The sequence below is a fragment of the Synechococcus sp. L2F genome, assembly GCF_024345695.1.
In the GTDB taxonomy this organism is placed as follows: domain Bacteria; phylum Cyanobacteriota; class Cyanobacteriia; order PCC-6307; family Cyanobiaceae; genus MW101C3.
In genome coordinates this window covers 501033-557155 of record NZ_JAGQBP010000001.1, presented here as the reverse complement: position 1 = coordinate 557155, position 56123 = coordinate 501033, and the positions used below count along the sequence as shown (strand labels likewise).

Genomic DNA, 56123 nt, shown 5'->3' with positions numbered 1-56123 from the left:
TCCAGCTCCGCTCACCCGCTGGCTCGGTTGATGCCGTAGGGGCCTGGCGTTCAAGTCCGAGCTGCTTGTGCCCATGGGCCCCTCCCTATGCAGTGATCCCATGAGGAGCGAGAGCGAGCACACCTCCACGGGTATCCCCTGGTCGTTGAGGGCCCATGCTGCCATCCTTGCTGCTTTTTCCATTGAGGACCCATCCACCACAAATGAAGTGGTTGACCAGCTGGCGCTGGCGCTCAAAGCCGATGTAGCGGCCCTAATCACCAACCAATCCTTCCGTTGCTCGGTGGGTCTGAGCGCGGAAGATCAGGCCCTGCTGTTGCGGGTTGCGGCGGACCGTCCCACGGAAGTGCGCTTGGCTACGGGGCTGCGGCAGGTTCACTGGTGCCTGCTTTCAGGCCTGGATGTGTTGCTGATTGCTCGCTATCAGACTCCCTTCGACCTTCAGGAGCGCTGGCTGCTCGAGGCCATGGCCCAGAGCCTGCAGTTGTGTGCACAGGTCAGCAAGTCGATGCTGGCGGAGCGATCCGCCACCCGTGCAGCCATGGATCAATCGAGCTACGACCTGCTGACGGGGCTCCCGAACCGCAGCCGCGTGCTCAGCCAGCTGGCGCTCAGCCTGGAATCGAACCTGCGCAGCGGTGGCAGTAAGGGATCATTGGCGGTTCTTTTTATCGACATTGACCGATTTAAGTTGATCAACGATGCCCATGGCCACACCACTGGAGATCGTTTTCTGATCACGGTGGCCAAGTGCCTGCGGCAATGTGTGCGTTCCGGTGATCTTGTGGGGCGTCTTTCCGGCGATGAGTTCATCATCGTCAGCTCAAGTTCTTCTCAAGAATCGGTTCAGGCTCTTGGGGCACGTATCATCGATCTGATTGGCCGGCCGATGACGATCGGCAGCAAGTTGCTCAGTCATTCGGCCTCGATTGGTGTGGCGATCGCCAATGGCAGGGACACCGCTGAAGTGCTGATTGAAAATGCCGATATGGCAATGTACAAAGCGAAGGCCAGCGGGCGGGGCTGCCTGGCTTACTTCGATCAGCAGATGAGAAACACCGCCCTCAAGGCAGCCACTTTGGAACAGGATCTCCGAAGAGCGCTTGCAGCTGGCGAAATCACCTCCTATTACCAGCCGATCTTTGATGTTCACGACCATCGGATTCTCGGCTTCGAATCCTTGGCCCGTTGGCAGCACCCGATGCACGGCCTGATCTCTCCCAGCGAATTCATTCCAGTGGCCGAAGAAAGTGGGCTGATCGTGCAGATCGATTCAATCGTGCTTCAGCAGGCCTGCAAGCATATGGCTCGTTGGCATGCGGTCTGTCCAGATCAGAAATTAGGCCTTTCGGTGAATCTGTCTGTCCGCAGTCTGCTGGATCCAGGCACGCCAAAGCAGATCGCCATGGCGCTGTTCGAATCGAACTTTCCAGCGGACCGCCTCTACATCGAAATCACCGAAACGATGCTGATCGAAGATGTTGATGCAACCCTTCGAGCCTTCCGGCAGATCAAGGCCTTAGGGGCCAACCTGGCCATCGACGACTTTGGCTCAGGATACACCTCCATGCGATATCTCAAGCGTCTGCCGGTTGAGGTTCTGAAGATTGATAAATCCTTCATCGAAGGATTGGGCAGCAACCAAGAGGACGAAGTAATCGTTAAAGCGGTGATCAGCATGGCCAAGGCGCTGGGCCTTCATGCGATCGCGGAGGGGGTGGAGCGGCAGGAGCAGTTGGACGTGCTCCGGAAACTTGGCTGTGATTATATTCAGGGATATCTAGTCGGACGCCCTCTGAATGCTCCCAACACCCTTGCGCTGATTCAGTCGCGCTCTGAAATGCTTGCCGACTGCATCTGATGTTTGAACCCTTCCCCCTGTTCGATGATCACCAAGAGTTGTCGGCCGTTCCCATGATTGGCTCCGGCTCCTCAAGGCGCCATCAGCTGCAGCTCAAGGCCATCCGTGCGTTGAAGGCCATCTGGGTGGAGGCCGATCAAACCTTTCCACCTCCTTATCGCAATCCAGCTGATCTTCTCCAGCACGGCGTCAGGCATCTGGTGGCCGCCGGCTTCCCGCTGCACCGCATTGCTCTGGCGCTGGTTCCGATCGAAACCGGCCAGGGTGGCATTCAGTATTGGTGGGATGTGGAGAACCCGGAGGTGGTGCGTTCCTTCTTCCGGGGCAGTGAGTTCTTTGCCGGCATGGATCACCGCACCAGCGTGCTGCATGCGGTGTGTGAGAAGAAAGCCCCCGAACGTCTGCTGCTGGAAAACCTCAAGCCCGATGATATCCCCTATGCACTGGCCAGAGATATGCGCCGTGAGCGTTACACCGACTACATCGCCGTGCCCCTTGGCAGTGATGGCAGCCATGAGCTGATTCTCACGATGGCCACCCAGCGGCCCGGCGGGTTTCTGTTGTGGGAGCTGGCGGCGCTCAAACGCCTGGTGGGCACCATGGTTCCCACCGTCCTGGCCTGCGTGGGCCATGAAGGCCGCCAGTGGGGATGGCGGGATCCGCTCACGGCACTCTCCAACCGTGGCAGCTTCGAGCAGCAGCTGAGTCAACAGATTGCCTTGTCGCGCGTTACCGGTGATCCGTTCTCCCTGGTGATCCTGGATCTCGATGATTTCGGCGCCTACAACGACACCTTCGGCCATTTCTGTGCCGACGACAGCCTGCAGGCGATCGCCAGGCTGCTCACCCGGCGACTGGGCGCCGACAACCCCTTGCTGGCACGAGTCGGTGCGGATGCCTTTGCCATCCTCTTGCCTTCGGTCACCGGTGCGGAAACCGAGCGCCTTGCCGCTGAGTTGGTGGTGGAGATCCAGGGCCTGAGGATCGCCCATCCCCCCGCTCTCGATCCGTTCATGAGCGCCAGCGTTGGAATCGAAACCCATTGGCCGCTGCTCGAACCAGAAGATGCCCAGGCCAGCGAACTGCTTGCCCGTGCTGAGATCGCCCTCAACCGCGCCCGTCAGACCAAACGCTCCTGCCAGCTGATGCCGCAATGACCCGCCGGCTCAGCCGGCAGCGTGGTAGCTGCTGCGCACCAGCGGCCCGCTGCGCACCTGAGCGAAGCCCAGGGTGGTGGCGATCGCCCCCAGCTGCTCGAATTCCGCCGGAGTCCAGTAGCGCGCCACCGGCAGGTGGGCCAGGGAAGGGCGCAGGTACTGCCCCAGCGTCAGGCGTTGGCAGCCCACGGCCCTGAGGTCGCGCAGGGTGGCCACCACCTCCTCACTGGATTCGCCCAGCCCCAGCATCAACCCTGATTTGGTTGGGATCTGTGGCGCCAGCTCCCGCGCCGCCGCCAGCAGGTTCAAGGAGCGGGCATAGGTGGCGCCCCGCCGCACTTCCCCCTGCAGCCGCTCCACCGTCTCGAGGTTGTGGTTGAAGCACACGGGCCCGGCGGCCAGCACCTGCTGCAGGCGGTGCCGCTGGGCGGCCCGGCCGTTGGCCTCCTGCCGGTGCCCACCCCAGAAATCGGGCGTGAGCACTTCGATCGCGATCAGTGGGTTGTGCCGCCGGATCGCGGCCATGGTGGCGGTGAACAGGGAAGCGCCGTGATCGGCCTGATCGTCGCGGGCCACGGCGGTGAGCACCACGTAGCGCAGGCCCATGCGCTCCACCGCCTGCGCCACCCGCTCGGCCTCGGCCGGATCGATCGGCAGAGGGGCCTGGCCTTTCTCCACCTGGCAGAAGGCGCAGGAGCGGGTGCAGATCGGGCCCCCCAGCAGAAAGGTGGCTGTTCCTGCCGCATAACACTCGCCCCGGTTGGGGCAGCGCCCCTCTTCGCAGATCGTGTGCAGCCGCTCCTGCTTCACCACCGCCTGCACCCGCTCCAGCTCGGAGGCGTTGCCCAGCGGGCGCCGCAGCCAGGGTGGCAGCCGCTCGGCCGGAGGGATGACGCTGTAACGGCTGCGGGAACCCATGACCGTCAGGCTATCGAGCGCGTTGCGCCCATCCGCCGCCTGCCGTTCATCCGTCCATCCGCCGCCGGCCTTCCATCGCCCGGGCCAGGGTCACTTCATCGGCGTATTCCAGTTCGCTGCCCACCGGCAGGCCGTAGGCGATCCGGCTCACGCTGGTGAACGGACGCAGCAGGCGGGCCAGATAGAGGCTTGTGGTGTCCCCCTCCACACTCGGTGTGAGCGCCAGGATCACTTCGCTGATGCCTTCCTGATCCACCCGGTTCACCAGCGGTTGCACGTGCAGCAGCTCCGGTCCGATGCCATCCATCGGCGAGATCAGGCCACCGAGCACGTGGTAGCTGCCTTTGTATTCGCGGGTGCGCTCGATTGCCAGCAGATCACGGGAATCGGCCACCACGCACAGCAGCCCGGTCTGGCGCTCCGGCTGGAGGCAGATCTCACAGAGGGCTTCGGCGGAGAGGTGGAAGCAGCGCTGGCACTGGCCCACCTGGCTGCGGGCGGCGAGCAGGGCATCGGCGAAGGCGCGGATCTGTTCTTCCGGCTGGCGCAGCAGATGCAGGGCTAAGCGCTGGGCGGTGCGGGGGCCGATGCCCGGCAGGCGCTCGAACTGGTCGATCAGCCGGGCCAGGGGACGGGTGAAGCCGCTCAGAGAACTGACGCGAAGACCCCGAATCTAAAGACGCTGCCAAGAGCTCCCGGCCTGCCGGCCGACAGAATGGCGCCGGTGCTCCCCCATCCCGCCGCCCTTGCCGCCATGCCTCTCCGCTTTCTTCAGCCGGATCTCCGGCCCTGGTTCAGCCGCCTGCTGGCCGTGCTGCTCGGGGCCTTGATCGCTGGTGGTGGGCTGGCGGGCTGCAGCGCCGCGGCCGCCGGGCTGAACGCCTTCCAGAGCCCCGATGGCCGTTATGCCTTCCTCTATCCCACAGGCTGGACGCGCGTGGTGGTGAGCGATGGCCCCCAGGTGGTGTTCCACGACCTGATCAACAGCGATGAAACACTCAGCCTGGTGATCTCCGATGTGAATCCCACCAACGACCTGAGTGATCTCGGCAGCGCCGTGGCGGTGGGTGAAAAGCTGCGGCGCGTGGTGATCGCGCCGGCCGGCAGCGGCCGTGAGGCGGAACTGGTGGAGGCGGTGGAGCGCCAGGACGGTGGCCATACGTTTTACGACCTGGAGTACGCGGTGCACCTGGCGGATCGCGACCGCCACGAACTGGCCACGGTGGTGGCTGACCGGGGTCGGCTCTACACCCTGGCGGTGAGCACCAACGAGGCCCGCTGGGGCAAGGTCAAGGAGCTCTTCCATAACGTGATCACCTCCTTCACCCTGCAGATCTGAGGCGGCCCGGCGGCAGCAGGGTGGAAGCGGAGCTCATGCGGGGGGCTGGACCCATCGACGATGCTGCGGTCCTGGACGATGCTGCGGCCCTGCCAGGTTCCGCAGCCGGCGGCCCGGTGGTGGTCATCGGTGCGGGGCTGGCCGGTGGCCTCCTTGCCCTCGAACTCGCGGGCCTGGGTCTGCCGGTGACGGTGGTGGACGGGGCGGGGCCTGCCGCCACACCGCTCAGCTACGGCGGCATCCCCTGGTGGGCCGGGCCTCCGGGCCCGCTCGACAGCTGGATGGCCGCCGCTCCGTCCCACTGGCGCCGCTTGGAGGCGCGCCATGGCCCCCTGGGCCTGAGCCCCTGCGATCTGGTGCTGCATTGGCCCGCCGCCGCTGACGCCGCTGCGCGGCAGCGGCAGGAGGGGGTGCTCCAGCAGGTGGAGGGTCTGGCCCGCCGTCACCTCGGAGCCGATCAGCTGCAGCACGGCCCACCGCTGACGGGCGCAGCCGGCGCGGCGTCTCCAGTGGCTGCGGCGGCCAGCGGCGCTGGAGGCACCCTGCGGCTCGGCTACGCCAGGGTCGATGTGGGGGTGCTTGCGGTTGCCCTGCCCGTGGCGTTGCGCGCGGCCGGGGTGCGGCGGCTCATCCAGCGGGTGTCGGCCATCGAGCCCACGCGCTCTGGCTGGCGCCTGCGCTTGGAAGCGGCCAGCGGTGGTGTGGGCGACACCTTGTGGGCCCGTCAGGTGGTTCTGGCTGCCGGAGCCGGTTGCCGCTCGCTTTGGCCGTCGTTGCCGCAGCGTCTGCGGTTCAGCTGGGCCGGCGCACTGCTGGTGGACCGCCTGCCGCTGGCGCTGCCCTCCGGTGATGCCATCGTGATGCCGTTGCTGGGCCAGCGGCAGGGCCTGGAAGACCGCTCCGCCCAGCTGCAGGCGCCTGAGCTGATCGTGGATGTGGGCTGGGCGCCGAGCGGTACGGGCTGGCTGCTGGGCCAGAGCTCCCTGGTGGGCCCAGGCACGGACCTGGGCCCACCCCCCGACCCCCGCCACACCGAGCTGTGCCTGCGCCAGGCGTTTGCGGGGCTGCTGCCGGCACTGGCGGAGCTGCCGGGTCGCTTTGTTCAGGTGCCGGTGAGCTTCACGAATCCGGGCCTGCCCCTGGTGGGAGCGGTGGCGGGTGACCCTGGCCTGTGGGTGTTCGCCGGTTTCGGTGGGCCCTTTGCGTTGGTGCCGGCCCTGGCGCCGCTGCTGGCGGCCGCCATCGCCGGTGATCCGGCTGCCCTGGCCACGTTGCCCGGCGCCGCCCCCGTGGCGGGCGGGGGCTGACAGGAACCCCGTGACCCACCAAGCTGGCGGCCATGCACCTGCTGCGGCCTGACCATTGGAAGGGGATGCCTCCGCGGCGGAAGGTGGCGTGGTGTCTGGGCGGCGTCGTCGGTGCGGTGGTGCTCTGGGCCTGCTTCTGGCGTGTGCCCACCGAGGTGATGGGCAAGGGGGTGCTGCTGCTGCCCGGCAGTGCCGGCCTGATCGACGCCCGCGCCGGCGGCCAGGTGCGGCGCCTGCTTGTGGCCGTGGGCGATCGGGTGCGACGCGGCCAAGTGCTGGTGGAGCTCTATCTGCCGGTGCTGGAGCGGGAGATCGAACAGCAGCGAGCCAACCTGCGGGAGCTCGAACGTCAGAACGAACAGCTCACCGCCCGCGACGACCAACGCCTCGCCACCGAACGGCAGGCGCTTGCCACCGCCCTCGCCAAGCTGGGCGCTGACCGCAGCCGCTTCGGCGCCCTCAAGAACACCTACGCCGCCAAGCTCAACCAGCTGGAGTGGCTGAGCCGGCGGGAGGTGGTGGCCCCGCTCTCCTCCGAAGTGGTGACGGTGGAGCAGGGCCTCACCGCCACGGCCGTGAACCTCGATCAGGTGGCGATCGAAGAGCGGAACCTGCTCACCGCCTTTCAGCAGGTGAAGCTCGAGCTGGAGACCGTGGCGCTGCAGCGGCGTTTTCGCATCGATGATCTGCGCCGTCAGCTTCGCGTCAGCGAGGCGCAGCTGGCCTTCAACGGCCGCCTGCACGCCGATCGCGATGGGGAGGTGCTGGATCTGCAGGTGATCCCCGGGCAGACCGTGGCCGTGGGCCAGCGGCTGGGCACGATCGGGCGTGGGAGCGGCTCCCAGCCACTGATCGCTGTGGCCTACTTCCCTCCCGCCGATGCCCGTCGCCTGCGCCCTGATCTGCCGGTGGAGGTCGTGCCCGACTGGGACCAGCGCAGCCGCTTCGGTGGCATCGTGGGCCGGGTCCGGCAGGTCAATGTGCTGCCCGCCACCGAGGAGGACATCTCCACCACGATCGGCAACCCCCAGCTGGCCCGCTCCCTCGTGGAAGGCGGGCCGGTGATGCGCGCCGAGATCAGCCTGGAGCGTGACCCCGCCAGCCTCGATGGCTTCCGCTGGACCCTCTCGCGGGGCAGCAGTGTGTTCCCGGTGCGGGAAGGTCTCACCGTCACGGGCCATGCCTACGTGGAATGGCGCACCCCGATCTCCTATCTGCTGCCCGGCCTGCGCTCGCTCACCGGCGGCTTCCGCACGTTCGGCTTCGATCGCCGCTGGGATGACGGAGACCTCCGCCAGAGCGACAAACCGCTTCAGAAGACGCCGACGGCCGCTCCGGCCAGCATCACCAGCTCCTCAGACCGCCCCAGCCCTGCGGCCAGCCCCACCGCGGGGGCGTTGCCATGACTTCGAATCCGCCCCCGCCGACCGGCGAATCCAGCCCGCTGCGGCGGGAGCTGCCCTGGCTGGTGGCCGAAGTGGTGCTGCTGGTGGTGCTGCTCAACGCCAATGCGCCGGAGCTCTGGTTCTGGTTGGTGGTGCTGCTGGTGGTGCTGGCGTACCGCATCGAGCGCTTCGTCTCCAGCGGCGAGCGTTGAGCGGCGCAGCCGCAGGCTGCTGATCCGGAGCTTCGCGTTGCCCGGGCTCGTCACGGCCCCAGTTGCCGACGGCCGGCCTCTGGAACCTTGAGCTGCACCGGCACGACGGCCTCGGGGTCGGTGGGCATCGGCAGCAGTTCCCGCAGCAGTCGGGCGTAGGTGATGTTCACGGCCACCGTGGCCTCCAGTCGCTGCACCAGGCTGGTGATCAGCCGGTCCTGGGTGAGCGACAGGGTGACTTCGTTGGCCAGACCGCTCTGATAGCGGAGCCGGGCATCCCGAAAGGCCTCCAGGCTGGCGCGCACCCCCCGCTGGCTGGAGGCCAGTTTTCCCAGGCTGGCCCCATGTTCGAAGAAGGCCTGCTCCAGTCGCAGGCGGATGTCGTTGCGTGAGGCGGCATAGCGCTGCGCCTCGGCCTGCTCCTGCTGCGTCAGGCTGCGCAGCGCCGCGGCCGTGCTGCCGCCGTCGAACAGCAGCCAGCGGAAGGCCAGCCCCACCGACCAGTCCGTGCCTGCGCTGTTCTGGGTGGGAATCACCGTCGTGCCACAGCAGTCGCCGCTGATGTTCCACTGCTGGGTCTGGCTGCTGCCGGCGGCCGCGGCGGCGAACAGGCTCAGGCGGGGCAGCAGCTGGGCGGCCAGGGCCTGCCGGTCCTTGGCCAGGGCGTCGCGGCTGGCCAGCACCAGCGCCAGCTCGGGGTTGTCGCGATAGGCGGCCAGCAGGCTCTCCTCCAGCCCGAACGGCCAGCGGGACTGGATCCGGATCGGGTCCGCCGCGCGTGGGGTGAGGTTGGCCGGCAGATTGAGCAGCACGGCCAGCCGACGCCGAGCCACCGCCTGGTCGGCGCGGGCCTGGATCAGCTGTTCCTCGCTTTCGGCTTCGAAGGCCTGGCGGCGCAGCAGGTCGAGCCGGGGCACGAGCCCGGCCTGCTTGAGCGCCAGCACCTCTTGCAGGATCACGCCATCGTTGCGCAGGTCGGCTTCGCGGATGCGCACCAGCTGGTCGGCCCGCTGCAGGCCGTAATAGGCCTCACTCACCTCCAGCTGCCGGTGCCGCAGGCTGTTGGCGTAGGTGGCCCGCGCCTGCCGCAGCCGCGCCCGGGCCGCCTGGATCAAGGGGCTGCGGGCGAAATCCAACACGGCCAGATCCAGCTCCAGGCCACCGCTCAGCTGGCGCACCCCCTGGTTCAAGGTGGCGGTGGCACCGCTGGGCACGAAGAAGGGGCCATTGGTGGTCGAGCCATCGGCGGCCTGCAGCCCGGATGCGGCGAAGTTGGGCCCGAGGGCAAGGCTGCCGTTGCCGGCGGGCACCCCGAACCGCGTCGCCGTCTGGTCGTAGGCCAGCCCGCCCACGGCGGCGATGCGGGGCCAGTAGGTGCCCAGGCGGCTTTGCAGCTGGGCCAGGGCTGCGGCCACCTCCAGGCGCCGGGCCTGAACCTGCGGACTTTCGGCCAGCGCGATCACCACCGCCTGCTCCAGGCTGAGCGCCTGCACCTGCTGATCGCTGAGCTGCGCCGCCATCGGCAGGGCTAGCGGGGGTGGGGCCGGTGGCGTCTCACCGGGGGTGGCGCCGCCGGCTCCCCCGCCCTCCGGCCCGGGCAACAGCTGGTCCAGCAGGCGCAATTCGGCGTCCAGGCGGCTCCAGGCGCGCTCCAGCGCAGCGGCGTGGTGATGAGGGTCGGCCCCGGCTGCCAGTGCCACACCGCGGCCCTGCTCCAGCGCGATCCCCAGCAACGTCACGCTCAGGGCGAGCCTGGTGGCGATCGCAGGCCTGGAAGGGAGTCTGGTCATGCCTGCAGCGCCTGCCAGCGCCGGTCCATCGTTTCGAGGCCCTCGGCTGCCTGCTCCAGCAGCATCAGGCGCCGGGCCACCTGGCGCTGGCGCACGTTCGGCACCTGCTCGAAGGCGGGGCTGTGCAGCAGCTCGCGGCAGGTGCGCAGGGCCGCCAGGGCCAGTGCCTGGCTCTGCAAGCCTGCCTGCCTGCCGCTGGCCGTCAGCGACGGCAGCGGTTCGTCCTGCGCGAAGCGGCAGGTCTGCCATCCCTCCAGCCGCTGGGCCATGGCCTCCAGCAGCCTCACTTCCGCCATTCTCAGCTCCACCAGCGCCGACGGTGACAACAGTGGAGGCGGCAGGCTGCGCAGCCCGTCGAGGGTTCCAAGCAACAGCGAAAAGGTGGCATCGCACAGTTGCCACAGGTGATGCAGCGGCTGCCGGGCCGGGTTGAGCCCCAGCTCCGTGATCGCCGCCGGCCGCCCCTGCCGCAGGGCCACCAGCTGGGTCAGGTCCTGCCGGTGGCGCCGGCGCCGCTCGCCGGGGGAAGCGGCGGGGGCCAGCGGGCTGCCGAGTCGCTGGCCTTCCTCGCGCAAGGCGGCTGCGATCGTGCCCATCAGGCGCCGGCAGCCGTCGTTCTGCTGCTGGATCGCCCGGCTGGGCCAGATCCAGCGCACGGCCAGCAACCCCACCACGATTCCCAGGCAGGTCCAGCCCAGGCGCAGCGGAATCCAGCTGGAGAGGTTGGAACTGTGCACCAGCCAGCCCATCACCACGATGAAGCCAGCCACCTTGTAGCCGCTCTGCAGACCCAGCGCACCGCCCAGCAGGCGGGTGAGCGTCAGGGCGATGCCGAGGGCCAGGGGCAAGGGCAGGCGCAGGCCGCTCTGGCACACCAACAGGATGGCCACCCCCATCAGGCTGCCCAGCAGCCGCTGGCGACCCAGTGCATAGGAGCCGCCGTAGCTGCCGGCCATCACGGCGGTGATCGCCATCGGCATGTAGTAGCCATCCGGCAACGGACTCAGCACCGCAAAGCCCGTACTCAGCCCGGTCACCAGGGCCAGGCGCCATTCCTGCCGTGGCGGAAGCTTCATCGCGCCGGCTCCAGGCGGGAGCTGGCGGTGCGGGGCAGGGTGCTCCGCTCGCAGAACTGCAGCGACAGCAGCGCCCGCCGCAGCCGGTTGTGTTCCTCCTCCAGCGAGAGCAGCAGCAGCGAGGGCAGGGTCTGCTCCCTGGAGGCCGGCTGCAGCTGCAGCGGCCCGTCGCCTGACGCCGGCGCCTGCAGCTGCTGAAGCGCCCGTTGCAGCTGCGATGCCAACGCGGCGACAGCTGGCTCGCCGGCCAGGTCGGCGGGGAGCTGGCCGAGCAGCCGTTCGAACTGCACCCAGTGGTGGTGGATCGTCTGCCAGATCAGCAGCCGCTGGCGCCAGCGTGCCTGCCGCAGCAGGTGCCGTGCATGGCCCGCCTGCTCCTGCTGCACCAGCTGTTCGAGAGCGAGCAGGCGGGCGGTGAACTCGGCACGGGACAGCGGTGCAGGGCGTGCCTGCCTGCCCAGAGCCCACGCCGTGAGGGCAGCGAGCTGCGTCTGCAGGCTGGTGTGGATCTGCCGCTCGAGGGCCCCGATGCGCTGCAGCCTGTTCTTCGGCCAGAACAGCAGGGCCGTCAGCAGCGCCACCACGATTCCCACGGACGTGTCCACCGTGCGGTTGAACACGTAGTCCCAGTTGAGCGCGGTGTAGTGGGGGATCAGCAGGAACATCAGGCTGATCGTCACGGCGGTGGACAGCCCTCCTTGCCAGCCCAGCAGCCGCAGCAGGGGCACGGTCAGCAGCAGGGACACCAGCACCGCGGGCCAGCCGCCCATGATCGTGTGCACGAGAAAGGCCACCAGACCGCCGCTGGCGGTGCCGAGCACCCGGGCGAGGGCCGCTTTGACGGTCAGCTCGTCGTTGTCATCGATGACGAAGATCACGGCCAGCAGCGGGTACCACACGAACGCGATCCGATCGCTCCAGAGCGCGATCGCGGCGGTGATCAGGCTGGCGAGGCCAAGGCGCAGGCTCTGCTGAAGCAGGGGGGAGAGTGGAGCCATCGCAGCGCTGCGGCGCATTGCCGGCACGGTACCGGCTCCGTCCATGGCGGCTGAGGGCTGATGGCAGGAGGCTGAGGATCAGTAGCTGGAAGGTGGCGGCGACCCTGGCGCCGTGGCTCAGAACAGGAAGCGGTAGCGGCCGTTGTCCGACGACTCCTTGGAGGAGCTGGCGGTGCCGGCGGTGCTGGGCCAGTCGGCTTCCCAGTAGCTGATGCCGTTGCGGTCGAACGGGCGGCCGCCGAGCCGCTCGGTGCTGAGCTGGGTGGAGGCCATGGCGGTGATCAGGCCGCCGATCTGCATCGGCCCGAGATCGGTCTTGACATCCTCCCCGGCGGCGGAGAGCAGGGTGGGCAGACGCATCAGGTTGTCCGGCCGGATCAGCTTGCGAAACACCGCGGCCAGCACCAGCTGCTGCCGCTCGATGCGGCCGATGTCACCGTTCTCGTCGTGGCGCCAGCGCAGGAAGCCTTCCAGGTCGCGGCCCTTGAGCGTCTGCATGCCCGGCTGCAGGTCGATGTAGAGGCCCTGGCTGTTGTCGACGTAGTACATGCGCTTGGGCACATCCACCTCGACGCCACCGAGCACATCGCCCATGCGGCGGATCGCGCTCAGATTCACCTTGATGTAGTGGCCGATGGGTCGACCGAGGCGCTCAGAAAGCTCCTCCTTCGCGGCTTCGATGCCGCCGTAGGCGTAGAGAGCGTTGGCCTTGACCGGGCCGAAGCGGGCGGAATCGATGTAGGTGTCTCGCGGCACCTGGGTGATCTGGGTTTTGCCGTTCTCCACCCGCAGCGTGAAGATCACATCGGTGTTGCCACCACCCACGTCGGAGCCGAGCACGAGCAGGTCGCGATCGGTGTCAACCCAGCTGCCGAAGGGATTGCGGAAGCCTTCCAGCTTCACAGTGGTGTTGCCCTTGATCAGATCGGCCAAGGGCACCGCCAGGGCGAGGCCGCCGCCGAGCCCGAACATCACGGCGAGCAGGATCGGCCCCAATCCGCTGGACCGGCGCTTGGGGGGCGGAGCGCTCGGGTATCCGGCTGAAGGCGCCGAAGGAACCGCTGTGGATCTCTGGCGCTTCGCTGCCGATGTCTTCATATTGAAACCTTATTTCATCCTGGCGGTGGATTTCCCTCCCAGGCCCGCCGGTATCAGTCAGTTTCTGAGCTGGTGACCTCAGCTCCCAGGATCGCGGCGTTGGCGCACCAGTTCCCGCGCCGCCGGCAGAGCCGGATCCAGCTCGATCGAACTGAACGGCGGCAGCGCCTGCTGACGCAGCCAGGCGCCCCAGCGAAACTCGTGGAAGGGCAGGGTCGGTTGGGCGCGGATCAGCCCCTCCTGCTTCAGCTTCCAGACGAGGCTGCGATAGGGGTCGTCGTCGAGTGCCTCCAGCCGCCTCGGCAGGCGCTCCGCCGGGTGGGGACCGCGCCCCTCGCCATCGTGCAGATAGAGCCAGCCGCGGCGATTGAGCTCCTCGAGGCAGTGGGCCCGGCTGGCGCCCTCCAGCCGCAGCACCACCGCACAGAACACGCTCACGTCCGGGTCGACGTCGAGCAGGGCCCGCAGCCGGTGATGGCGATCGATCATCCAGTGCTCACCGGCGCTGCTGACGGCGACCGGCACCGGGCGGCTGCGCAGGTAACGGCGGCGGCTGGCAGCGGATTCGAGGCGGAAATCACAGGCCCGGGCCCGCACCTCCGCCAGACCGAGGCAGAGCTGGGTGGGCTGGAGGCGCTCGACGGGCAACTCCAGCAACTCCGTCTGGGACGTCGGCGGCAGTTCGTGGGGACCGGAGCTCGGCGCCATCGTCAGGGGGCAGCAGGGGGCCCTGAAGGAGTTGTCCATGCTGCAACATTCCCGCCCACCCCGTCGTGCCGTATCAAGGGGGCAGCGGATGCCTGCCTGTGTTCAGGCCAGCAGCGGTGCTTCGCGGCGCAGTCCGGCCTGCACGCGCCAGAGGTTGGCGTAGGCGCCGTTGCGGACGATCAGCTCTTCGTGGCGCCCGGCTTCCACGATGCGACCCTGGTCCATCACCACGATCCGATCGGCGTGGCGCACGGTGCTGAGCCGGTGGGCGATCACCAGCGTGGTGCGAGAGGCGGTGATGTGGTCAAGGGAACGCTGGATGGCGGCCTCGGTTTCGTTGTCCACCGCGGCGGTGGCCTCATCAAGGATCAGCACGGGCGGATTCTTGAGAATGGCCCTGGCCAGGGCGATCCGCTGCCGCTGACCGCCTGAGAGCCGCTGGCCCCGCTCGCCCACGACGGTGTCGTAGCCCTGTGGCAGGGCCTCGATGAAGCCGGCGGCTTCGGCGAGGGCAGCGGCTCGGGCGATGGCGGTGCGGCTGGCTCTGAAGCTGCCGTAGGCGATGTTCTCGGCCACGGTGCCGTGGAACAGGAACACCTCCTGGCTCACCAGGCCGATGGCACGGCGAAGATCTTCGAGCCGCAGCTCCCGAATTGGCTGGCCATCCAGCAGGATCTCGCCCGCCTGCACCTCATAGAGCCGCAGCAGCAGCTTCACGATCGTGCTCTTGCCCGAGCCCGTGGCGCCAACGATGCCCACGGTGCTGCCGGCCGGCACGGTGAGCTCGAATCCATTCAGCAAGGGGTCGCGGCCGCCGTAGGCGAAGTCCACCGCGCGGAACTCGAGCCTGCCCTGCACCTGCTCAAGGGGCAGCGGCCGGGAGCCGCCGGGAATGCTCACCGGAGTTTCGAGCAGATCGAGCACCCGGGTGGTGGAGGCCATGGCCCGCTGATAGTCGTCGAGGGTGCGGCCCAGGGTGGTGAGCGGCCAGAGCAGACGCTGGGTGATGAACACCAGAAAGCTGTAGCTGCCTACAGCGATCGCTCCCTGCCACGCCTGCAGGCCGCCGATCACCAGGATCGCCAGGAAGGCGAACAGGATCGCGAAGCGGATCAGCGGAATGAAGGCGGCCGAGATGCGGATCGCGCGGCGGTTGCTGGCGCGGTAGGCCTCGCTTTCGCCGCGGAGGCGCTCCAGCTCCCAGGCTTCAGCGGCGAAGCTCTTGATCGTAAGCATGCCGCCGAGGTTGTTGGCCAGGCTGCTGTTGAGATCGCCAGCCCGTTCACGCACCTCGCGGTAGCGCGGGGCCAGCCGCTTCTGGAAGCTGAGCGAGCCCCAGAGGATCACCGGGATCGGCAGAAATGCCACCCCCGCCACGCTGGGGGAGAGCACGGCCATGGCCCCGCCCACCGCCACCACGGTGGTCACCAGTTGCAGCAGCTCGTTGGCGCCATGGTCGAGGAAGCGCTCGAGTTGGTTGATGTCGTCGTTGAGGATCGCCATCAGCCGGCCGCTGCTGCTCGACTCGAAGAAGGCCATCTCCAGCTGCTGCAGATGGCCGTAGGCCTCAAGCCGCAGCTCGTGCTGCACGGTCTGGGCGAGGTTGCGCCACAGCACGCCATAGAGGTATTCGAAGCCGGATTCGGCGCTCCAGATCACGAACGAGAGCAGGGCCAGCAGCCCCAGCTGGCTCGGCACGCTGCGGAAACCGAGCGCGGCGAGGCTGGAAGTCTGCTGGCGGACCACCACATCCACCGCCAGGCCGATCAGCACCGGCGGCGCCAGATCGAAGATTTTGTTGAGCACCGAACAGAACGCCGCCTGCCACACCCGCCGGCGGTGCGGCCGCAGGGCTCGCAGCAGCCGCTTCAGCGCGGGGGCAGAGTGTTGGGGCTCGTGCTGGGGCGAAGAAAGTGGCGGCATGGCCTGGGCAGGCGTGGCAAAGCGTGAAGCAGAACGGAAGGAAAAGGGAAGAAGGGAGGAAATGGGCGAAGGTCGTCTGATTGTCACGGAACCAACACCCGGCGATCCCGAACCAATGTCTGCCCCTGTCCCCTGGAGTCTGGCCTGGTGCGAGAACGGCGAACTCGCCCCTCAGGACCGTATCGACCTGCTGCAATCCCTGGTGCTCACCGAGTCCACCGAGGTTCAGACGACCTTGATCGCCACGATCGAAAACCTGCCCCTGGAGCAGGTGAGCCTGCTGTGCACCGATGGTGTGACCAGCCTCTGGAGCTGAACGCTCAGAGCCGGTACTTGGTCGTGGCGAGCTGCCGGCAGATGTCGGTGGCGCCCTGGATGCTGGAGCCCTTGTTCACCTGCTCCACGAAGCAGTTGCAGGTGTAGGCCCCCATGCCATCCGGGGGCACTTTGCGGGCCGCTTGGAAGGCGGCCTGGAACCCCGCCAGGCAGAACCTGGTGACGCTGTCGTTGCGGGTGGAAGCCGATGCGCTCAACGTATCGGCCTGCACCGGTTGGGCAAAGAGCGTGAGGGCAGCCAGCGAGGTGAAGGTGAAGACCAGGCGCATGGAGGGCCTCAGGGCAATGGCGGGGAGGGGCTGAAGGGCTCAGCCCTGGTGACGGGAAATCTGCAGCTCCTTGTTCATCACCCGCAGGCGGGCGAGAGCAGCGAACACATCTTCAGGCATTCCCTTGGGCAGATCGATCACACTGTGCGTGTCGAAGATCTGGATCCTGCCGATGCTGCGGCCGTTGAGGCCAGCCTCATTGGCGATCGCTCCCACGATGTTGCCCGGCTTGACGCGGTCACGCCAGCCCACTTCGATGCGGAACCGGTCCATCTGGTCGTCGGGGGGCGCGCTGCCTTCCTCGCGGAACCCGCCGCCGTTGCGGCCCTGGCCAAGGGGCCGCCGTTGCTCGCCGCGCTCGCCACGGCGGCCATCGCCGTCCCGTTGACGGTCACGGTCGCGTCCTCCGCTCTGCTGCCAGTTTTCTTCACCCTGGGCGAGCAGCGGGCGATCGCCCACGGCGAGCTGGAGGGCGGCCAGGGCCAGCTGCTCCGGGGTGACCTCGATCTCGCGGCCTACCCGCTGGATGATCTCGCTGAGCAGGGCCAGTTCCTGGGGCTCACTTGTGGGCTCCTGCACAGCGGCGGTGAGGCGCTGACGCAGGCGATCCAGCCGGCTCTGGTTGATGTCGGCGTTGCTGGGCACCTCCATCGGCTCGATCGGCTTGCCGACGGCACGCTCGAGACCTGAGAGGAAGCGGCGCTCGCGCGGTGTGAGGAACAGGATCGCGTCGCCCTTGCGTCCGGCCCGGCCGGTGCGGCCGATGCGGTGCACGTAGGCCTCGCTGTCGAAGGGGATGTCGAAGTTGATCACCAGGGTGATGCGGTCGACGTCGAGGCCGCGCGCCGCCACATCCGTGGCCACAAGCACGTTCACCTTGCCGCTGCGCAGCCGCTCAACGGTGCGCTCCCGCTGGGCCTGCGGCACATCGCCGTTGAGCACAGCGACATCGTGGCCCTGCTGTTCGAGCGCTTCGGACACCGCCAGGGTGATGGCCTTGGTGCGGGCAAAGATGATCACACCCTCGCTGCTTTCGGCCTCGAGCACCCGGGTGAGAGCTTCCAGTTTCTGGGATCCGTTCACCACCAGATGGCGCTGGCGGATGGAACTGGATTCAGCGCCTTTCTGCCGAATCGTCACTTCCGCCGGGCTGCGGAGATAGTTCTTCGAAAGCCGCCGGATTTCGGACGGCATGGTGGCGGAGAACAGGATCACCTGCCGCTCGCTCGGCAACTGCCCCAGCACCCACTCCACGTCGTCGATGAAGCCCATGCGCAGCATTTCATCGGCTTCGTCGAGCACGAGGCTGCGCAGGCCGGAAAGATCAAGGGTGCCCTGGCGCATGTGATCCATCACCCGGCCAGGGGTGCCCACCACCACCTGCACGCCACGGCGCAGACGCACGATCTGATCGCGGAAATCGGCTCCGCCGTAGATGGGAAGCACCCGCACCTGCGGGAGCTTGGTGGCATAGCTGTTGAAGGATTCCGCCACCTGCAGCGCCAGCTCGCGGGTGGGCGTGAGCACCAGCACCTGCGGGGTGCGTTGGGCCGGATCGAGGCGAGCCAGCAGGGGCAGGGCGAAGGCGGCTGTCTTGCCGGTGCCGGTCTGCGCCTGGCCGACCAGATCACGGCCGAGCAGCAGCTCAGGAATGGCGGCTTTCTGGATCGGGGAAGGCTCGGTGTAGCCGCAGCCTTCGACGGCCTCCAGCAGCTCGGCGGAGAAACCGAAGCTGGCGAAGCCGTTTTTCGCTTCGGCAGGTGCTGCGGTGGTGGTGAGCGGACCGATCAGGGTGCTGGCCTCGGTTGTGGCGTCCGTCACGGCGGGGCTGGTGGCTTCCAGGGCGGTGAGATCGACGCTCGTCAGCGGCAGGGCTGGCGTGGCTGCGGAATCCGTGGCGATCGGGTCGGCGGAGAGGGAAAGGGTGGTGATGGGATGGCTCGTCGAGGTGGAATTGGAGGCGGAGAGGGACGCGTCGGTGTCAACAGAGCACGCGAAGCTCTCGCAAGCAGAAGGCTGGGTCACGAATCTGGGTGGGTGGCTGGGGCCTGAGGAGTTCCTTCAACACAGGCCGGCAGCAACCCGAAGCTCATGGCCTTGATGGCCTGTAGCACGCCTGCCTTGCCCTTCATCAAAGGGTGAGCGCACAATGTAACACCTGAACGGCCGGAATCCCCGTCATGTGCTGCTGACGTCCCGGCCGTAATCGTCCTGCCAACGCTCGATATCAGCTTCTTCGAGACGGTCGCCCCGCTGCACCTCAATCAGGACCAGATCGCTGGAGCCGGCGGTGAGCCGATGCATCGCGCCCACAGGGATGAACAAGGTGACGCCCGGCCGGGCTGGGATGGATTCCCCCTCCAGTTCAAGCCGACCGTTGCCGGCCACCACCACCCAGTGCTCACAGCGGTGGCGATGACGTTGGAGGCTGATGCGCTGGTGGGCCAGCACCAGCAGCCGTTTCACCCGGTAGGACTCACCATCGGCAAGGGTCTCGAACCATCCCCAGGGTCGTTGGCATCGCCCTGATCCGGCGTCAACCTGGGCCTCGGGGCCGGGCGGTAACTCGCGGCCGGCTTCAGGCAAAGGCTGAGGGTTGCCAGGCCTGAGCGCGCTCCAGGCTGATTTCGGCGATCTTGTCGTGGGCGTGCAGCCGGCGCTGAATCTGATTCGTGCAGTTCTGCCAGCCCGGGGGTGTGGTGGTGGCGTCGAAGCAGGCTTCGGAGCGGTCGTCGAGCATGCGCCCGAGCGTGGCCTCGGCTCCGGCCTTCGGATCCGGCAGCAGGAGGTAGTAGCGAACCATCGACGCTGCAGCGGAATGCAGGTTCAGTCTGTCGCATGACGTGGTCAGTGAAGTGCGCCGCGGGCCTGACACAGCGCGCGCGGCTCTTGCCGCTGGTTGCTGGTCCGATGCTGCGCAGGATCCGACTGGGAATGCCCGAGGCTTGAGCGATTCGCAACCGGGGAAGGGCCCACCAATTGATCTGTAGCAACGGCGTCATCTGGTGGCAAGGCTGAGGGGTTGGATGCTGGGCGGATCTTTTCTGCCCCCCATGCCCAGTTCGCAGCGTCTCGCGGCCATCCAGTGCATCCAGGAACGGCCATCCCCGGAGTTTCCTCCCATTGCGCCCCTCTCGGAGTTGTGGGCGTCTGACGTTTTCGATCTGGCCAAGATGAAGTCGTCCTTGCCGAAGGACATCTTCAAATCGGTTCAGAAAACCATCAAGGAAGGCGGCAAACTTGATGTTTCCGTGGCCAATGTTGTAGCCCAGGCGATGAAAGACTGGGCGGTGGGCCGTGGCGCCCTCTACTACGCCCACGTGTTCTATCCGCTCACCAACTCCACGGCGGAGAAGCACGACGGCTTCATCTCCACCCAGAGCGATGGTTCGGCCATCTGTGAATTCACCGGCAAGGTGCTGGTGCAGGGCGAGCCTGATGGTTCCTCCTTTCCCAATGGCGGCATCCGCTCCACCTTCGAAGCCCGCGGTTACACGGCCTGGGACATCACCAGCCCGGCCTTCCTGATGGAGACGCCGAACGGCATCACCCTCTGCATCCCCACGGTGTTCGTGTCGTGGACGGGTGAGGCCCTCGACAAGAAGACACCGCTGCTGCGCTCCAACGCAGCGATGAACAAGCAGGCCCAGCGGCTGCTCAAGTTGCTCGGCAACACCGAGATCGCCCCGGTCAATTCCAGCTGCGGTGCTGAACAGGAATACTTCCTGGTCGACAGCGCCTTCGTGACCCTCCGCCCCGACCTGCTGCTGGCGGGCCGCACCCTGTTCGGCCATCCTTCCGCCAAGGGCCAGCAATTCGACGACCACTACTTCGGTGCGATCCCCCAGCGGGTGCAGGTGTTCATGCAGGATGTGGAACGCCAGATGTACAAGCTGGGCATTCCCGCCAAAACCCGCCACAACGAAGTGGCACCGGGCCAGTTCGAGATCGCTCCGTTCTTTGAGGCGGCCAACGTAGCCACCGACCACCAGCAGCTCACCATGACGCTGCTGAAGAACACGGCGCGCCGGCACGGCATGAACTGCCTGCTGCACGAGAAGCCCTTCGCTGGCATCAACGGCTCCGGCAAGCACGTGAACTGGTCGGTGGGCAACGGCACCCAGGGCAACCTGCTGGATCCCGGCAGCAGCCCCGAGGAGAACATGCAGTTCCTGCTGTTCTGCGGTGCTGTGATTCGTGGCGTGCATCTCTACGGCCCGCTGCTGCGTGCTGTGGTGGCCACGGCCGGTAATGATCACCGCCTCGGTGCCAACGAAGCGCCGCCGGCGATCATCTCGATGTACCTCGGCAGCCAGCTGGAAGAGGTGTTCACGATGATCAAGAACGGCAATCTTGGTAGTACCGACCACGGTGGATTGATGCAGCTCGGTGTCGACACCCTGCCCGAGTTCCCCAAGGATCCGGGCGATCGCAACCGCACCTCCCCGTTCGCCTTCACCGGCAACCGCTTCGAGTTCCGCGCCGTGGGTTCGAATCAATCCGTGGCCGGCCCGCTGGTGGCCATGAACACGATCCTGGCCGACTCGCTCAAGTACGTGGCCGACGAACTGGAGGCCAAGATGGGTGCCGGTGCGTCGCTGGAGTCGGCAGCCGCTGAAGTGCTGCAGGCGATCATGCAGCAGCACGGCAATGTGGTGTTCGGCGGTGACGGTTACTCCAGTGAGTGGCACGAAAAGGCCGTGACCGAACGGGGCCTGGAGAACCTCCCCACCACCGCCGATGCGCTGCTCGTGCTGGAGCGGGACGACATCAAGGCCCTGTTCGAGCGCACCGGTGTGCTCACCCCGGTGGAGCTGCACAGCCGCTTCGAGGTGTATGCCGAGCAGTACGTGCTGGCGGTGGAAGTGGAGGCCAAGTTGGTGCTGCAGATGGCCCGCACCCAGGTGTACCCCGCCGTGATGACCTATCTCGGTCAGCTGGCCAACTCCCTCCACTACCAGGAAACCCTGGGTCTGCCGCCCGATCGGGCCATGGCCGGCCGGATCGCCACGCTCAACCAGGAGCTGCTGGCCAACTGCGTGGCCCTGGAGTCCGCTCTGGCCAGCCCGCCCCACGGCGAGGCTGCCCACATGCGCCACTGCGCCGACACCCTGCTGCCGCTGATGTACAAGATCCGCGAAGCCGTCGACGGGCTCGAAACCCTGGTGGACGACAACGCCTGGCCGCTGCCCACCTACCAGGAGATGCTGTTCATCAAGTAGTCAGGTAGTCAGAACGTTGGGGGGCGGGTGCCGTCCTGCCCCCTTTTCTGTTCTGTGCGCAGCTCCGACGGTTGCTCTGAAACCTTGCTCAGAGGCTTGATCTGAATGCTTCACTTCCGGGGTCCTGGCCGATTCACCGCGTGCCAAGGCCCCGCTTTTTTGCCGAGTGCTGTTGCGCTGAATGGTTAGCGCTCCAGTGCCGGGTCGAGCCGTAACCAGCCGGTGAGCAGTGCGCCGATCACCGAACTGACCGCCAGGCCAGCCAACACCGCACCCGTTCCCCAGCGGTGCAGCAACCCCGGCAGTGTGAGGGCGGCGAGCACCGCGCCGGCTTTGCCGGCAGCGGCCGCGAGGCCCGCCCCCTGGCCGCGCTGGGCGATCGGGAACACCTCACCTGCAAGGAGATAGGTGGTGGCATTGGGGCCGGCGTTGGTCATGAACAGAAACAGGCCCACCCCGGCGATCACCAGGCCGGGCTCCTGAACAGCCCCGCTGCAGCCCCACGCCGCCAGCGCCAGCCCGGCGGCGCAGCCCCCGAAGCCGGCCACCTGCAGCCCGATCCGGCCCAGCCGATCGACCAGCACGATCGCCAGGCCGATTCCTGCCACGAACAGCCCATCGGCCGCTGTGGCCCAGCCCAGGCTGTGTTGTTGCACGCCGCCCTGCACCAGCAGTTGCGGCAGGAAGATTCCCACCCCGTAGGTGCTGAGGTCCTGCACAAACCACGGCAGCCCGGCCAGCAGCAGTGGGCGCAGTGAAGGAGGCGCCAGCGGGCTGGGTGCGCGAGGTGGCAACGGGTTGGGCAGAGGATGCGCCGTCTCGGTCTGGCCAGTGGCTGGCGCCGACCCCCCTTCTCCAGCGGCCTGGGGTTGGGCAACACCCGGCGGCCGCCAGCCGGGGCTTTCCGGCACCCCCAGCCGCGCCCCGGTGAGCAGCAGCACCGGCAGCACCGGCAGGAGATAGAGGCTGCGCCAGCCCAGTGGCCCCAGGCTGCCATGAGCAGCCAGCAGCCAGCCCAGCAGGCTGCCGCTCAGTGCCCCCACGGCCTGGCAGCCGAAGGCGCCCAGCACCAGCGGGCCGCGCCAGGCCGCCGGCAACTGTTCGGAGATCACCAGATGGCCGGTGGGGTAGTCGGCGCCGAGCGCCAGGCCGATCAGCAGCAGTGCGGCCACCAGGCAGGTGACGTTCGGACTGGCGGCGGCCCCCAGCAGCCCCGCCAGCAGCAGCACCAGCTCGGCTAAGAACACCGGCCGGCGGCCCCAGCGGTCGGCCAGCGTGCCCAGCAGCGGCGCGCCCACGAGGATGCCGATCAGCGGCGCGGCCGCCAGCAGACCCACGGCTGCCCTGGCCGGCGCCAGCTCCGCCTGCACCAGCGGCAGGGCGATGCCCCCCATGAACACCACCAGCCCCTCCAGGTATTTGCCTGCAGCGGTGAGGCCCCAGATCCGCCAGTCCGACGCTGTGAGGGTGGGCCTGCCGGCGGGGATCACGGGCCCGGCGCCGGCGCCCAGGGCGGCAGCGGTGGGGTGACCAGCCAGGCCTCCCGGCGCGCACGGGTGAGAGCGGTATAGAGCAGCCGCCCCTCCCAACGCTCACTCCTGGGCAGCAGCACCACCACCTCCTGGTACTGGCTGCCCTGCGACTTGTGGATCGTGAGAGCAAGCGCCGGTTCCGCCCCTGGCAGGCGGGCGGGATGGAGCAACCGGGGCCCGGCTGTGTCGTCACTGAACAGCAGCAGCGTCTCGCGCCCCGGCCGCACCACCACGCCCACATCGCCATTGGCCAGGTTCTGTTCCGCCAGGTTGCGGCTGCACAGCACCGGTGTACCCAGCGGCCAGGCTGCTGCGCCGCGTTCGGCGGCCTCCCCCAGCAGGCGGCGATGCAGGGCCTCCACGCCCCAGCTGCCACTGCGCACGGGCGTGAGCAGCACGCAGGCTTCAAGCTCGTTCAGCAGCGCCTGGGCCGCGGAAGGCTGGCTGGGATCAAAGGCCATCGCCAGTTCCCGCAGCCGTTCCTGATGGGCGCGCAGCCGCTCCAGCGGTGCTTCAGGCAGCCGCGGCGGCTCGCAGCGCAGCCAGTGCAGGTTGTCGCGCGGTTGGAGTGCGGCAAGGCTTCGCTCCAGCCGGGCGCCGCCGCCGTTGCGCACCTGGGCGGCCACGGCGGCGATCGCCCCTTCGTTGCGGTAAGGCGTGGCCAGTTGCACCATCGCTTCCCCCAGCGAGGCGCGGCGGTGGTCGTCTTCGATGGCGATCAGCACGGCGCCGGGGCTCACCGGCGGTAACTGGGCCGGATCGCCCACCAGCAGCAGCTGGGCCTGCTGCGGCAGGGCGTCGAGAACGGCTGCCATCAACTCAAGATCCAGCATCGACACCTCATCGATCACCAGCAGATCGAGGGCGAGCGGGTGGCGGCGGTCGCGGGCGAAACCATCGCCGCGGCTTTCCAGCAGGCGGTGCAGGGTGGTGCAGGGCAGGGCCATGCAGCGTTCGGCCAGGTCGTCGGGCAGGCGGTCCCCGCGTTCCCGGATCGCCTGCCGCAGGCGCGTGGCGGCCTTGCCGGTGGGGGCCGCCAGGTGCACCCGCAGGTCGGGGCGGGCCTCCAGCGCCGCGGCCAGCATCTGCACCACCGTGGTGGTCTTGCCGGTGCCCGGACCGCCGCCGAGCAGCACCAGCCGCTGAGACAGCAGGGCGTCCACCGCCCGCACCTGCTGAGAATCGAGGGCGCCGCGGCGGCAGGCCGTATCGCGCAGGCGCCGGCGATGCTCCGGCGGCAGCGCTGGCTCCAGCGGGCTCAGGGCCCGCTGCCGCAACTGGGCCAGTACGTCGTCGAGCTGGTCGCGCCAACGCCGCCAGGCCAGGCCACCCGCTGCCGTGCGCACCAGCGGGGCCGGGCCGGCCGGCGACGCTTCCCGGCCAGCGTCCAGCAGGGGGGAGCGCTCCAGCGCTGCCCGGTGGCCCTCCGGCCAGAGGCCGGCGGCCACGCTTTCCGCCCCGATCCCTTCCGGCGCCGTTCCAGCCAGCGGCAGCTCCAGCTCGCCGCGTTGCACCGCCAGCGCCAGCGCCAGGATCAGCTCCTCCACCAGCGGATCGCGCTTCACCCCGTAGAGGCGCGGCAGGGCTTCGGCCAGGGCCATCCCCAGCGTCCAGCCAGGCGCTGCGACCGCGCCTGTGGCCGCTGCGGTGAGAGCCCCGAACGGCGCGGGTGCCTGTGCTTCTTGCGAGGCTTCCGTCATGGCTGCCCCTCCCGCAGGGCGGCATCGAGGGCCAGCAGCCGATCGGGATCGACCGCTTCCACGAACATTCCCGGTACGGCCGCTCCGGGCCCGGCCGCCTGTGCCCGCTCCCCCGGCACGCCGCGCAGAAACACGTAGACGTAGCCGCCCAGATCGCGCTCGGGGGTGTAGCCCGGCAGGCGCCAGCGCAGGTAGCGATGCAGCGCCACCAGATACAGGTGAGCCTGCAGTGGGTAGTGATTCGCCGCCATCAGCGCCGCCATCGCCGGCGGGCCGTAATGCAGGGGTCCGCAGGCCAGCGGTTGGCCGTTCTCGCCGCGCTCACCCAGCCAGTTGCTCTTCCAGTCGGCCACCCACCAGCGCAGCTCGCCAGTGGCGGCGGGAGCGGTGAACACCAGATCGATCGAGCCGGTGAGAAAGCCGCGGCTGGCCACCGGCAGCTGCTCCAGCTGGCTGGCGTAGGCGGAGCCGAAGGCCCCGCTGGGATGGTCGCGGAACGGGGCTGCCAGCCCGGCGGCGCGCACCAGCGGCGAGCTCTGTCGGGATGCTGCAGGCTCAGAGGCCAGGGGCAGGTCGAAGTTCATTTCGTTCAGCCGCTGCGTCAGCGGCAGATCGGCGAGGCGGAAGCTGCCCAGCGGGCCGCCCATCGGGGTGAGGCGCAGCTGCTCGAGGCCGGCCAGCACGGCATCCCGCTGCTCCAGGTCGATGCCGGCCCGCCCCAGCTCCACCTCCACCAGGGCGGCGGTGGCGGGATCGGCAACGGCACGGCGTTGATGGTCGACCTGCTCGAGGATGCGGTGCAGGCAATCGCCGGCAGAGGCGCCCCGGGGGAAATCCTGCAGGGGGCCGTGGGCGTCTGGGTCGGAGCTGGCCGGGTCTGAGTTGGCTGAGCCAGAAGTGGCTGCGCTGGAGCCGGCTTGACCAGAGGGGCCCGGCTGGGAGGTGGCTGGACCCGAGGTGGCGCTGGCTGCCGCTTCGATCCGCAGGGCTTCCATCGGCGCCTCGATCGGCGGGGCGGCGGTGTTCGCATCGGTTTCCCGGCCGTCTTCGAGCGCCGCCGGAGGCAGGACACCGCCACTGCTGCTGTGCGTCCAGCTGGAGTAACTGCTGCGGCCCCAGTTCCCATCGAGCAGCCGCTGCGGCACCGGGCCTGTGTGCAGCGCCCCGCAGCGGGGCGGCGGCTGCCAGCGCCCCTGGCCGGCAGCTTCCGCCGGCAGTTGAATCCAGCTCAGTCCACTCAGCGCGTCGCCCGGGCCCAACACCTGGGTGCTGGAGTCGTCGTCGCCGGGCTCGCTCAGGGGCTGGCCGGGGAACAGCCAGGGCCGCAGCGGATTGGCCTCCTGGTCTTGAGAGGGCCCGTAGACGAGCACGAGCAGCTGCATGGCGCGGGTCAGCGCCACATAGGCCAGCCGCTCCGCTTCCTGCGCCTCCGCCTGATGCTTCTGTTGCCGTGCTTCGCGGCCCACGCCCCAGCGCTGGTTCACGGAGATGTCGAGGCTGGGGCCCGCGGCACCGGGAGGCGTCCAGCGCACGCCAGGGTTGCCGGCGGATGTGGCTGCGGGGGGCGCCTGCCAGAGATAGGGACAGATCACCACCGGAAACTCCAGCCCTTTGCTGCGGTGCACCGTCACCACCCTCACCGCTGATTCCACCGCATCGCTGTGGGGCTGGTGGCGTTCCGGCGGGTCGTTGGGCGGATGGCGGCGGCGGCGACGCAACCAGTCGGCGGCGGCCACCGCCCCGAGCTGCTCGTTGTGCATCTGCTCCTGCACCAGCTCGGCGCATTGCTGCAGATCGGCGAGCAGCCTGCCGCTCTGCGACAGGCGCCCCAGCCCCTCGCCCTCCAGCAGTTCGGCCAGCACCCCCAGCAGGCCCCGCAGCCCCAGCCCTTCGGCCAGCCGCGCCAGACGATCGGCCAGGGCATCCCAGTCGGCCGGGCTGGCGGCGGTGAGGCGCCGGGGACTCCAGCCCAGCAGGGGGGAGGCGGCCAGCAGCCGCTGTCGCGGACCGCTGCCGGGTTCCGCCAGGGCATCGAGCAGGCGTTGCAAGGCGCTGGCCCCTTCGCTTTCGAACACATCGCCCTTGCTCACCAGCCGGCTGGCGATGCCCCGTTCCTCCAGGGCGCGGCGCAGGGCGTCGGCCTGGGAGTGGCGGCTCACCAGCAGACAGATGTCGCCCGGTTCAAGCGCCCGCTGCTCGCCGTGCGCATGCACCTCGATGCCTCGCTGCAGCAGGTTCAGCGTCAGCGCACCGATCTGCCGCGGCAGGGTCTGCTCCAGCGCGGTTTTGCTGGGCAGCTTCACCCCGGCGGCGGCGGAACCAGGCGCCGGCCCCAGCCACAGCAGCTGCAACGGCGCCTGGCCCGGTGGCAGCTGCAGGTGCAGCGCTTGCCGCTGCGGCTGGGCCACCACGGCGGGCACAGGCAGGTCGGTGCGCACCAGCCCGGGGGCCATCAAGTGGTTGAGCGCGGCCACCAGGAGCTCGGAGGCGCGGAAGTTGTGGCGCATGCTGCGGATGGAGGGTTCGCCTGCCGCCGCCGGGGTGCGGGCCGCCAGTTGCCGCGCCGCCAGGTAGGTGTCGAGATCGCCGCCACGGAAGCGGTAGATCGCCTGTTTGGGGTCTCCCACGATCACCAGCAGATGCTGGCCGGCGCCAGAGGCGGGGGCAAAGGCCTGCCGCAGCGTGCGCCACTGGATCGGGTCGGTGTCCTGGAATTCATCGATCAGGGCCGCCCGGTAGCGGCGGCGCAGCGCCTCGATCAGCGCGGGGCGCCCTGTGCCCGTCGGGCCGGGATCGAGGCCTCGCAACAGCTCCCCATAGCTGATCCGCCCAGCCCGCTGCCGCCGGCTGCGCAGTTCCCCCACGCCCCAGTGGCAGAAGTGGGCCAGCACCGCTTCAGCGGGGCCGTCCACCAGCGCGGCCACCGCCTCCAGCAGCGGCCGCTCCGGCAACGACACCGGCGGGGTTTCGAACGTCTCGGCGATCTTCGTGAAGACGGCGGGATGGAAGTAGTCGGGTAGCCAGCTGCGTTTGTCGATGCGCAGCTCGGCGTAGGAGCCGGGATCGGGCTGGGTGGCGAGCCAGGCATTGAGCTCCTCGACCCGATTCGTTCTGGGTTTGCCGGCGTACGGCGTGGTGGCGCTGGCCCCTGCCACCTTCCATTGCCTGGCACTGGCACAGAACGTCTGCTCCAGCGCGTCCCCCCGCGCCGCCCATAACGGCTTGAACCGCTCCCACACCTGGCCCCAGAAGGCGGTGAGCTGCTCCTGCAAAGGCGCCTCAGTCCGCCAGCCGTCCGGCAGGGGCGGGGGCGCCAGCGCCGCATCGCCTTCCAGCAGCTGGAGCAGGCCGGTGAGGGTGGCCTGGGTCACCTTGGCCCGCTTCAGCCCTTGCAGCAGGTGGAGCGGCAGGGGCAGCACCTGGCTGTGCCAGTAGTCGTGGACAACCTGTTCGGCGAGCTCGGCCCCTTCCGTTTCCACCTCCAGCTGCGGGCCCAGGCCTGCCTCCAGGGCCTGGCGCCGCAGGTTGCGGTGGCAGAAGCCATGGATCGTGGTGATGTCGGCGGCATCCAGCTCTTCGAGGGCCAGCAGCAGCCGGGCGCGCAGCTGGGGCAGGTTGGTGCCGGTGGGCAGCTGTTCCAGCCAGCCGGCCAGCACCGCGTCCATGGCGGGCCGGGCCGCGACGTGCGGCTGCAGCGTGTTCGGTGCCTCGAGAGCCTGCAGCGCCTCCAACGCCTCGAGGGCCTGCTGAAACCGCCGGCCGATCCGGTCGCGCAGTTCGGCCGCCGCCGCTTCGGTGAAGGTCACCACCAGCAGTTCCCGCAAGGCCAGGGGGCGCTCCATCAGATGGGGCTCTGTCACCAGGCGCAGCACCAGATGGGCCAGGGCGAAAGTTTTGCCGGTGCCTGCACTGGCTTCGAGCAGCCGCAGGCCAGCGCTGAGCGGCAGGGCGTTGGCATCGAACTCCAGCAGCGGCCTATCGGCCGCATTGGCGCGGGGGTCTGGCTGGCTGCTGGCGTGGCTCATGGCTGGCTCACGGCTGCACCTGCGCGTCCAGCAGCGGCGTCCACAGTGCCAGCGCCAGGCCGCAGAGATCGCCGAAGCGTCCGGCCAGCAGGTCGGTGGCGGGCGTGCCCCCACCGAAGGCCAGCGCCAGCGGTGCCTCCTCCCGTTCCGCCATGGCGAACAGCCCCCCTTCCCAGGCGTTGCTGGCGGCGCTGGAACCACTGCCGGGTTTTTTCCGTTCCGCCAGCGCGTAGGCGTAGCCCATGGCCGGTGGCACCGGCCAACAGCGCAGGCGGTGCTCCTGGCGCCAGCGGAGCAGGGCGTTGAGCTGCTCCGCCGCTTCCTCCTGCGTGGGAGCCGCCCAGACGCCCACCACCTTGAAGGCCTCCTTGTCGCGGGCGATCAGGCGGGCTTCCCTGGGGGCGGCACCGGCCGCGGTGGCCAGCAGCAGCTCCAGCCACAGGCCGAGGCGGTCGCAGGGGCGGGGATTTCCAAGCCGCACCTGCACCAGCGTGCTGCCGTGGGCCACCAGCTCGGCGGCCAGGGCCCGCGTGGCCGCGCCCTCCTCGCCTTGCTGCCAGCGCAGCGCCAGGGGTTGTGGCTCGCCCAGGCCTGCCAGCAACTGCTGCAGCGTGTCCCAGCGGCCCGTCAGGGTCTGCACTTCCAGGGCTCCGGCACTGAGCGGCGGCAGCACGCCACGCCCCTGCGCCAGGTGGCGCCAGTCGGGGGCGGGCAGGGGGGTGCTCTGCGCGGCCAACAGCCCCGCTTCTGGTGCCGCCGGCCGCGCGGCGGCCTGCCGCTCGTGCTCCTGACGCAGCAGCCAGGCCCGCTGACGTTCGTCGAGTTCGAGTGCTTCGAGGTCATCGAGCGGCTCCACCCACTCCCTGGGCCGCAGCCCCAGCTCCTTCAGCCACTGGGCCTGGGGCGCCAGCAGCCAGTCGCGCAGGTCGCTCCAGAGATCCAGCTCGGCCTCGCTCACGCCAGCAACGCCGCCGGCCCGCGCCTCCGCCCCAACGCCGAACGCTTGTTCTGCCGGCTCCTGCAGGGCCAACGGCCAGGCCGGCGCCACCGCCGCGGCGCCATCGAGCTGCTGGCGTGCCAGCAACTGCCGCCGGTCGCAGCTGGCCGGTGGCCGCTCGCCCGTGGCGAGGAAGTTGACCCGCTCCAGCGGGTTGGCGGCATGGCTGACCACCAGCTGCTGCGCCACCGGCTCCCCCAGCTCCGCCTTCAGCAGCTCCAGCCACTGGCGCACGGCGGTGGCCGGTGGCATCTCTTCCCCTTTTCGCTCCTCGCGGCTGGTCCAGGCGATCAGCAGGTGGTCGCGGGCCGACAGCAACGCCTCCATCAACACGTAGCGGTCCTGGTCGGCGGGACTGGGGTCACCAAGCCGCCGTTCCCGTTCCATCAGGTCGAAGCCGGGTCGCTGCCGTTGCCGTGGAAACACATCGGCATCGAGGCCCATCAGCACGATCACCCGGTGGGGAATGGCCCGCATCGGTTCCAGGGCGCTGATTGTGAGGGCGCCGCTGCGATGGCCGAAGCGGCCGCTGTCGCTGGAGAGGCGCTCCTCCAGCACGGCGGCCACCACGGGAGCGCTGATCGGCAGCGGGCAGCGGGCGGCGCTGCCTTGCCACTCGGCGATGGCGGCACGAATCGCCTGCAGCTCCCAGGCCCGCTCCCCTCCCTCGCCGAACAGCTCCGGCAGCAGGGCGGCCAGGTGGCTGCCCCAGGCGACGGCGCTGCGCGGCCGGCCCAGGCCCTCCAGCACGCGCTGCACCTCGATGAGCAGCCGGATCCAGCGCGCCTGGCGCTCCACGCTGCCCCCCAGCGCCTGCGGGGCGGTCAGGCCCACGGCCACGCCCGGTTGATCGGCCAGCACCTGGCCCAGCAGCAACCGGTCGATGGCCCAGCGCAGGCTGTGGGTGGGATCACCGCCGCGGGCGGTGCCATCGAGGCCCCAGCGGAAGCCTGCGGCCTGCAGCGCGGCATTCAGGGCGGCCGGTTCATCGGCTTCCAGATCGAAGTGGGCCTGCAGGGCGCCGTTCTCCAGCAGCGCCTCCAGCGCTGAGGCGGTGAGCCGCTCTCCCCCCAGGCGCAGCAGCTGCAGCAGGGCCCCGCCGATGCTGGCGTCCCCCTGCTGGCTGCGGTCGGTGAGCCGCCAGGGGAGGGTCACACCGGTGGCGCCGCTGTCGCCGAACACCGAGCCCAGCAACGGCGCCAGCTGCTCCACCTGGGGGGTCATCACCAGGATGTGGCGTGGTTCGAGGCTGGGATCCTCGGCCAGCAGCTGCAGCAACCGGTCGCGCACGATCTGCACCTGGCGCAGCCGCCCCGGACAGGGGTGGAACTCCAGCGAGTGGTCCCCGGGCGCCAGCGTCAGGGTGGGCCAGGCCTCCGCCTCCACCAGCTGCTGCTGCAGCTGCTCCAGCAAGCTGGGCGGCCGCCGCCCCTGGTGCTCGGCGCCACTGGCCGGCAGAACGAAGAGATCGCGGGTTGCCTCGGCGGCCAGCTGGGTGTCGCCGGTGCCCTCCAGCAGTTGCTGGAATTCGCCGCCGAGCCGCCCGAAGCGGGCTTCGAGTCCGGGTGTGCGTGCCAGCCAGTCGAGGTCGTGGGGATCGGCCAGCTCGATCGCCACATCGAGGCTGCGGCGCCGGTCGCTGCAGCGCTGCCAGAGATCGCGGCAGGGGGTGAGCAGGTAGAGATCCACCGGCACCACGGAGGCGAGCGCCTGCAGCAGGTGCACCTGCACCGGAGCGGCACTGCTCAGGCCGAACAGCCGCAGCGGACCCTGGAGCCCATCGAGGCAGGCGGTGCCGTGGCGCAGCCGCTCGATCGCCGTGAGCACCTTGAGGCCGAAGGGCGGCCGGCTCAGCCGCTCCTGCAGCTGGCGGAACAGGCGCGGTTGCCAGAGCTGATCGGCCGGCAGCGGTTGGCCGCGGTCGTTGTGGTCATGGCCGCGGCACCAGGCGGCCACCATCGCCGGCCGGTAGAGGCTGAGGTCGTCGAAGCTGTCGGCGATCGCCCGGCCCAGTTGCCACAGGGGCAGATCGAGGGCCGGCCGCTGGCCATGGCCGCGCTGCTCCAGCCAGTGGGCCAGCAGGGAGGCGTCGGGGCCGGCGGCGAGCGCGGGGAGCAGCTCCAGCAGCGGCCAGACCAGCTCGGTGGCCCGCCACGGATCACTGTCTGCGGCGCCTTCGCCCAGCAGACCGTCCACGGTCTGGCGCAGCTCGCTGGTGAGAAAGGGAAAGCGCAGGTTGGCGGCGATACCACCGAGTTCCAGGGCCAGCTGCTCGCCCAGCCAGCGGCTGGTGGGCCAGGTGTTCACCACCACCCGCACGGTTTCGAAAGGACCGGGGGGGGCGTGCAGCAGCTGGAGCGCCAGCAGGGCGGCCAGCTGTTCAGCGCGGTTGCTGCGGAAAACGCTCAGCACGGCGCCGCCGCTGGGCTGGTCAGAAGGAGCCGAGCGCGGCCTGGCCTGCCCGAGCCCGCTGCGGATAGCCCGTGCCAGGCACGGAGATGCTGGCGCCGCTCTCGGGGCAATAGGCGGTGAGGGTGCCGCCGTAGCAGGCGCCGGTGTCGATCATCACGATGCGGTTGAGGCGACGCACCGTTGGGGCCGGCGTGTGACCGATCACCACATCGCCGAAGCGGCCGTCGTAGGCCTGCCAGAAGGGCAGGCGGATGCTCAGATCCGGCGCCCAGGTGTGGGGGTTGAAGCCAGCGTGGGTGGCAACCCAGCCCTTGCCTGCATAGGTGAGCGGCAGCACGTCGAGGCGTTCCTGCCACAGGCGGCAGCGGGAATCCCCCAGCTGGCGGTAGGTTTCACAGCCGGCCAGGGCGGGGTTGCGCAGCCAACTGCCCCGGCGCAGCGAATCGAGCAGCCGCTGCTCGTGGTTGCCGCGCAGCCATACGGCGCGGCCTTCCTGCACGAGACTCCAGGCCAGCTGCATGGCCCGCTCGATGTGGGGGCCGCGGTTGATCACATCGCCGCACAGCACGAGGCGATCGCCGGTGGGCAGCCGTTCCAGCAGCGACTGCAGGGCATCGGCGCAGCCATGCACGTCACCGATCACCCAGTGACGGGAAGGCTGCGAAGGGGGAAGCATGCAAAGAATGCGTTAACGACAGTCTCGCCCAGCGCGCGTGAATCTGTCAGCCCCCTCGGCAGCAACCGCCTGCCGGCGCTGATACGGTCCGGCAGGCGTCGTTGCGGGCCCATGAATCCAGCCTCCCTCCCCCCGTCTCAGAAGGTGAAGGCGCTGGTGAAGGCGCTGAATGGCGCCAAACGCACCAACGAGGCCCTGGCGCGCTGCCAGGACGGGGACGAAATGATCGAGGTGTTGCTGGGAGCCTCCGCCAAGCTCGGCCTCGGCCTCACCCGCGAGGAGCTGCTCTCCACTCCGCCGATCCGCGACTGGATCTGGTGGAAGAACAAGGAGGCTTTGCTCACGATCGGCGACAACCGCCCGCGGTACCAGCAGGATGTGCGGCCCACCCCGCAGGCGCCGTCGCCAAAGCTGCCCACCCCGGAGGGTGCCGAGGGCGAGAAGCGCAAGCGCTTCTTCGGCCTGTTCTGAGGGTGGTGCCGGTGCGGCCATGGGCCTCCTTTGCCGCAGACACCTCCGCCGCAAACACCTCTGCTGCGGACACATTTGCTAAACATTTCGCGCCAATGGGGTCCGCCGCGCGCACGATCCGCGCTGAAGTTCCGCACCAAGCGATCAACGCTCCACAGGATCTACCGATTCTTTACAGGAGATCGGCTTCATTTTTCGGCCGTTGCCACCACTTCAGCTGACAAAGTGGGCAGCCAAGCCATGACAGCGATCCAACACTTGACTCCCACCAACCTCCACTGGCAGGAGAACGGAGAACTCCATCCCGACGATCTGGAGTGCCTCCGGGATCGTTGGCTTGCCGACGCTGCCCTGGATTCCCGCCAGCACCACCACCTTGCCGGTTGGGTGCAGCACAAGACCAAAGCCCCACTGCGCCGCAGCTGAGCAGGAAGGCCCCGCGCTGTCGGGGCTGAGCCCCTGCTGCCCCGTACCAGCGGGGCTCAACACCAACACACCACAACAATCACTGCACGTCGCCCAGGCTGATCAGCCCGGGCTGTGGCAAGTGCCTCCGCCCTGCTCAGGTGGTGGCCAACGGGTCGGCGATGGTGGCCGAAGGAGCCAGGAAGCTGCCCTTCGCCACGAATTCCAGCCTCAATTTGAGGAATTCGATGAATTTCGGGTCGGTTGACACCACCGCGGCCGCCGGTCTGGGCACGCTGCTGCCCAGGGTCTGCAGTTCAGCGGCCTCCAGAAAGGCAGGCCGCGACACGAGCCAGAAGTCGATCGGCTGGTTGCGCTCGGCGTAGTGGCGACGGCGTTCGCGCAGCACTTCCTCCAGCGGCTCCTCCACGGTCAGAAACGCTTCGCTGGCGGCAACGAAGTGATAGGTGAGGGGCGCAGGCAGGGTCATGGATCGATCGAGCCGAACAGGGGATCGCGGCGTGGATTCTGAACCAGCGCCTTCATCTGGCGGACCGCTTCCTGCAGGCCCACCGCCAGGGCGCGGGCCACGATCGTGTGGCCGATGTTCAGCTCCTCCATCCCTTCGATGGCCGCTACCGGCTCCACGTTCTGATACGTGAGCCCGTGCCCGGCATTCACCCGCAGCCCCAGGCTGCGGGCCACGTGGCTGCCTTCGGTGAGGCGTGCCAGCTCCAGGGGCTGTTCGCTCCAGCTGGCCTCGGCGTAGGCGCCGGTGTGAAGTTCCACCCAACGGGCGCCACTGGCGGCACTGGCCTCCAGCTGGGCGTTGTCGGGGTCGACGAACAGGCTCACGGGAATCCCCGCCGCCTGCAACCGGCCCACCAGAGGCCCCAGGCTGGCGGTCTGGGCCCGCACATCGAGTCCGCCCTCGGTGGTCACTTCCTCCCGTTTTTCGGGTACCAGCGTCACCATGTCCGGACGGATGCGCAGGGCGATCGCCTCCATCTCCGCCGTGGCGGCCATCTCCAGGTTGAGGCGTGAGCGCACGGTGGCGCGCAGCAGTTCCAGATCCCGCGGCTGGATGTGCCGCTGGTCTTCCCGCAGGTGCACGGTGATGCCGTCGGCGCCTCCCAGCTCCGCCAGCAGGGCCATGGTCACGGGATCGGGTTCCAGCGCACGGCGGGCCTGGCGCACATTGGCGATGTGATCGATGTTGACGCCAAGGCTGGCCATGGCAAAACCGGGAGGTTCCTGGATCCTATGGATCGCCCCCAGGCCACTGTTCTCTGGCCGCAGCGGCAACTGCCCGTGCCCTTCGGCGCTGCGCAGCTGTGACTCTTAGCTTGCAAGAACCTTCAGCGGTGGGCGGTGACAGCGCAGTCGCAGCAGCAGATCGAGCCGGAGAGCGCGGCCTGCCCGCCAGCCCCTGCAGCGCCCACGCCTGATGGCGCCACACCTGCGGCTGTGACTCCAGCGTTGATCCGCCGCGAGCGGCGACTCTGCAACGGCATCAGCCCCTGGCTGGCGCCCCTGGCCATGGCTGTCACCCAGGATCTGGCCTTGCCCTTCCAGTTTCGGCGCATTCACGTGCTGGGCCGCCAGCACCTGCCCGGAGAGGGCGCCGTGCTGCTGGCTCCCACGCACCGGGCCCGCTGGGATGCCCTGGTGCTGCCCCATGCGGCCGGCCGGCGCGTCACCGGCCGCGACTGCCGCTTCATGGTGACCCGCACGGAAATGCAGGGCTTGCAGGGTTGGTTCCTGCACCGCCTCGGTTGTTTCCCGGTGGACCAGAGCCGTCCTGGCACCACGCCGCTGCGGTATGCGGTGGATCTGCTGGCGGCCGGCCAGCAACTGGTGGTGTTCCCCGAGGGGCACATCCGCCGTGAGGACGGCCCGATCCGTCTTCATCAGGGACTGGCCCGGCTGGCGGGGCTGGCGGCAGGGCAAGGGGTGGCCGTGAACGTCGTGCCGGTGGGAATCGCCTACGGGCATGGCCGGGGGCTGCGTCGGGATGAGGCAGCGGTGTGTTTCGAGGCCCCGCTCACGGTGCAGAACCAGAGCCGTGCTTCCGTCAAGGGCCTCAATGCCCAGCTGGCGGTGGCGATGCAATCAGCTGAGGAAGCGGCCCGCGTTGCAGTGGGTCGGCCGATGCCAGGCGCCTAGAGTTCGGCCGCCTTTTGTGAAGCAGCCGTGCGTCGGCCCCACGTCGCCCTTGGGCTTGCCCTGGCACTTGCTCTTCTGCCCCTCGGTGCCACCCAGCCCGTTCAGGCCCAGACGCAGGAAGAACCCCCGAAAGTGCTGGAAGGATCAGGATCCGGCTTCAATCTCGCGGCAGTGAAGGGATTTCTCACCCGTGGCGATGCCGCCGTGGCCCGTGGGGATCTCACCAGCGCCCGCAAGGACTATGACCTTGCCCGTGATGCCAGCCGCCGCCTGCTTGGTTTCTACCGCGATCTGAGCGGCTCCTTCCGCGGCCTTGATGCCCGTATCCCGCGCGAGATGGATCAGAAGGCCCGGGAGGCCCTCGAGATCTACGCCCAGTCCAACCTGCGGCTGGCGGCGCTGTTGCGCCGTCAGGGCCAGCCGGAAGTGGCCGTGCCCCTGCTGGTGGAAGTGGTGAAGGTGATGACCCCGGCGCGCGAAGAGGGCCGCAAGGCCTATCAGAGCCTGCTCGAGCTCGGTTTCGCCGTCACTCCGTATGCGGCGGGCGCTGAAGCCCCTGCAGCTCCGCGCTGAAGTCGGCGGATCCGCTGCTCCCACTTCTAGATTTCCGCCACAGGCCACGACCGACTCTTCATGGTGTTACCGGATCAGGTCAGAGCAGCGATCCAGGGATCCCTCCCGGACGCTGAGGTGGAAGTGGAAGATCTCACCGGCGGTGGCGACCACCTGCAGGTGAAGGTGGTTTCTGCAGCCTTCGAGGGGCTCAGCCGCATCCGCCAGCACCAGCTGGTGTACGGAGCCCTGCGCAGCGAGCTGGCCAGTGAAGCCATTCACGCCCTGGCGCTGCAGACCTCCGCGCCGGCCTGACCGCACCTGGCCGGGCGCCGCTGCTCTCAGCCGCCCTATCCCTGCCTGATCGGCGTTGGCCGCGACATCCACAGAGCGTTACGCCAGATCCCCGCTCCACTGTCTCCTTTCTTTTCAACCCCCCGCACTTCCATGGAAACCGCCACGCAGCAACGCCTTGAAGCCCTCGTCAGCAGCGCACCCGTGGTGGTGTTCATGAAGGGCAACAAGCTCATGCCCCAATGCGGCTTCTCCAACAACGTGGTCCAGATTCTCAATGCACTCGGGGTTTCGTTTGAAACCTTCGATGTGCTCTCTGATCCCGAGGTGCGCCAAGGCATCAAGGAATTCTCTGATTGGCCCACCATTCCTCAGGTGTACGTGAACGGGGAATTCATCGGCGGCTCCGACATCCTCATCGAGATGTACAACTCCGGCGAACTGCGCGAAAAACTCGCCGTGGCGCTGGCGTCCTGAGCCTGAGCCTGCAAGAGGGCCCAACGAAGCCATGAGCCGAGGTGTTGGCTTCGCGCAGGCTGCGTGAGTTTCACGTTTTCTGGCTGGAGCGCCGGCTTGATCCCACGCGGGTGACAGCGGGCCTGGCCAGTGCCAGCATTGAGAGTGCGGCCCGCTCCCTGTCAAGAGACTTGCTGCCGCAGCGGCTTCGTTGCAGGCTCAGAGAAGCGCTCAGTTGCGGCTGTTTTTGAACAGCGTGCTCATGTCACCGTTGGGCCCCACGAAAGCGGAGGGGTCCATGATCCAGCGGTCAGTGAGCTCCTCCAGGCGCCGCTGCGAGAGCGGATCGAGGATGGAGGTGCGCCGCAGGGCGTGCAGGTAGCCGTCGGCGTAGAGCCGCAGCTCACTCTGGCTATGGAAACGGCTGGCCAGGTCTTGGCAGGCGTCGCAGAGTGACTGAAAGTGACGGATGGCTTCGGGGTTCTGGAGCGCGGTCATGGGGAGAGCGGAGGCGGGAGCCGGTCGCCAGCACAGCCAGTGTCACCAGTGACCTTCTCCCTCTCCAGTTAGCCTAGGCGCGCATACGCGGTCGCGAGTGGAACTCACGCCCAATCAGAATCCAAACCCAGCAAAGGCTGAGGGATCGGTTGGCGTTGATCGCCGCGGACCCGCAACCAGTGCTCTGAAACGCATCCTGGTGGTGGACCCCCACCCCACCCTGCGCACGGTGCTGGCCCAGCGCCTTCGCCAGGACGGCCACCTGGCCGCCGCGGTGGCCACGGCCAGCGAGGCGCTGCAGCTCTGCGAAGACCAGATGCCCGATCTGCTGGTGAGCGCCGAACTGCTGGAGGAAAGCTCGGCCCTGCGCCTGGCGGCCCACCTGCGCTGTCCGGTGATGGTGCTCACCGCCCGCACCGGCGCCGATCCGGTGGTGTCCCTGCTGGATGCCGGCGCCGACGACGTCCTGCGCAAGCCCTTCGGCCTCGAGGAGCTGGCGGCCCGCAGCCGCAGCCTGCTCAGGCGCAGTGGCAACGGCCTGCAGGAGCGGGTGTGCGTGGGGCCGCTGGAGGTGCATCTGCTGCTTCGTCAGGTCACCCTTCACGACCAACCGGTGGAGCTGAGCCCGCGCGAGTTCGCCCTGCTCTGCGCCCTGCTGATGCCACCCGGCATGGTGCGCAGCCGCCAGGAGCTGCTGCGGATGGCCTGGCCCCCGTTCAGCGGTGGCCCCCGCTCGGTGGACACCCAGGTGCTCACCCTGCGCCGCAAGCTGGAGCTGGCCGGCCTTGGCGAAGGCGGTGGCATTGAAACTGTGCGTCAGCAGGGCTATCGCTTCAGCCTGGAAACCCTGCCGGAAGCCAACGACATGCCGCAGGCTCCCACCACACCACTGCGCCAACCCACCAGCGCCAACTGAGCGCTCAGGGCACGGGCGTTCAGGCTGGAGCTCCAGCTTGGCGTGCTCAGATCCTGATGCTGAGCGCGAAGGCTGCGGCTTCACCGAGCAGCATGGCCACGCTCAGGCCTGCCAGGGTCCAGTAGGTCCAGGCAGGGGTGATCCTGCCCACGCCGGTCAGCTTGAGGCCGGTGGCCTGCTGCACCTGCTCGAGGAACTCCGGGAACCGGGCCACCCGCTGGGGCAGGAGGTAGCGGCTGGTGCCGGGCCCCTTGAGGTAGTACACAGTGCCGCCCTGGCTGGTGCCGATCGGCATCAGGCCGTGGATCTGCTCCCAGCGCAGACTCCAGCCACGACGCAGCCACCAGCGGCACCAGGCGGGATAGGTGACGCGCACCCCCTCGCCATCGAGCTGCACCTGTTCGCTCAGCAGTGCACTCACCAGCAGAAAGCCCAGCGGCACGGCCACCAGGCAGAAGGGGCGCAGGCCTGGCGGTGCCATCACCGGCAGGGGCAACACCAGGGCGAGGTAAAGCGCCAGCAGGGTGAAACGGATCAGCGGCGCCAGCGGATAGCAGTGCAGCGTGCTGCCGGCAGGCGCGGCGGGGGGTTGCATCGAAGGGCGATGTGGGGAGCGGTTCAACAGCGGTCGTCCTGAGGGCGATCAGGCCGCCTGGCCGCCGCCGGCGCCGAACACCTGCCGCTCCTGGCCCTTCCAGAAGGCGCCGATCCGCATCAGATCGGTGTGGGCGTCCTGCACCCGTTGGATGTACTCGTCGGTGGTCATGGAGTCTTTTTCCTCCCTGAGCTTGCTGAGCCGCAGTTGCATGAGCAGCCACGGCTTGGTGAGCATGCCCTGCTGCTCCAGGTAGCGCGCCAGCTCCTCGGAGCTGGGGTTGGGCCTGGCTGACATCAAGAGTTGTTGTGAATTGAAACAATCTTAGGCAGCGGGGCGCGGGCCTGTGGCGTCAGTCCGGCAGTGCCCAGGGGTTGAGGCCCAGATCGGCGCCGACCCGGTGCGCGCAGGCGAAGCCGCTGAAGGCCACGGCGTTCAGCCCCTGGCCGGGGAAGCAGGAATCCCCCACGCAATAGAGCCCCGGAATACCGGTGCGGTTGAACGGCATCGGCAGCAGACCTGGCAGCCGCAGCGCCGGAATCGGGCCATAGCTGCCCTGATGCCGGCCCAGGAAGCGGCGGTGGCTGCGGGGTGTGCCCACCTCTCGGTGGGTGATGGCCGCGCCAAGGCCTGGCAGGAAGGTTTCCAGGCGGCGGATGAGGCGATCGGCGGCGGCCTGCTTGGCCTGCGCGTAGGCCGTGGGCCCCAGCTCTTTCCAGGTGTCAATCGCCGATGGGGTGAAGGCGTGGACGATGTGGTGGCCAGGCGGCGCCAGGGCCGGATCCAGCAGGGTGGGAATCGAGACGAACACCGTGCCCTGCTCCGCCTCCATCTCCTCCCAGCGCTCCAGCAGCAGGTGGTGGCAATGGCTGCCCGCCGGAATCACCTCCGCCTTCACGCCCAGGTGAAGCGAGAGGAACGACGCCGAGGGTTTGTAGCGCCGCCGCCAGACCGTTTCCGCAGCCGGTGTGTGGGCGTCGTCGACCAGGCTGCCGAAGGTGTCCCAGCGGGTGGCATTGGAGATCACCCGCCGGGCGCGGATCGTTTCACCGCCGGCCAGCTCCACCCCCACCGCCTGGCCGCCCTCCAGCACCACCCTGGTGACCCTGCTGCGGTAGCGGATGGCGCCGCCGTGACGCTCCAGTCCGCGCACCAGGTGCTCGGCGATCGTGCCGACACCACCGCGGGGGTAGTTGATGCCGCCGGCATGGCGATCGGAGAACACCATGCCGGCATTGATCATCGGCGTGCGATCGGCCGGCATCACCGACCAGCAGAAGCACTCCATGTCGATGAACTTCAGCAGGGCCGGATCGCTGATGTGCCGGCGCGCCACATCGCCCACGTTCACCGGCAGCCAGCGGGCCAGGCCCAGGCAGGCCAGGGGCGCTCTGAAGAACACCTTGGCCAGATAGGCCGGATCCTCCAGGGAGAGGAGCGGCATGGCATCGAGGCAGCGGAACACCTGCCAGCAGGTGTCGTAGAAGGCGCGGATGCCGGTGGCTTCGTGCGGAAACAGGGCCGTGAGCCGGGCGATGAAGCTGTCGTAGTCGCGATCGACGGCCACGTTGAGACCGCCGGGCAGGTGGTACTCGAGCTGGGCAGGATCGGGGATGGTGTCCTGCCGTTCGCCCACATCCGCCAGAGCGCGGGTCAGCAGGTTGGTGTGCCCCTTCTCGCCGAAGCCGAAGATCATCGAGGCGCCCACATCGAAGGTGTAGCCCTCGCGCCGAAAGCTGCCGCCGGAGCCCCCCGGGATCAGGTAGCGCTCCAGCACCAGCACCTTCGCCCCCTTGGCCGCCAGCTGGCTGGCCGTCACCAGCCCGCCGATGCCGGAGCCGATCACCACCGCATCCAAGGCCTCGCCGCCCGCCACCGGGGAGGTGTTGACGCTCGTCTGCTGCACGGGGATGTTGCCGGTGCGCCGAGGCTAGGCAAGCGCCAGGTCGGCCCCGGGAGTGACGGCCGGATCTGCCATGCACGCTGCTGAGGATGGTGCCGTGAAGGGGGCGAGATCCGCCAGGGCGCGGTCGCGGTAAGCGCCGTAGCGGCGGCGTTTGTCGCGGATGCGCTCCGGCAGCTCCGGCATCAGGCCGAAATTGGGCGGCATCGGCTGGAAGCGCTCACTGGGCGCGGTGGCGATGAAGTGGGTGAGGGCGCCGGCCATGGTGGTGGCGGGCAGGCAGATCGGTGCCTGGCCCAAGGCCAGCCGGGCGGCGTTGGTGCCGGCGAGCCAGCCGCCGGCCACCGCCGCCGCATAGCCCTCGGTGCCGGTGATCTGCCCGGCCGCCAGCAGGCTGGGGCGCTGGCGGAACTGCAGGGTGGCATCAAGCAGCTGGGGCGCTTCCAGGAAGGTGTTGCGGTGCATCACGCCGAAGCGCACGAAGCTGGCCTTTTCCAGGCCCGGGATCATGCGCAGCACCCGCTTCTGCTCGCCCCACTTGAGATTGGTCTGAAAGCCCACCAGGTTCCAGAGCTGGCCGTCCCGGTCTTCCTGGCGCAGCTGCACCACGGCGTAGGCCCGCCGGGCTCGACGCACATCGGCGTCGTAGAGGTCGCCCCAGCGGGGATCCCACAGGCCGATCGGCTTGAGCGGCCCGTAGCGCATGGTGTCTTCGCCGCGGCGGGCCAGCTCCTCGATCGGCAGGCAGCCTTCAAAGAAGTGGGCGCTTTCCTGCTCGAAATCTTTCAGTTCGGCCTGCTCGGCGCTCAGCAGTGCCTCACGGAAAGCGAGGTACTGCTCCTTGTTCATCGGGCAGTTGATGTAGTCAGCGTCGCCTTTGTCGTAGCGGCTGGCGCGGAAGGCCACGGCCATGTCAATGCCCTCGCCCTCCACGATCGGGCTGGCGGCATCGAAGAAGTGACAGGAGGCGCGGCCGGTGAAGCGCAGCAGATCCTCTGCCAGCGGTTCACTGGTGAGCGGACCGGTGGCCAGCACGGCGATCTCCCCGGGCGGCGGCAACACCAGCTGCTCGCTGCGCTCCAGGGTGATCAGGGGATGGGCTTCCAGCGCTGCGGTGAGTGCGCCGCTGAAGCGGCCGCGGTCGACCGCCAGGGCCCCACCGGCGGGCACGGCATGGCTGTCGGCGGTGCCGATCACCAAGGATCCGAGCTGGCGCAACTCCTGCTGCAGCAGGCCCGCAGCCCGGTCGGCCGAGAGGGCGCCGAAGCTGTTGCTGCACACCAGCTCACCGCACTCGGCGCTGTGGTGGGCCGGCGAGCGGCGCACCGGCCGCATTTCAATCACCCGCACGGGAACCCCCGCACGGGCAATCTGCCAGGCCGCTTCAGTACCGGCCAGGCCGGCACCGATCACCCAGACCATCAGGCGCGGGAACGCTTGAGCATGAGTTGCAGCTGGCCGACTGCCGCACGGCCGATGTTGAACACGGCCCAGCCCACGGCCAGCAGGATCGGGGTAGCAACCAGCAGGAGCCGAGCGTCCATCGGGAAGGGGCGAAGTGTGGGTGAATCTTACGGAGCTCAGGCGCCGGCTTCGTTCGGATCGGGGGGGTTGAGCCATTTCTCAGCAATCGGCCCGCGCCCGGCATGGGCCTCGGCGAGGCTGCGGTAACGGCGGGCGTGCTGACGCTGTTCGGCAGCTTCGGCGTCGCTCAGCGTGCGGCGCGCCTGGGCCGGCACCCCGGCCATCAGGGTGCGAGGCGGCACATCTTTGGTGACCACCGCCCCGGCGGCCACCAGGGCTCCCTCCCCCACCGTGACCCCGTTCAGCACCACGGCGCCGATGCCCACCAGGCAGCCGTCTTTGAGCGTGGCGCCATGCACCACCGCCCGGTGGCCCACAGTCACCTCCTCGCCGATCCAGACCCCCTGGCCCGGATCGCCGTGCAGCACGGCACCGTCCTGCACGTTGCTGTTCTCTCCCACCCGGATCGGGGCAAGATCTGCTCGCAGCACGGCCATGGGCCACACGCTCGCGCCTGCCGCCAGTTGCACATCCCCGATCACCACCGCCTCCGGCGCCACCCAGGCTTCGGGGTGCACGGAGGGCTCAGGCCAGGGGGCTTGGGGCACGGAACGGGGCGCCAACAGCGCTCATTCTCCCTGTGATACGTTCCCTTGGTGCCCAGTTGGGCGGGTCGCTAGCTCAGCGGTAGAGCACTCGGCTTTTAACCGATTGGTCCTGAGTTCGAATCTCAGGCGACCCATACCCTTTCAAAACGGCCCCCAGGCTTCTTCAACGCCGGCCTCAGGCTTCCTGTCATGGAGGTGCTTCCTCCGTCAGGGTCTGGAACATCACCAGGGCGTCCACATCGCCCAGCCGCTTGTGTCGAAAGGCCCCGGGCAGGATGCCGACGACATGGAAGCCGTTGGTCTGCCAACAGCTGATCCCAGCGAGGCTCGTGCTCACCACCAGGTTGAACTGCATGGCCCGGTAGCCCAGGCGCCGGGCCGTCTGCAGCGAGTGCTGGCAGAGGTGCGTGCCCATGCCCTGGCGGCGGCAGCGCTGCGCCACCACATAGCCGGCATTGGCCACATGGGCGCCGAGGCAGAGCGTATTGGGCTTGATGTAGTAGGTGCCCACCAACGACCCAGCCGCCTCTGCGGCCACCATCACCGACTGGGTCTGCTCCAGCCATGACGCGCGGGCCTGAGCCTCTGTGATGGCCGGGTCATGGGGGAAGGTGTCACCGGCGCGGAACACCGGCTCCAGCAGCTCCCACACCGCTGGCCAGTCGGGTGCTTCAAACGGGCGGATCTGCAGCGGGAACGCCACCGGGAGCAGCTGCACGGAAGAGCCAATGCATCCTGGCGCTGGCTGCTTGGCGCTGCTCGCCACCGCCCATGGGATCGGACATCAGCGAGACCAATCGCGTGAGGATCAGCAATACCCATCGCCCGATGGTCAGCCAGCTGGCAGGACGTCCCAGCGTGCCTGTCCAGAGGGAGGGTCTGATCACGCACCACAATCCGGGTCGTCACCGACGGGCAAGTTGCCCGTGGATTGGTGCAAAACAAAGCTTGCGCACAGCATGGCGGCGGTTCCACCGCTTCGCGGCCTTCACCACAGCGTGCAGGTGTTGCTGCAGGATCACGCTGCTCGATTCAGCATTGAGCCGATCCTCGGAAGAAGCTATAGAGACGCACGGGAATGAGCCAGGACATGCGCTGCGTTTCCTTTTGGATCAGCAGCCCTATGGGATGGGGCGTTGTCTCTGCATGCGCCAGGCCGGCGAATCGTTGCCCTCCTTTGCTGACCGGGAACGACCCGCCCTGGCACCCATGGGGCTGACAGTGTGGAGATCCGGCGCTGTTACCTCGCTGGTATCGATCGCCCATCGCTTGAGCTCGCTTCGTGGCGGTCTTGACCTGCCACCGCTTCGTCCTTTCTTCCTCAGTTGCGCTACCTTCGCACCGTTCCCGTCGTGGAAGCAGCCTGTTGGAGTGGATGGTCCCGCGGGACAGGACTGTTGTCAGTTGCTACGGCTCAGCACCCCGCAACTCCCGGCGATTCCGATCGCTCCAGGTCACCGAAGTGGCCCTTTTGCCGTCATGGGCCTGACACACCCATGGAACGTCTGGTCGCCTTCCCTCTGAGTCAAAGCTGCGGCATGCCTGTTGTCTCCATCCCCACCGATGCATCGTTCTGAAAGTGACCTGCCCCTGGCCGACTCGAGCCAGCAGCGCCTGCTTGAGCTGGGCCTTTCCGGTGACAAGAAGACAGAAGATCTGCAGCAGAATCTCTCCGCTCTGGCCTCCTGCAATGGGATCCTCTGGCTCGGCGGAGATGAAGGCCGCAGCCTTTACCGGCTGAAGCGCCTGGATGAGCACCGCTACGGCGAGCTTTGCGAGGTGAAGCTCAAGGATTTTGGCCTGGCTGGTGGGAAAGACAGCGGCGAATCAGACATCGAGGGACTGTCGCTCGATGCGGATCGGCTCTGGCTGGTGGGTTCCCACAGCCTGCGGCGCCGGAAGCACGACGACGACAAGGGTGAACCGCTGGGCCTGCATGACAAGCAGAGCCGCAACGCCCATGTGCTCGGCTGCCTGCAGCTGGATAGCGAGGGCCGGCCTGTGACAGGTCAGCGTTTGGCGTTCGATCCGGCCGCTCCGCGCGATGCCCTCACGTCGGCTCTGGCGACTGATCCGCGGCTCGCCCCGTTTCTGATGATTCCCAGCAAGGACAACGGCCTCGACATCGAAGGCATCGCCGCCCGCGGCGATCGGGTGTTGGTCGGGTTGCGCGGTCCGGTGTTGCGGGGCATCGCCCTGGTGGTTGACCTGCGGCTGGGTGGGCTCGATGGCGACGGCCCCACCCTCAGCCTTGAGCGCTGGCGCTGCCGCCATCTTCAGCTCAGCGGCCTGGCGGTGCGGGATCTGGCCGTGGTGCCCGGCAGTGACGACGTGCTGGTGCTGGCCGGCCCGACCATGACCCTGGCGGGCCCTTGTTACATCTACCGCTGGCGCAACGCCCTCCGCCCTGACGACTCCGCCCCGACCCCTGGCCTGACGGTGGAGCAGCCGGAGCCGCTGCTGTGGATCCGTGATGGCCGCCCTGGTCGGCCGGATCAGGGCAGCGACAAGCCGGAAGGCCTCGACGTGCAACGCCGCGACGGCCATCTGCTCGCCTGGGTGGCCTACGACGACCCCACGGTGGCGCGCGGCGAAGGTCCAGGCCTGTGCACCCGGCTTGAGGGGTTTGTGGTGCCTGAGTGAGACGAACTGGATGCTGCGTTCGGGCGTCGCTTGAATCTCTTCTCCTTCCTTTTGGATTCTTCCTTACTCACCCAGCGCAGCAGCCACCGCTCGCTGGAATACCTCCTCTTCCGGGGGCAGGCCGGTCCAGCGCTCGAAGATCTGCATAGCGAGCTGCACCAGCATCTCCACGCCATCCACCACCGGGCAGCCCCGCCCACGCGCTGTGGCCAGGAACGGTGTGATGCGGGGGTTGGTGATCACATCCACCACCACGCAGCCGGGATCGACCGTGTCCCATTGCACCGGGATGGGCTCCAGCTCGGGCGCACAACCCAGGTGGGTGGCATTCATCAACAGGGTGGTGCCCGCCGGCACGGCCACCTCTCCCTGCCAGGGCTGCCACACCGCCGGCACCCCGGAGGCGCGGGTGACGGTGTGGGCCACCTCTTCGCCCTGCTCCTGCCGCCGCGTGACCAGGGTGAGATGGGAGGCGCCAGCCCAGGCCAGCTCCACCGCCATCGCCCGACCGGCACCACCGGCTCCCAGCATCACCACCCGTTGCCCCGCCAGGGGCGCCACCTTTTCGATCGCCTTCACTACTCCCTTGCCGTCGTTGTTGTGGCCGATCAGGCGGCCCTCTTCGATCGTGAGGTAGTTGGCGGCGCCGATGGCCTGCACATCGGCATCGACAGCATCAAGCAACGGCATCACCGCCACCTTGTAGGGCACGGTGATGCCCACGCCGCGGTAACCGAGGGGCACCAGCGCCTTCACCGCCAGGGCCAGATCCAGTTCGTTGGCGATGTCGTTCTTCCAGAACTGCCAGTTCAAGCCGTAGTGGGCATACACCGCGTCAAACATCAGATCAATCGGGTTCTCCGCCACCGGGTGGCCGAGCATGCCGGTCATCTGCTTCTGGGGAGGGATCATGGCGGTGGTGCTGCAAGCTCCAGCCTCGCAGCGTTGGCCAGACCAGATCCATACTGGCAACAAGGTGACATCGGCCTGGGGAAACAATCCATTGCTTTGACCATGGCAATGGACTGTGGAGGTTGCCCATCGAAGCCCGCGCCACGTTGGATTGGAACTAACCATTTGCCCATCCGTTGCAATCAGGTCGCCCGTTAGGTGCTGATCGTTTCAAGTCGTGCATTCGCCGCTGTGGGCGATTCCTGCTGCTTAGGGGGCGGGTGGGGGTGGAGCGTCTTGCTGGTCAATCACTTCAAAGGAGTTCTTTGCATTACCCCTTGCAGTAATGATCCAGCAATTTGATGGCCCATGGAGGATTGGTGCCCACCGTGAAGGCCTCAAGCTCAATGACCTTTGTGGACACATGGCCTCGGTATAGAGGTGAATTCAGTTGGTCTTTAAACCTCTCTGCCGGAAACACCTGAATTCCCATAGGTTCACTATTTCTGCCAAGGCCACCAGCGCGGCAGGACTGTGCAACATGGGCGGATTCGTGGGCAAGGATCTCAACCAGAATGTTGCTTCCCAGTGCAACTGCTGAAGGCTTGATTCTGACTTCTGCCACTCCTGGGTCCCAGACTCCGGCAGCACCGTCCGTCACATTGCCGCTGATCAGCACGCGAACTCCTTTGGCTTGAAGGCGAGCAATCAGCTCGCGGATATTGGCGTGAACAGTTGGAGCAACCATCTCCTGATCGCCGGCTTGTGCTTTGCCGATCAGCACCTCCACATCTGCTGGTGTCTGAAGCCACCAGGAATTCCTCGTGGATGGGCTGTAGGGGGCGAGCCATTGGTGAAGTGCTCGTGGGTTCGAAGCCAGATAGGCATAGGATCCAAGCAATGCAGCCACGCCTAACCAGGCCATGAGAGTTTGCGGCGAAGCGTTCCACCTCCATTTCACAGACAAGGCCTGGATGGACTGGGACCGTTGCCGGTTTTGCCTTTGTTGCTCTTGACGCATCGGCACACCACAGACAGCGCAAACAGAGCGCCCGGCAAGGCTTCTGTCCAATCGAACGGATCGACTTCGGCAATTCGGACACTGAAGGGCCATGGAATGGGAGTCAAATGTAGAAATTATATGGCGCGCCTGCAAGAACATTGGCGATGGTATGAGCCAAGCCTTTTCCATCAAAGACATCCACAAGTCAGTACCTCAAGCAGGCTCCAGCTCAGCACGAACGGATAGGTGAGATCCACATGGCATGCACGAATACGGAATCGTTCGTGCAACACGGGATGAGGCACGTGGGCAGCAAGGTGAACTCTGGAACGATCGATCTTGCTGGCTCCAACCCCCTGCCAGACGTCACCGGCTTGCCAGGGGGTTGGAGCCAGGCCCCAATCGAGGTCTTGGAGTGTCAGTCACTGGAGAGTGCGTCGAAGCTGATTGACGGCTTTGCCTTCGGCTGGCAGGTCTTGATCACTTTCAAGCGGCAGTCCCCTGTTGTGCCTAACCAGTTGATTTATCTACAAGGCAAGAGCGCAGTTCGCATCCGGGACACATAGCCCGCCGACGCCAGATTAGCGCCCCTGCGTTGAGCCAGGCTCAGTGGCTTGCTGGCGCATGTTGCTCACCAGCCCGCTGCGTTTCAATTCGCTGATGGATTGATCGATGCGCTCTGCCGTGGCCTCCGGCAGGCCTGGCGCAAAGGCGAAGGCCTGAGATTCCGGGCGGATCCCCTGCAGGGCCAAGCTCGGCACAATGCCTTTCGCCTTCGAATGAACCAGCAAGTAGCTCAGCTGCAGATTATCGCCAAGCAGGGCATCAATGCGCCGGGTCACGAGTAGATCCAGGCCGGCACGAATGTTGGTCAGTGGCACGATTGAAATCTTCGCTGCGGTGCCGCCTGTATTCAGCTCTTTCAATAGGCTTTCGCTGACAGTGCCCTGCCGCACTCCCACCCGCAGCCCACGCAGATCTTCTTCCGAGCGGATGCTCCCACCGGCGCTTCCCTGTACCTCCTGTGCCACATTCACCGTGAGATAACCCACCAGCAACGACGCCGACACAATGCGCACCATGTAGGCCATCAGCACGACACCATGGCCCCGGGTGGTGCTCACCAGGGTGTTACTCCCCGGCCCGGTGGCAAGAATCTGGAACACCTTGCTGAAGCTGCGCAGGTGTCCGTCGCTGAGCGTCTGGGCTTGCTGGCCGTAGTGCTCCACGCGCCAGGTAAGGAGTGACAGCACACCGATCGCCAGTAGATAACCGCTCAGCAATTGCAGCAGTGTGGGTGTCAGCAAGGCCGTCAGGAAGGAGCGCCCAAGATCCAGCCGGCTCTGCACCACCATCACTGCCAGCCCATCTTCCTGGAACGGCAGACTGAAGCGATACCTTTCCAGGCGATCCGGCGACACGTTGATGCAGCCCACCGCCACATCCAGGCTTCCCCGACGGGTGGCTTCCAACATCTCCCGCACGGACGGCCACTCGGACACCACATAGGGCAATTGTTCACGGGTGGCGATTCGGTTCCACAGATCGATGGCCAGACCCCGCCAGGCGCCTGCATCGCGGTAGCTGCACGGTGGTGCGCCATCCACGACCCCGACCCGCAGCACCGGCTCCACGGCACCTGCCGGCAAGACTGACCCGACCGCCAGCAGGAGGGCTGTTCCCAGCCCCGCCACCGAACCCCTGATGGTTGAGTTTCTGCTGAAGATGTGCTGCCTTGCCATCAGCGCATTATGCCAAGGCTCCTACGCCACACCAGCTCAGGGTGTGGAAGATGCCGCCTCGGCTGGTGTTGAAGGCGTCCTTGATGGGCCGCTCCATTGAGGACGACTGCAGTGCATCTCTGCAGCTATGTCCATGCCCATCGCAAGCGGGCATTTTCCATCACTTCATGATCACCACATCAACGCCTGGTGTGCGGCTGCGCACCAGCACCCCCACATCATGCTCGCTGCGGTGGAACTGCAGATTGATCTCTTCTTCCCCGAGCCGCAATCCGTTGATGTCCAGTAGATTCAGCCCCTTCGGCAGGCAGGGGTTGCGCAAGCGCACCTGCACCCTGTTGCTGCCGTCTTCACGCTCGATCGACATGCCGGTGACCGCCTCCAGCAGGCCGAACACACTGGCGCTGGCCCAGGCCTGGGGGCTGCACGCCACTGGGTAGAGGGTGGGCCCTTCCTCTTCACGGCGCTGAAATCCGCAGAACAGTTCCGGCAGGCGGAACATCGGCACGGCACTGGCGGTTTCAAACAGGCCGGTGAGGATGCGCAGTGCTTCGGAGCGGTGCCCATAGTGCGCCAGACCCATGCCGATCAGGGCGTTGTCATGGGGCCATACGGACCCGTTGTGATAGCTCATCGGGTTGTAGCGCCTCTCCCGTTCATCCAAGGTGCGCACCCCCCAGCCGTTGAAGCTGGTGGGGGCCATCAAGTGCCTCGCCACCGCCGCGGCTGCTTCCGGAGTGGCGATACCCGTCCATAGGCAGTGGCCGGCATTGGAGGCACGCACCATGCAAGGCCTGCTCTCGCCGTCGAGAGCGAGGGCGTAGGAATCAATCGCTGGCGTCCAGAAAGCGGAATGAAAGCGTTGGCGCAAGGCAGCGGCTTCATCCCTCAGCACTTCCGCTTCACCGCTGCGGCCCAGGCATTGATAGATCCTGGCCAATGCACGGCGAGCCCCATAGGCATAGGCCTGCACCTCGCAGAGAGCAATGGACCCCTCCGCCAGGTGGCCATCGGCGTGGTGAATGGAATCGTTTGAATCCTTCCAGCCCTGATTGCTCAACCCGCCAGCGGCGGCGCGCAGGTAGCGCAGGAAGCCGTCGCTGCTGCTGGCTTCGGCCCTGTGGATCCAGGCCATGGCCGCTTCCAGTTCAGGTAACAGGCCAGCGATGAAATCGCGATCATCACTGCGGCAAAGGTAATCCCCCGCCAGCATCAGAAACAGCGGTGTGGAATCCACGGCACCGTAATAACTGGAGAATGGCACTTCACCCAGTGCCGCCATTTCACCCAGCCGCGATTCGTGCAGGATCTTGCCGGGTTCCTCGTCGTGGGCGGGATCCACCACCAAGGCCTGCCGCCGTGCCAGAAAGCCCAGCACACCCCGCGCCAGCCGCGGCTCCACCATCAGCATCTGGCGCGCTGTGATCAGGCCATCCCGACCGAACGGACAGCTGAACCAGGGCACGCCGGCATAGGGGTAGAGGCCGTCTTCCACCTGGCTGGCCAACAGGTGCACATCTGAGAACGAGCGCAGCAACCAACTGTTGAAGGCCGGATTGTCGCTCACCACAGAGGCGGCGCTGCGGCGGGCCTCGCGGAAACGCTGAATCGTGGCGGACATCGCGGCGTTGTAATGATCTTCTGCGCCCATTGCTTCAGCAGCGGGATGGAAGTCCAGCACCAGAAACAGCCGGAAGCTCTGCCTGGGCTCCAGTGTCAGCACCAGTCCGATGTCTTCGGCATTGACGTTCTCAATCGGCTCGCTCATGCGCAGCACCGTGACCCGATCCTCCCCATCAAGGCCCCTGTAGACGAGCTCCAGAGCACCGTGGCTGCCGCGGCGTACTGTGCGGCCGCGCTGCGGCCGGTGATAGCCCCGCACCTCAAAGATGTCGCGGAAGTCTGCATCCAGCCGCAGGGTGAGCGGCATCTTCACCGGCCGGCCTTCATAGCTGGTGAAGCTGAATTGTTGCAGGCAGGCCGTGGCTGTGAGCACGGTGCTGCGTTCCAGGTGGATGCTCATCGCAGCTGAACCGGTGCTGCCGCCATCGTTGTTGGCGAGATGGCTCACCATCACGCCCATGGCGCCAAGCTCCGTGGAGCTCAGCACCATCGGTGATTGGTTCCACAGCAACACCTGCAGCCGGCTGATGTGCCGGGTGCCACGGTGGAAGATGCCGGCATCATGCTGAAGTTCGGGGCAGATCTCGCCGCGTGAATCCAGAACGGCGAAGGTTTCCTCGTTCTTTAGAACGAAGGGAGGGAGCGGTTCAGGCATGCACCGACAGGCGGTGAGCGGGACTCTGGCAGCGCCGGGCTTGGATCAGGTGCCGGTAGAGCTGTTCATAGTCTTCCGCCTGGCGGCTCACCGAGAAGCACACCTCGAAGTGGCTGCGTACCCTCGAGCGATCCAGCTGCTCCACCTGATGCACCGCAGCAATGGCCTCCTCGATAGAATCCACGAGGAAGCCATTCACCCCTTCCCGGATCACTTCAGGTGTTGATCCATTGCGCCAGGCTATCACCGGAGTGCCGCAGGCATTGGCCTCAATCATCACAAGGCCGAAGGGCTCAGGCCAATCGATGGGAAACAGCAAGGCGAAGGCATTTCCCAGCAGATCCTGTTTGCCCGCATCATCCACCTCTCCAACCAGCTCCACCAAGGGATTGTTCCGCAGCAGCGGTTCAATCTGAGCTTGAAAATAGGGTTCATCCACCGGATCGATCTTCGCTGCCACCTTCAGCGGCATGCCCACGGCCGTGGCGATGGCGATGGCACGGTCCAGTCGTTTTTCGGGTGAAATACGGCCCACAAACACCAGATAGGGCTCCGGTGTGGCTTCGTAGCGGTAGAGGTCGTTGGGGAGACCGTGGTACACGGTTCCGAGCCAGTTGGCAGCAGGCACGGGCAGGCGCTGGGTTTCTGAAATCGATACCAACGGCACCTGATTGAAGTGGTTGTAGAGCATCTTCTGCTCCGGTGCATGCAGTGGCCCGTGAATGGTGCTCAAGTGGGGAACACCCAGCAGATCACCGATGGGGAAGTGAAAGTGTCCATTGTGAAAATGAAGCACATCAAAGCTGTCGAGCTGTTCAATCACATGATCGAGCTGGATCATGTTGTGCACGCTGGGATCCCCCATTGGGCCGCCAAGCCGCAAGGCCTTCGGCACACAGGGGCAGAGTTGAGCGCTGGTCAGGGAGTCACCACTGGCAAACAGCACCACCTCATGGCCACGCCTCACCAGCTCTTCGGTGAGATAGTGCACCACCCGTTCGGTGCCCCCGTAACCAATGGGTGGAACTCTTTCGTGGAGGGTTGAAATCTGGGCAATTCGCATATCTGTGCCTGCATCCTTCATTGGTCCGCTCATCCCGACCTTACCCACGCCACTCGCACCGCACAGGCTTACCGCATATCTGCTGCAGCCGTGCAGGGGCTCCTACACAATCCCGGTGACGATGAGCAAAGCGACAACAGGATCAGTGCGTCAGGTGTGCTGATTTCATGTTCTTTCCCATCCGAGGAGTTGTGTCATCGGCTACTCCGTCGTTGTGGAAACAAGAGCTGAAAAGCACCGTCATCGATTGTGCTTTCCATCCATCCATCGTTGGTGCTGTTGATCTGAATGCCCGCTGGAATCTTGGGTGCTCACGCTCCGCAGTCAGCTTCCTGTGTTCGGCAGTGGGTGACATCTGTTGAGCAACCTGAACGAATCTTGAGAGTGCCGCTGCTCGCCACCCTTGCCTGCGAGCCAGCTTCAGGCAACACTTTCCAAGGCCGCAGCTTCCACCCATGGCAACACGATCACTGTCTGCTGGTGAGGTGCTGCTGATCCGCCACGGCGAAACGGAGTGGAGCCTGTCGGGCCGCCACACCGGCAACACCGACATCCCCCTGACGGCCAATGGCGAGCGGGCGGCTCGTGCTTTGGCGCCGCTGCTGGCTGGTCTGGGTGTGGAGCTGGTGCTGGTGAGTCCGCTGCAGCGGGCCCGGCGCACCTGTGAGTTGGCGGGCCTGGCGGCGCAAGCCACAGTTGACCCTGACCTGCGCGAATGGAATTACGGCGCCTATGAGGGGATCACCTCCGCTGAGATTCAGTGCATGGCCCCCGGCTGGATGGTGTTCCGGGATGGTTGTCCCGAGGGCGAGAGTCCGGCGCAGATCGGCGCGCGCGCTGATCGGGTGATTGAGCGGGTGCGTGCGCATGGCGGCAAGGTGGCTGTGTTCGCCCATGGCCATCTGTTGCGGGTGCTGGCGGCGCGCTGGATCGGGCTGCCACCGAGCCATGGCAGCCATTTTCTGCTCGACACTGCCACGCTTTCGATCCTCTCCCGGTATGCCGGTGAGCCGGCACTGGGCTGTTGGAACGCCGCAACGCTGTCACTCACCACGTGAACTCCCCAGGTGCTTCAGGCGCTGCGTTGACAATCAACAGCATCCGCGCTCAGGCGTGCACCGCCCTTTCATGATTGAGCCACTGCGCCTGTCTCGGCGTGGCCTCCACCGGTGTCTCACCATGACGGCAGTTCCCCTGCAGCGCCTGGCCGTTGCTTCGCTCGGCCTGATGATCACCGGCCTGCTGGGCAGTGTGGCGCTTCCGGCCAGCGCTCAGGTGGGCAGCCTGCCGATCAAGGTGGCGGCGGTGGATTTCATCCCCGCCTGGGGGGATCGCGATGGCAACATCCGCCGACTGGTGCAGGCCACTGAGCGGGTGGCTGCTGAAGGTGTGAACTACGCCGTGTTTCCCGAAACGGCGATCAGCGGCTACGACTTCACCGGCCCTGCCCAGTTGGCTCCCTTTGTGGACACGATTCCGGGGCAGGCCACCGCGGCGTTGCTGCCGGTGCTCAAGCGCACGGGCCTCTACATGAGTGTGGGCATTGCCGAGAAAGACAGCGCCACCGGGCTCTTCTACAACACCGCTGTGTTGATGGGGCCCGAAGGAATCATCGGCAAGTACCGCAAGAATGGCCTGAACGGCCAGGACGTGCAGTTGTTCGGCCCCGGGGATACCGATGTGGGTGTTTTTGACACGCCGATCGGCCGCATCGCCCTGATCATCTGTTACGACGACACCTACTGGCAGTACGACCGACTGGCGGCGTTGCGGGGCGCGCAGATCATCGGCTGGCATTCCGTTTCCGATCGGGTGATGCCCGGCACACCGGCCGCCCAGGCGCGCTCGAACCATTCCACGGTGGCCAGCGTGCAGCACATGAGTGCACTGAATGGCGTGTGGGTGGTGGGGGCCACGCGCAGCGGCATCGAGCGCAATCCGATCACCGGCAGCCAGCTCTATTACAACGGCGGCTCCAGCATCTGGTCGCCCAGCGGACGCAAGCTGGTGCAAGCGCCGGTGGTGCCGCCCGCGGTGTTGCCGCCTGGCCTGAACGGCCTTTTTCGGCCACGATCACCCCGGCAGACGCCGATGCCGTGCGCGATCAGCGCCTGGCCGCACGCCGCCCCTCGCTCTACAACCCCCTGCTGGCGCTGCGCCGGGCGCCGGTCGATGTCACCGCCACCGCCAGCCGCCGTCCGGTGCAACTGGCCGCCGCCCAGTGGAGCACTGGCCCTTCACGCCTGACCAGCAGCCAGCCCCAGCCCAACGAGCTGCTGGTGCTGCCGGAGCTCTCGGCCCTCCCCAGCGGCCTGGATGCCACCGAGCTGCGGCGCCGGGCCGAGCGCCGCGGCGGCGCCTTCGAGCAACTCCTGGCGCAGCGGGCTCAGGCCGGCAGCGGTTATCTGGTGGGCAGCTACCCCGAGCGTGAGGGCGGCCAGGTGTTTCACACCGTGGCCCTGGCGGGTCCGGCCGGCACGATCCTGGGCCGCTACCGCGCCACGCACCTCACGACTTCCGAGCGGGCCTGGGCCAGCGCCGGTGACACTCCTGTTGTGGTGGCCACGCCGCTGGGCCGGGTGGGGCTGGCCACGGTGGGCGATCTGGCGGTCACGGAGGTGACCGGGCTCTACCAGAGCCTGCGCGCCGACCTGCTGGCCGCCCCGGCCGGTGCCCCTGCCGCCCTCAAGGTGGAGATCGACCCCCTGCTGTACGCGGTGAGTGATCCCCCCACCGGTCGCGCCGATCTGCATCCCTACCTGGCCGCCAAGCTGGGCCAGCTGTGGGTGGTGAGCGGTGGCCGCCGCGTCGGCAGCTCCACGGCCGCCGGCATCTTCGGGCCGGAGCCGGTGGTGTCTACGCCCACCCTCACGGCCGCTGCCGGCGCCGATGCCGTGCGACACCGCACGGTGGTGCCTTACCCCGGCACCTGGATCAACCAGCAGCAACTGATCGACGGGCAGCGCAACGATCTGTTCCGCCCGCTGGTGCTCGAGGCCGAGAACAGCTGCTTCAAGAGCTGGCGCCAGGCTGGCCACGGGATGGTGCGCTGTCCGTAGGGGCCGGCGTTCGGCTGGGCGTGGTGCGCGCGATTGTTTGTGCGTATGGTGCGCGATTGGGGCCTCGCACAATGGCTGCCAGAGCCCGTCGATGATGCCCTGTTGGTTACCCATC

51 protein-coding genes and 1 tRNA gene are annotated in these 56123 nt (G+C 67.5%); 20 read left to right on the top strand and 32 right to left on the bottom strand.

All coding sequences use genetic code 11. From position 1 onward, the window contains the following. The first annotated feature begins 100 nt into the window (after positions 1-100). Together KBZ19_RS02750 and KBZ19_RS02745 are read left to right on the top strand one after the other, a co-directional pair. The gene (locus KBZ19_RS02750) at positions 101-1861 is read left to right on the top strand and encodes a bifunctional diguanylate cyclase/phosphodiesterase (RefSeq protein WP_255099688.1); all 1761 of its coding nucleotides are present in this window, start codon (positions 101-103) and stop codon (positions 1859-1861) included. Further along, the gene (locus tag KBZ19_RS02745; RefSeq protein ID WP_255099687.1) at positions 1861-3018 is read left to right on the top strand and encodes a diguanylate cyclase; all 1158 of its coding nucleotides are present in this window, start codon (positions 1861-1863) and stop codon (positions 3016-3018) included. The genes KBZ19_RS02750 and KBZ19_RS02745 overlap by 1 nt, the downstream gene beginning before the upstream one ends. A 9-nt stretch (positions 3019-3027) precedes the next feature. Here the strand turns inward: KBZ19_RS02745 and lipA are convergent, their stop codons facing one another. Together lipA and recR are read right to left on the bottom strand one after the other, a co-directional pair. Beyond that, complete coding sequence (gene lipA / locus KBZ19_RS02740; RefSeq protein ID WP_094511028.1) at positions 3028-3936, bottom strand: lipoyl synthase; 909 nt, start codon at positions 3934-3936, stop codon at positions 3028-3030. 46 nt (positions 3937-3982) lie between these two features. Further along, a complete protein-coding gene (recR, locus tag KBZ19_RS02735; RefSeq protein WP_094511027.1) occupies positions 3983-4564 on the bottom strand; it encodes a recombination mediator RecR in 582 nt (193 codons plus the stop codon). A gap of 126 nt (positions 4565-4690) precedes the next feature. Between recR and psbP the strand changes: the two genes are divergently transcribed. From psbP to KBZ19_RS02715, 4 genes are all read left to right on the top strand, one after another. Further along, a complete protein-coding gene (gene psbP, locus KBZ19_RS02730; protein ID WP_255100034.1) occupies positions 4691-5275 on the top strand; it encodes a photosystem II reaction center PsbP in 585 nt (194 codons plus the stop codon). A gap of 116 nt (positions 5276-5391) precedes the next feature. Next, positions 5392-6582, top strand: a complete 1191-nt coding sequence (locus KBZ19_RS02725) for an FAD-dependent oxidoreductase (protein WP_255099686.1) — start codon at positions 5392-5394, stop codon at positions 6580-6582. A gap of 83 nt (positions 6583-6665) precedes the next feature. Further along, entirely contained in the window at positions 6666-7988 is a 1323-nt protein-coding gene (locus KBZ19_RS02720) for an NHLP bacteriocin system secretion protein (protein WP_255099685.1), read from the top strand. Further along, positions 7985-8179: a hypothetical protein gene (locus KBZ19_RS02715; RefSeq protein ID WP_255099684.1), complete on the top strand. Its 195-nt coding sequence runs from the start codon at positions 7985-7987 to the stop codon at positions 8177-8179. The genes KBZ19_RS02720 and KBZ19_RS02715 overlap by 4 nt, the downstream gene beginning before the upstream one ends. 50 nt (positions 8180-8229) lie before the next feature. Here the strand turns inward: KBZ19_RS02715 and KBZ19_RS02710 are convergent, their stop codons facing one another. From KBZ19_RS02710 to KBZ19_RS02685, 6 genes are all read right to left on the bottom strand, one after another. Then, the gene (locus KBZ19_RS02710; protein WP_255099683.1) at positions 8230-9969 is read right to left on the bottom strand and encodes a TolC family protein; all 1740 of its coding nucleotides are present in this window, start codon (positions 9967-9969) and stop codon (positions 8230-8232) included. After that, positions 9966-11045: an FUSC family protein gene (locus KBZ19_RS02705; RefSeq protein ID WP_255099682.1), complete on the bottom strand. Its 1080-nt coding sequence runs from the start codon at positions 11043-11045 to the stop codon at positions 9966-9968. Before KBZ19_RS02705 ends, KBZ19_RS02710 begins: the two co-directional genes overlap by 4 nt. Next, entirely contained in the window at positions 11042-12043 is a 1002-nt protein-coding gene (locus tag KBZ19_RS02700; protein ID WP_255099681.1) for an aromatic acid exporter family protein, read from the bottom strand. Before KBZ19_RS02700 ends, KBZ19_RS02705 begins: the two co-directional genes overlap by 4 nt. Before the next feature lie 117 nt (positions 12044-12160). Then, positions 12161-13015, bottom strand: a complete 855-nt coding sequence (locus KBZ19_RS02695) for an LCP family protein (protein WP_233132847.1) — start codon at positions 13013-13015, stop codon at positions 12161-12163. Positions 13016-13219: 204 nt separating this feature from the next. Next, entirely contained in the window at positions 13220-13849 is a 630-nt protein-coding gene (locus tag KBZ19_RS02690; protein WP_255099680.1) for a ParB/Srx family N-terminal domain-containing protein, read from the bottom strand. 102 nt (positions 13850-13951) lie between these two features. Then, the gene (locus tag KBZ19_RS02685; RefSeq protein WP_255099679.1) at positions 13952-15772 is read right to left on the bottom strand and encodes an ABC transporter ATP-binding protein; all 1821 of its coding nucleotides are present in this window, start codon (positions 15770-15772) and stop codon (positions 13952-13954) included. Positions 15773-15887: 115 nt separating this feature from the next. Here KBZ19_RS02685 and KBZ19_RS02680 point away from each other — a divergent pair, with 115 nt between their 5' ends. Beyond that, positions 15888-16088 carry a hypothetical protein gene (locus KBZ19_RS02680; protein ID WP_255099678.1) on the top strand — a complete coding sequence of 67 codons (201 nt, stop codon included), beginning with the start codon at positions 15888-15890 and terminating at the stop codon, positions 16086-16088. A gap of 4 nt (positions 16089-16092) precedes the next feature. Here KBZ19_RS02680 and KBZ19_RS02675 read toward each other — a convergent pair whose 3' ends face one another. The 4 genes from KBZ19_RS02675 to KBZ19_RS02660 form a co-directional block, all read right to left on the bottom strand. Next, a complete protein-coding gene (locus KBZ19_RS02675; RefSeq protein WP_094511018.1) occupies positions 16093-16377 on the bottom strand; it encodes a hypothetical protein in 285 nt (94 codons plus the stop codon). A 39-nt stretch (positions 16378-16416) separates the two neighbouring features. Beyond that, a complete protein-coding gene (locus KBZ19_RS02670) occupies positions 16417-18402 on the bottom strand; it encodes a DEAD/DEAH box helicase (RefSeq protein WP_399220076.1) in 1986 nt (661 codons plus the stop codon). 153 nt (positions 18403-18555) lie between these two features. Further along, positions 18556-18963 (bottom strand): phosphomannose isomerase type II C-terminal cupin domain, encoded by a 408-nt coding sequence (locus tag KBZ19_RS02665; protein ID WP_255099677.1) that lies wholly within the window; start codon positions 18961-18963, stop codon positions 18556-18558. Continuing rightward, the gene (locus tag KBZ19_RS02660; RefSeq protein ID WP_094511015.1) at positions 18956-19180 is read right to left on the bottom strand and encodes a hypothetical protein; all 225 of its coding nucleotides are present in this window, start codon (positions 19178-19180) and stop codon (positions 18956-18958) included. The genes KBZ19_RS02665 and KBZ19_RS02660 overlap by 8 nt, the downstream gene beginning before the upstream one ends. Before the next feature lie 250 nt (positions 19181-19430). On the opposite strand from KBZ19_RS02660, the gene KBZ19_RS02655 reads away from it, so the two are divergent. Next, on the top strand, positions 19431-21599 hold the full coding sequence (locus KBZ19_RS02655) for a glutamine synthetase III (RefSeq protein ID WP_255099676.1): 2169 nt from the start codon (positions 19431-19433) through the stop codon (positions 21597-21599). A gap of 185 nt (positions 21600-21784) precedes the next feature. On the opposite strand, the gene KBZ19_RS02650 is transcribed toward KBZ19_RS02655, so the two are convergent. Genes KBZ19_RS02650 through KBZ19_RS02630 form a run of 5 tightly spaced genes read right to left on the bottom strand, consistent with a single transcriptional unit; the run spans position 21785 to position 32941 of the window. Next, positions 21785-23089, bottom strand: coding sequence for an MFS transporter (locus KBZ19_RS02650; protein WP_094511014.1), 1305 nt, complete (start codon positions 23087-23089; stop codon positions 21785-21787). Continuing rightward, a complete protein-coding gene (locus KBZ19_RS02645; RefSeq protein ID WP_255099675.1) occupies positions 23086-24831 on the bottom strand; it encodes an AAA family ATPase in 1746 nt (581 codons plus the stop codon). Before KBZ19_RS02645 ends, KBZ19_RS02650 begins: the two co-directional genes overlap by 4 nt. Further along, complete coding sequence (locus tag KBZ19_RS02640; protein WP_255099674.1) at positions 24828-28856, bottom strand: UvrD-helicase domain-containing protein; 4029 nt, start codon at positions 28854-28856, stop codon at positions 24828-24830. The genes KBZ19_RS02645 and KBZ19_RS02640 overlap by 4 nt, the downstream gene beginning before the upstream one ends. A 7-nt stretch (positions 28857-28863) precedes the next feature. Next, positions 28864-32265, bottom strand: coding sequence for an exodeoxyribonuclease V subunit gamma (locus KBZ19_RS02635; protein ID WP_255099673.1), 3402 nt, complete (start codon positions 32263-32265; stop codon positions 28864-28866). Between the two features lie 19 nt (positions 32266-32284). Then, a complete protein-coding gene (locus KBZ19_RS02630; protein WP_255099672.1) occupies positions 32285-32941 on the bottom strand; it encodes a metallophosphoesterase in 657 nt (218 codons plus the stop codon). 111 nt (positions 32942-33052) lie between these two features. Here KBZ19_RS02630 and KBZ19_RS02625 point away from each other — a divergent pair, with 111 nt between their 5' ends. Together KBZ19_RS02625 and KBZ19_RS02620 are read left to right on the top strand one after the other, a co-directional pair. Beyond that, positions 33053-33412 carry a hypothetical protein gene (locus KBZ19_RS02625; RefSeq protein WP_255099671.1) on the top strand — a complete coding sequence of 120 codons (360 nt, stop codon included), beginning with the start codon at positions 33053-33055 and terminating at the stop codon, positions 33410-33412. A gap of 258 nt (positions 33413-33670) precedes the next feature. Beyond that, positions 33671-33838 carry a hypothetical protein gene (locus KBZ19_RS02620; RefSeq protein WP_255099670.1) on the top strand — a complete coding sequence of 56 codons (168 nt, stop codon included), beginning with the start codon at positions 33671-33673 and terminating at the stop codon, positions 33836-33838. A 136-nt stretch (positions 33839-33974) separates the two neighbouring features. On the opposite strand, the gene KBZ19_RS02615 is transcribed toward KBZ19_RS02620, so the two are convergent. Both KBZ19_RS02615 and KBZ19_RS02610 read right to left on the bottom strand, forming a co-directional pair. Further along, complete coding sequence (locus KBZ19_RS02615; protein ID WP_255099669.1) at positions 33975-34307, bottom strand: MgPME-cyclase complex family protein; 333 nt, start codon at positions 34305-34307, stop codon at positions 33975-33977. Further along, complete coding sequence (locus tag KBZ19_RS02610; RefSeq protein WP_255099668.1) at positions 34304-35053, bottom strand: pyridoxine 5'-phosphate synthase; 750 nt, start codon at positions 35051-35053, stop codon at positions 34304-34306. Before KBZ19_RS02610 ends, KBZ19_RS02615 begins: the two co-directional genes overlap by 4 nt. Positions 35054-35284: 231 nt before the next feature. Between KBZ19_RS02610 and KBZ19_RS02605 the strand changes: the two genes are divergently transcribed. The 4 genes from KBZ19_RS02605 to grxD all read left to right on the top strand — a co-directional run bounded on the left by KBZ19_RS02605 (position 35285) and on the right by grxD (position 37306). Next, entirely contained in the window at positions 35285-35983 is a 699-nt protein-coding gene (locus tag KBZ19_RS02605; protein WP_233132845.1) for a 1-acyl-sn-glycerol-3-phosphate acyltransferase, read from the top strand. Between the two features lie 27 nt (positions 35984-36010). Continuing rightward, positions 36011-36556 (top strand): hypothetical protein, encoded by a 546-nt coding sequence (locus KBZ19_RS02600; RefSeq protein WP_094511006.1) that lies wholly within the window; start codon positions 36011-36013, stop codon positions 36554-36556. A gap of 60 nt (positions 36557-36616) precedes the next feature. Continuing rightward, positions 36617-36850, top strand: a complete 234-nt coding sequence (locus tag KBZ19_RS02595; RefSeq protein ID WP_255099667.1) for a BolA family protein — start codon at positions 36617-36619, stop codon at positions 36848-36850. Between the two features lie 132 nt (positions 36851-36982). Next, on the top strand, positions 36983-37306 hold the full coding sequence (gene grxD / locus KBZ19_RS02590; protein WP_255099666.1) for a Grx4 family monothiol glutaredoxin: 324 nt from the start codon (positions 36983-36985) through the stop codon (positions 37304-37306). A 210-nt stretch (positions 37307-37516) separates the two neighbouring features. On the opposite strand, the gene KBZ19_RS02585 is transcribed toward grxD, so the two are convergent. Next, complete coding sequence (locus KBZ19_RS02585; RefSeq protein ID WP_255099665.1) at positions 37517-37783, bottom strand: DUF6761 family protein; 267 nt, start codon at positions 37781-37783, stop codon at positions 37517-37519. Positions 37784-37967: 184 nt separating this feature from the next. Between KBZ19_RS02585 and KBZ19_RS02580 the strand changes: the two genes are divergently transcribed. Next, a complete protein-coding gene (locus KBZ19_RS02580) occupies positions 37968-38699 on the top strand; it encodes a response regulator transcription factor (RefSeq protein ID WP_094511085.1) in 732 nt (243 codons plus the stop codon). A 46-nt stretch (positions 38700-38745) separates the two neighbouring features. Here the strand turns inward: KBZ19_RS02580 and KBZ19_RS02575 are convergent, their stop codons facing one another. Genes KBZ19_RS02575 through KBZ19_RS02550 form a run of 6 tightly spaced genes read right to left on the bottom strand, consistent with a single transcriptional unit; the run spans position 38746 to position 43329 of the window. Then, positions 38746-39294, bottom strand: coding sequence for a hypothetical protein (locus tag KBZ19_RS02575; protein WP_255099664.1), 549 nt, complete (start codon positions 39292-39294; stop codon positions 38746-38748). Positions 39295-39342: 48 nt separating this feature from the next. Beyond that, complete coding sequence (locus KBZ19_RS02570; protein ID WP_094511001.1) at positions 39343-39591, bottom strand: hypothetical protein; 249 nt, start codon at positions 39589-39591, stop codon at positions 39343-39345. A gap of 55 nt (positions 39592-39646) precedes the next feature. Continuing rightward, the gene (gene crtH, locus KBZ19_RS02565; RefSeq protein ID WP_255099663.1) at positions 39647-41200 is read right to left on the bottom strand and encodes a carotenoid isomerase; all 1554 of its coding nucleotides are present in this window, start codon (positions 41198-41200) and stop codon (positions 39647-39649) included. A 24-nt stretch (positions 41201-41224) separates the two neighbouring features. Further along, complete coding sequence (trmFO, locus tag KBZ19_RS02560; RefSeq protein WP_255099662.1) at positions 41225-42619, bottom strand: FADH(2)-oxidizing methylenetetrahydrofolate--tRNA-(uracil(54)-C(5))-methyltransferase TrmFO; 1395 nt, start codon at positions 42617-42619, stop codon at positions 41225-41227. Next, positions 42619-42741 (bottom strand): photosystem II protein Y, encoded by a 123-nt coding sequence (locus tag KBZ19_RS02555; protein WP_094510999.1) that lies wholly within the window; start codon positions 42739-42741, stop codon positions 42619-42621. The genes trmFO and KBZ19_RS02555 overlap by 1 nt, the downstream gene beginning before the upstream one ends. 36 nt (positions 42742-42777) lie before the next feature. After that, positions 42778-43329: a gamma carbonic anhydrase family protein gene (locus tag KBZ19_RS02550; RefSeq protein WP_255099661.1), complete on the bottom strand. Its 552-nt coding sequence runs from the start codon at positions 43327-43329 to the stop codon at positions 42778-42780. A gap of 62 nt (positions 43330-43391) precedes the next feature. On the opposite strand from KBZ19_RS02550, the gene KBZ19_RS02545 reads away from it, so the two are divergent. After that, positions 43392-43463: transfer RNA gene (locus KBZ19_RS02545), tRNA-Lys, on the top strand. 53 nt (positions 43464-43516) lie between these two features. Here KBZ19_RS02545 and KBZ19_RS02540 read toward each other — a convergent pair. Further along, a complete protein-coding gene (locus KBZ19_RS02540) occupies positions 43517-44047 on the bottom strand; it encodes a GNAT family N-acetyltransferase (RefSeq protein WP_255099660.1) in 531 nt (176 codons plus the stop codon). Positions 44048-44892: 845 nt separating this feature from the next. Here KBZ19_RS02540 and KBZ19_RS02535 point away from each other — a divergent pair. Next, positions 44893-45972 carry a DUF3616 domain-containing protein gene (locus KBZ19_RS02535; protein ID WP_255099659.1) on the top strand — a complete coding sequence of 360 codons (1080 nt, stop codon included), beginning with the start codon at positions 44893-44895 and terminating at the stop codon, positions 45970-45972. A 63-nt stretch (positions 45973-46035) separates the two neighbouring features. Here KBZ19_RS02535 and KBZ19_RS02530 read toward each other — a convergent pair whose 3' ends face one another. The 5 genes from KBZ19_RS02530 to KBZ19_RS02510 all read right to left on the bottom strand — a co-directional run bounded on the left by KBZ19_RS02530 (position 46036) and on the right by KBZ19_RS02510 (position 52997). Then, complete coding sequence (locus tag KBZ19_RS02530) at positions 46036-46884, bottom strand: shikimate dehydrogenase (protein ID WP_255099658.1); 849 nt, start codon at positions 46882-46884, stop codon at positions 46036-46038. 310 nt (positions 46885-47194) lie between these two features. Next, entirely contained in the window at positions 47195-47653 is a 459-nt protein-coding gene (locus tag KBZ19_RS02525) for a hypothetical protein (RefSeq protein ID WP_255099657.1), read from the bottom strand. Positions 47654-48447: 794 nt separating this feature from the next. After that, the gene (locus KBZ19_RS02520) at positions 48448-49515 is read right to left on the bottom strand and encodes an ABC transporter substrate-binding protein (protein WP_255099656.1); all 1068 of its coding nucleotides are present in this window, start codon (positions 49513-49515) and stop codon (positions 48448-48450) included. Between the two features lie 253 nt (positions 49516-49768). Next, complete coding sequence (locus KBZ19_RS02515; protein ID WP_255099655.1) at positions 49769-51886, bottom strand: glycogen debranching N-terminal domain-containing protein; 2118 nt, start codon at positions 51884-51886, stop codon at positions 49769-49771. Continuing rightward, positions 51879-52997 carry a glycosyltransferase family 4 protein gene (locus KBZ19_RS02510; RefSeq protein WP_255099654.1) on the bottom strand — a complete coding sequence of 373 codons (1119 nt, stop codon included), beginning with the start codon at positions 52995-52997 and terminating at the stop codon, positions 51879-51881. Before KBZ19_RS02510 ends, KBZ19_RS02515 begins: the two co-directional genes overlap by 8 nt. A gap of 407 nt (positions 52998-53404) precedes the next feature. Here KBZ19_RS02510 and KBZ19_RS02505 point away from each other — a divergent pair, with 407 nt between their 5' ends. From KBZ19_RS02505 to KBZ19_RS02495, 3 genes are all read left to right on the top strand, one after another. Then, positions 53405-54007 carry a histidine phosphatase family protein gene (locus KBZ19_RS02505; protein WP_255099653.1) on the top strand — a complete coding sequence of 201 codons (603 nt, stop codon included), beginning with the start codon at positions 53405-53407 and terminating at the stop codon, positions 54005-54007. A gap of 121 nt (positions 54008-54128) precedes the next feature. After that, on the top strand, positions 54129-55196 hold the full coding sequence (locus tag KBZ19_RS02500; RefSeq protein WP_255099652.1) for a nitrilase-related carbon-nitrogen hydrolase: 1068 nt from the start codon (positions 54129-54131) through the stop codon (positions 55194-55196). Next, the gene (locus KBZ19_RS02495) at positions 55151-56008 is read left to right on the top strand and encodes a carbon-nitrogen hydrolase family protein (RefSeq protein WP_255100033.1); all 858 of its coding nucleotides are present in this window, start codon (positions 55151-55153) and stop codon (positions 56006-56008) included. The genes KBZ19_RS02500 and KBZ19_RS02495 overlap by 46 nt, the downstream gene beginning before the upstream one ends. Positions 56009-56123: the final 115 nt, after the last annotated feature.

Coding starts and splice junctions, on each gene's coding strand:
- KBZ19_RS02750 (WP_255099688.1), top strand. CDS start 101: ATGAGGAGCGAGAGCGAGCACACCTCCACGGGTATCCCCTGGTCGTTG.
- KBZ19_RS02745 (WP_255099687.1), top strand. CDS start 1,861: ATGTTTGAACCCTTCCCCCTGTTCGATGATCACCAAGAGTTGTCGGCC.
- lipA (WP_094511028.1), bottom strand. CDS start 3,936: ATGGGTTCCCGCAGCCGTTACAGCGTCATCCCTCCGGCCGAGCGGCTG.
- psbP (WP_255100034.1), top strand. CDS start 4,691: ATGCCTCTCCGCTTTCTTCAGCCGGATCTCCGGCCCTGGTTCAGCCGC.
- KBZ19_RS02715 (WP_255099684.1), top strand. CDS start 7,985: ATGACTTCGAATCCGCCCCCGCCGACCGGCGAATCCAGCCCGCTGCGG.
- KBZ19_RS02710 (WP_255099683.1), bottom strand. CDS start 9,969: ATGACCAGACTCCCTTCCAGGCCTGCGATCGCCACCAGGCTCGCCCTG.
- KBZ19_RS02705 (WP_255099682.1), bottom strand. CDS start 11,045: ATGAAGCTTCCGCCACGGCAGGAATGGCGCCTGGCCCTGGTGACCGGG.
- KBZ19_RS02700 (WP_255099681.1), bottom strand. CDS start 12,043: ATGGCTCCACTCTCCCCCCTGCTTCAGCAGAGCCTGCGCCTTGGCCTC.
- KBZ19_RS02695 (WP_233132847.1), bottom strand. CDS start 13,015: ATGTTCGGGCTCGGCGGCGGCCTCGCCCTGGCGGTGCCCTTGGCCGAT.
- KBZ19_RS02690 (WP_255099680.1), bottom strand. CDS start 13,849: ATGGCGCCGAGCTCCGGTCCCCACGAACTGCCGCCGACGTCCCAGACG.
- KBZ19_RS02685 (WP_255099679.1), bottom strand. CDS start 15,772: ATGCCGCCACTTTCTTCGCCCCAGCACGAGCCCCAACACTCTGCCCCC.
- KBZ19_RS02680 (WP_255099678.1), top strand. CDS start 15,888: ATGTCTGCCCCTGTCCCCTGGAGTCTGGCCTGGTGCGAGAACGGCGAA.
- KBZ19_RS02675 (WP_094511018.1), bottom strand. CDS start 16,377: ATGCGCCTGGTCTTCACCTTCACCTCGCTGGCTGCCCTCACGCTCTTT.
- KBZ19_RS02660 (WP_094511015.1), bottom strand. CDS start 19,180: ATGGTTCGCTACTACCTCCTGCTGCCGGATCCGAAGGCCGGAGCCGAG.
- KBZ19_RS02655 (WP_255099676.1), top strand. CDS start 19,431: ATGCCCAGTTCGCAGCGTCTCGCGGCCATCCAGTGCATCCAGGAACGG.
- KBZ19_RS02645 (WP_255099675.1), bottom strand. CDS start 24,831: ATGACGGAAGCCTCGCAAGAAGCACAGGCACCCGCGCCGTTCGGGGCT.
- KBZ19_RS02640 (WP_255099674.1), bottom strand. CDS start 28,856: ATGAGCCACGCCAGCAGCCAGCCAGACCCCCGCGCCAATGCGGCCGAT.
- KBZ19_RS02630 (WP_255099672.1), bottom strand. CDS start 32,941: ATGCTTCCCCCTTCGCAGCCTTCCCGTCACTGGGTGATCGGTGACGTG.
- KBZ19_RS02625 (WP_255099671.1), top strand. CDS start 33,053: ATGAATCCAGCCTCCCTCCCCCCGTCTCAGAAGGTGAAGGCGCTGGTG.
- KBZ19_RS02615 (WP_255099669.1), bottom strand. CDS start 34,307: ATGACCCTGCCTGCGCCCCTCACCTATCACTTCGTTGCCGCCAGCGAA.
- KBZ19_RS02610 (WP_255099668.1), bottom strand. CDS start 35,053: ATGGCCAGCCTTGGCGTCAACATCGATCACATCGCCAATGTGCGCCAG.
- KBZ19_RS02595 (WP_255099667.1), top strand. CDS start 36,617: ATGGTGTTACCGGATCAGGTCAGAGCAGCGATCCAGGGATCCCTCCCG.
- grxD (WP_255099666.1), top strand. CDS start 36,983: ATGGAAACCGCCACGCAGCAACGCCTTGAAGCCCTCGTCAGCAGCGCA.
- KBZ19_RS02585 (WP_255099665.1), bottom strand. CDS start 37,783: ATGACCGCGCTCCAGAACCCCGAAGCCATCCGTCACTTTCAGTCACTC.
- KBZ19_RS02575 (WP_255099664.1), bottom strand. CDS start 39,294: ATGCAACCCCCCGCCGCGCCTGCCGGCAGCACGCTGCACTGCTATCCG.
- KBZ19_RS02570 (WP_094511001.1), bottom strand. CDS start 39,591: ATGTCAGCCAGGCCCAACCCCAGCTCCGAGGAGCTGGCGCGCTACCTG.
- trmFO (WP_255099662.1), bottom strand. CDS start 42,619: ATGGTCTGGGTGATCGGTGCCGGCCTGGCCGGTACTGAAGCGGCCTGG.
- KBZ19_RS02555 (WP_094510999.1), bottom strand. CDS start 42,741: ATGGACGCTCGGCTCCTGCTGGTTGCTACCCCGATCCTGCTGGCCGTG.
- KBZ19_RS02535 (WP_255099659.1), top strand. CDS start 44,893: ATGCATCGTTCTGAAAGTGACCTGCCCCTGGCCGACTCGAGCCAGCAG.
- KBZ19_RS02530 (WP_255099658.1), bottom strand. CDS start 46,884: ATGATCCCTCCCCAGAAGCAGATGACCGGCATGCTCGGCCACCCGGTG.
- KBZ19_RS02515 (WP_255099655.1), bottom strand. CDS start 51,886: ATGCCTGAACCGCTCCCTCCCTTCGTTCTAAAGAACGAGGAAACCTTC.
- KBZ19_RS02505 (WP_255099653.1), top strand. CDS start 53,405: ATGGCAACACGATCACTGTCTGCTGGTGAGGTGCTGCTGATCCGCCAC.
- KBZ19_RS02500 (WP_255099652.1), top strand. CDS start 54,129: ATGACGGCAGTTCCCCTGCAGCGCCTGGCCGTTGCTTCGCTCGGCCTG.